Source organism: Providencia sp. PROV_01, from assembly GCF_053098325.1.
In genome coordinates this window covers 467,930-525,600 of sequence record NZ_JBRFKD010000002.1, presented here as the reverse complement: position 1 = coordinate 525,600, position 57,671 = coordinate 467,930, and the positions used below count along the sequence as shown (strand labels likewise).

Genomic DNA, 57,671 nt, shown 5'->3' with positions numbered 1-57,671 from the left:
AAAGTGACTACAGCATTTTTTTTAATCAACTCAGGGTTGGCAACTTTAACCACATGAAAATAACGGTTATCGCCATTCTCATCTTTGATAAATCCAAAACCTTTATCTTCGAACCATGTTGTGATCGTTCCATTCATCGCCATTACCGCCTAATTAATCTTTTATTGATTCAGTTTTTACAACGCGCAGTATAGAGCACAATGCGTGTGCAGACTACGGCTTTACTTTTAGTCTGAGTGATAAATTTACGTGATGCAAGTAGCAAGCATTCGCCTGCATACTAAAAATTGGTTATTATCAACCGCTATTCTTTGTTGGAAAGGCTAATGACTGAAATCATCGACACCTTTATTGCGCCGCCCTGCCACGGTAAGATAGAAATTATCTACCAGGATGAACATCTTGCTCTTATTAATAAGCCGAGTGGCCTACTAAGCCTTTCTGGAAAAAACCCACAAAACTTAGATTCAGTGCATTACCGATTAGTACAAATCTTCCCTGAATGTACTCTTGTTCACCGACTCGATTTTGGCACTTCAGGATTAATGGTGATTGCACGTAATAAAGCAGTGAATGCCGCTCTGAGCCAACAATTTAGCCAGCGAACGGTAATTAAAGTATATCAAGCTCTACTTTGTGGTCACTTAACTGATGATGAGGGTATCATTGATGCTGCAATAGCAAGAGACCCAGCACTGTTTCCTCGCATGTCTCTTTGCGAAATTAATGGCAAACCTGCCCGCTCCCACTATCACGTGATTGAACGTCTGTATCACCCACTAGATAATGGCACATTGCTTCCAGTAACCCGAGTCCAATTAATTCCAGAAACGGGTCGAACGCATCAGCTTCGTATCCATTGCCAACAATTAGGTCACCCTATATTAGGCTGTGACCTATATGGGGGCCAAATACCAGAGCATGCATCTCGGCTCATGTTGCACGCCAGCGAACTGCATTTTGTTCATCCCATTAGCCAAGAAAGCGTTAATACTCGCTGTGCGAGCCCGTTTTAACGCCCAAGTAACCACTGTCTCATTTTATGACTGGTAAAATAAATTGCTCTGCCCTGTAAGTGCACATCGCTAGCCGTACTTCAATTTAAGTTATGACGAATATTACCACATCAGGTCGTCAGGGATCTTAAAGTCCGCGTACGGGTCATCTTCATCTTGTTCTTCTTGGCTGAGCGCATTATTGAGTACGATACTATCCGCATCCCTTTGGGTTATTTTATCCGCTACACTTGCAGGGATAATCACATACTCATTGTTATCACTATTCTCAATCGCTAAACGGGCAATCGCCAGACGACCGCTGATCAATTGTGTTTGTGTTATTTTATCTACAACAACTTGCTTGATCACATTGTTATCGGTGAAATTAAAACTAATATCTCCCTTTGAAATATCAACTTTATTCATCTCAATAAGTTGTTTAACTTGCGCTTTAAACTCTTTGGATTGCACCATTTGCTTATGCTGTTCGCTTAATTGCTTATCACGTTCAAGCTGTGCTTTTTTATTCTCTTCTACGGCTTCCCTTGCTTCACGCGCTTGAACGCGTGATTTTTTAGCCGTTCTTTGCACTTTAGCCATCTTCTTACTGGTGACTAATCCTGCTTTTAGCATTTGCTCTTGTAAGGTGAGTTTTGCCATCTTCGCCTCTAAATCTATCAGATAATTATGTGATTATACCTTTAGCCGCTGAGACCTGATAGGCTTTGAGCTTCATTGATAGAGAAATTATGTGATGTTATTTAAGAAAATATGCTAACGAGGATAATTCAAAATTCGGCGTGTTTAACTTATTTTGTCTAATCTAAAATGTGTTTATAAAAAACCATCAATATATTGTGATTTTTTATAGGCACGATTTACTCAGTAACCATAGAGAGCTGATGAGAAAAAATAGAGGCTTTCATCCACATAAAAACCTCTCTATTTCAATAACTACGGAGTGGACATAATAATGGTAGCTGCTGAACTAAACTGGCCTTCTATCAATTCATTTGGCGATAAATTAGGTTTTTTAACTAGCGTAAACATTAGTGTGTCTCTACCATGCCCATTTTCTATTTTTGAATCGAAATGCCCATTCATAGGGGAAACTCTTTGCCCTTGATGATAAATCTCAACACCTAATCCCGGCATAATAGGACCTTGACTACCAATATCTCCAGTTCTAACAAGTAAAGCGTCAGATGAAAAAGTCGAAGTTTCTCCGCTAATAATCATCTTTATTGGCGCTGTCAGATTATTATCTTCACAACTATAAGTGATTTCTGCGTTACGTTGAAAACGGCTTGCACTTCCCACTGTTGAAATACCCGATGCATTTACTGTTTCAAAATCAACAATGATGATTTGGTTATCATTGATATCACACGTACCCGTTCCAACAACTACATCATTACCTGCATAGAAATTCCATTTAAAATAAGCATGGTCAATATGCTGATTACTATTTACAAATGTCGCATATTTATGGAGATCTAACGTCATCAGCAAATCGCCTTTTCTTACCAAAACTGATGGCGTTGGTTTAACATTTACCTGTAAATATAATTTAATTTGTAAAGGTTCACTTGCTGTGGTTAAACGAAATACTTGAATTTCTTTACCGCTAAATGGTGCTAAATAGTAAGCACCACGCACGACCACTCCCGCTTTTAATTCTGGGTTATTCTTAAATGTGGGACCAAGGTCAGCACCAGTCACATTTAAATAATCAACATAAGCACTAGGGGCTTCATTACGGCAGGTCATAAAATCACTCACATCCGCAAATTCATTTATACGATTAGGTACAGCAAAAATATCATTATCTAGAGGAACATCATAAATACTTTGTGTTCCCCCACCAACTTCTTGTCCTCCATTAGTTTTACACTGGAAAGCAAAAATAGTCGGGGAAAATAATAAGGTTGCGAGAAGTAATATTAACATCTTCATTGTTACTGATACCTTAATCATAAATTAAACTAAAAATAGCGGTTGCAGTAAAATGGCCAAACGCAATACTTTTATTTTTTATTGCATCAGGTTCCCCTTGCACATTCGCATTAAAACTTAAAATATTCGTGCCATTCTCTAAATTGTATGCAGGCGTCGTACTATTAATAGGAATTTTTTTACCACTAAATTCTAAGATTTCAATTCCGATACCCGAAGCCATGCTGCCAGAATCTAATGCAAGAAGGCCTGGTAAATGGGTATTTTCGCTTCCTGTAAACTTAACGGTCACCGTTCTAAAGATACTATTATCACAGTCATCTAAATGAATATTAAAATTTTCAAGTGGTGTTTTTTGGTTAATATAGAGGTATTTATTAACAATAGTACCAAAGTCCACAATGATATTTTCATCACCAGGTCTTACTGTACAAGCTTCTGCGACAAGTTGTCCTCGTATCTTAATTTCACCGATTTGACCATTTTTTGCCTGACTCGGTAACGGAAAAAATAACAAACTTAATAGCATCGAGAGTATTATTTTTTTAAATTTATAAAAATTGAAATTTAAGTTATTCATATAAATACCTTCAATGCTATATCAGAAAATCTATTAAGATTATTCATACGTTATTTGAAAAGAAATAACACTTCGATAAGCTCCAGCCTGTAATTTTTCTGCGATTCTTACGGGAGCTACATAATAAGTTAAAATATTTTGCCCCGGAGAAATAAGCTCAGGTTCACTGTACTCACCAAAAGCAATTTCTTTTCCTTTAGGATTAGTTATCTGTAATCCAAGCCCATTAACACCTTCAACTCTCGCTATGTTCGGCCTAAAAGGGACAACTGGCGTGATAAACCTAATTTTCATACCTGGCTGAGAAAGACTCCATGTAACATTACCGGATTTATTGTTTCTCAAAACCGTTGGGGTTTCGATACAATCCAATAACTCGATGTTTACCGGCGTCTTGTGGCCTTGGGCGCCAATTGTTTTTAATGATGCAGTTTCAATATTTCCTAAATCAACGGATTGAAATGCAGAATCCATCGATAAATGGCATGCACTCTCCGTTAATGAGCCATAAACGAAAATTTTACCATTTGCACCTTCAACATCCCAATTGCCTGTTGTGTTATAAAAGGCATTATTTGAGGCCGCATATATCACAGCTGAATGAAATATGAGAGATAATCCAAAGAGTAAGGAAAAGCTTTTTTGATTAATCATCATTTTCCTCTCTATTTACTTTCAGGAACAACCTGACATGTATTTGCTTGACATTTAAATTGAAGTTTTGGCCGGCCACCATAGTCATTTATATAGGTCAATACCGGATTTGCCCCCACAGTAGAACTTGGAACTCCTAATTTTTCTTCACTAAATGGTGCAACCATAACTGCCTTAAAATTCTGATTTACCGGTGAATTTTTTCGCTCAGCCGCACCAATAATCGTGATATAAAAGGGAGTTGGGTTTTTAATGATATATTGGTCACCTTGCTTAATAAGCTGTGTTTTTTCTTGCCAAGGGTTATTCAGCATTTCTGTTTCGCTTAGCATGATACTTTTAGGACGATAAAATAATTTAATTTTGCTCTGTAACGCTAATTGCAAAACATTCGGTTTATCACTTTTTGGCGGGATCTCCCTTAAATTAAAGTAATAAACACTTTCTCTATCCTGCGGTAACTGACTAATTTCAGGAAGCGCCTCAATACGGACTTGGCTTGATTTTTCGGGTTCAACTCGCTGTACCGGCGGTAATACAGCAAACGGTGAAGTGATTTTTACCCCTTGAATATTTTCAATCCACCCTTGAGCCAAATAAGGTAGCTGGTTATTTTTATTAGTAATAGTAATTGAAACGCTTTTTTGATCGCCATTAAAAATAACTCGGGTTCTATCTAAAGCAATTGCCGAGAATGCGCTTCCGCTAACTAAACTGCTTAATAAAATAGTACTGATATATAAATTAGTTAATTTTTTCATAGCAATCACTCATTTACAGATTATTATCTGCTTCATTACGTTTATTTGATAATGGTTTACAAGGAATAAATAATCCTTGGTTAATTGTTTCTAAATTTTCAGGAAAATTAATTTCACATTGTGCTTCACCACCCCAATGAATAATCATGACTTCATTTGGGTTGATACCACTAACATAGGCATATCCATTATCAGTGACTATTCCCGTTTCTTTTCCTTTCAAATTCGTGATCTGAGCGCCAAATGGCGGTGCAGAACCGTCAGACATACGCATTGAAAGCATCATCTTTTCACCAGACAACACATTAAATTTGCGATAGCCAATCGCGCCTTCTGTTAATGTCGCTTGAACAATAGAATCCGTTACCTCGGCATTATTCGGTAATGCATTTAAATCGACTTTAACTTTACTGCGGTAGTAGCTATTTAAATCAGGGACAACCACTTTACCAAATGCATTTGATGCAATAGGTATCCCTCGGTCTGATACGGGAATTTTAGCCACACCATCAGTGTCAATGAGCAAACGAGTTCCGCCAATATTTGAGACTCGATGAGCATCCGCACCATTTAAAGTCATGGTAAATCCGCCTTGTGCCCCTACCCCAAATGATGTGTAATTATTATGAATATAGCTGGCATTCGCAGTTAACTTAGTATTATCACCATAATGGGTAATATAGGTGCTTACGGTTCCACCTTTGTTGGTCGAACCTGCACTGACTTGATAATTGGTTCTATCTGACAATTTGTCATAATAGGTTGCTCGATTAACAGTATCATCCCGTGTTGCTTGTAATGAATAACCAATATTTGCACCATTTCCCCAAGGCATTGAAGCTGAGATATACAGGCCATCATCATTTGTTTCGTTATATTTATTACGATAGGCCGATAACGAAATATTAATATTCTTCAGGCTTCCCCAATCTAAGGTTTTTGTCACCATTAAATTGTAGCGATTACTTTCTGGCTTATCCCAATAGGTTTGGTGCGAGTAGTTTAAATAAGCTGTAATTCTCGATTCTCTAAAGTTTTTATTTAAAGAGATCACATACATTTCTTTATTACTACCTTGACGCTCACCTGAATCTTTAGCCGTTAAAAAATCGGTTACAGTCATAAAACTGCGTTCTGAGAATCGGTAACCTGCGAACTGAACTTGGCTATCATAGTCATCAAAACGTTTTGAATAGTTTATTCGATAAGAATTACCTGTGAGTTTTTTATCATTAGGAATATTTGCAATAGAATGCGTAATATCGAAAGATAAGGCACCAAATGCCAATAAGTCACGACCGACACCCACGTTGAATGCATTATAGTCTTGGCTATTTAATGAACCAGCAAGCAATGACCAACCATTAGTGACACCCCACGACATTTCACCACTCGCAAATGTATCTCCATTGACATGATGATCCATATCCGTTGGGCGACCCATCGCTAGTTTATATCGAATACTACCTGGTCGAGTTAAATAAGGGATATTGGCTGTTTCAACCTGATATTCTTGAACCGAACCATCCTGCTCTTCGATTCGAACATCCAGTTTTCCCGTCGTCGCATCACTTAAATTTTGAATACGGAAAGGACCCGCGGCGACTTGTTCTTGATAAATAATTCGCCCTTGTTGGCTAACAATCACCGTCGCATTTGTCGTAGCAACACCTGTTATTTCAGGTGCATACCCACGTAAATTAGGTGGTAACATTAAGATATCAGAGCGTAAGCCAACACCTGTAAATCGAAAACTATCGAATAAATCGGTGTTAAAATAGTCCTCACCCAAGGTCAATTTCGCTTTAATACTGGTTAACGCTTTATAGGCGTATAGTCGGCTCCATTGAAAGTCATGCTCATTTTTACTATTCGAGCCAGTTTCTCGTTGAGCACGCCCCTGCCAATCTCCCCTAAAGCGCCATGCACCAAGGTTCACACCTGCGACACCATTTGCTGTCACATTATAGTTGCTATTGTTATCATGAGGCTTATTCGCTCTTGCGTTTATATTGTAGTCTAAAATAGCCCCTGAAATTCCTTCATCCCACAAAGAAGGCGGATCCCAGTTAGCTGTTCTATATTCAAGGTAGGCTTGAGGTATACTCAGATACAACGTAGAGTCAGATAAATCCCCTCGAGCTTGAAAGCCAGGCAAACTGCGTAAATCAAGACACTCATTATTATGCCACCACGTAATTTGCTTCAACGAACTAGCTGTTAATCCTAGCTGCTGGACTTGTTCTGGTGTGATACAAACGAGGCTATCTTCAGGGTCGTTTTCTGGCGCATAGAATGAAAACCGTTGCTCAGGTAAAGTTTCTTTATTTACTTGTACTTTGAGGGGATAAATACCAGGCATAATATAGCCTGCACGTGAGAATTGCTTAATATCAATGTTTTTTTTGTCTTCTAAATCAAATAATGCCGTATTAAATTGTATGGTATCGGCAGCATATAACTGAGCGGATAATGATCCAAATGTAATCATTATCGTTGTCGTTATTATATTTATTTTGTGTTGTTTAAAAAACATAAAAAACATCCCTAAAACACCAATATAATTTCTTAGAATTAATAATAATCGACCTTGAACCTTAATAAGGTTTGGTAATTACCCGCTTTAACAGGATGATAATTGGTGACTAATTGCATTTGATATTTCAGGATCATTGTCCCTGGCGTAATTCCTAATGCGGGTAATGGCTTTCCTGGTGTAATGGAATATCCCGATATATCATGCAATGCCAATTGCACTCCTTTTGCTTCACCCGAGAGTGTGAAAAAATCACCTTCTGATGGACCATCAAAAGTGACTTCGAGTGAATTCCATTCGTTATTATCTTTCGAATATTTTTCCCAACGACAATCAATGAGCTTAATATTGAATTCTTTTATGGGGCCTTTCCCAACTTCACGAATATAGCTTGTTGGAAGCACCCCCATATTAATGGTCTGATCCCTAGACCCAATATCTATTGCGCAGGCAGTATCGACTATTTCGCCATTCATCGTGACTTTTCCCCATCCATGAGATGATGCAGCCATTTGTGGCGAAAGAAATAATGTTAGAAGAAATAGAGAAGATACTTTTCTTCGCAAATAGATAAATCCTTTCACTTTAACCTCTGACTTAATTTGGTGATTAGTAGAGGAACACAAAGGTATTCCTCTTAAACTAATCAATTAGTTATAAGTTAAGGTAAAGTTAGTTACGCCTTCGAATTTACCTAATGGAATTTTATCAACCGCAACGTTTGCACCTTGTACATAAGCGCTATAACGCAATGTATTATCACCCGCTTGTAATTGGTGTTCTTGAGCTGTTGCAACTCCCATATTTAACGCTGCACCATTAGTATCCGTTAATTGAATACCCACGTTGCCAGCAATAGTTGGGTCTGTTGCATCTAAGCCTGTTACACCGAGTAATTTAGAGTTGAAAGCAGCGCTAGCACCAGAGAATGTGATACTCACTTTATCGTTGTACACTTTATCATCTGCATCTTTCGGGAATACACAGTCTTCCAATTCAATATTGAATTGCTTCGCGCTAGAAGTACCACCATTCGCTAAAACAGAGTTAGCGATTTGGCCTAACCATACTGTTTGGTCAATAGAATCTGAACTAATTGAGCAAGGTGCATCAATGATTTCACCTTTAAATGTGACTTTACCATGCCCTTGATCAGCAAGTGCTGGAGATGCAATAGCGGCAGAAACTAGCGCGGCTAAAAATACTTTTTTCATTTGAACCTCATTTATATATAACAACGTGATGATTACCCAACATGATGTAGGGCATAGTTAGAATTTATTATTTTTAAAATAACTATTTGCTGTATAAAGAATTTAAAATAATTTCTGTTTGTCGATTAAAAATATAATGGTAGTTATCCTTTTCATCGGATAAGCATTCACTATTATGAATAAATGAATTAGCACTAGGATTTTTTTCATTTATTTTCAATGATACACTTTCAAAAAATGCACTCGGGCTAATTTCTAGATAAAATAAAATTGAAAATAGCATTCCACAATTAATGCTACATATTCCTCTTTCATAACGAGATATTTGTTGTTGTGATATCTTTAATTTTTTAGCTAGATCACTACCACTAAGCCCTTTCTCTTTTCTAAGATGCGATAATTCCATGCCAATTTGTTCAGTTAGTATTTTCTGAAAGCTATCTATACTGGTCTTTAATTTATTACTTTTCATATCTCACCAATTAAAGCCTTGTGTAATGTGGCAAAACAATCAGAACCGCTTATAAAGTGAACAATTTATTTTTTGAAATGCAAAAAAAAACGCAACAAAATAAATCAAAATGTTGCGTTAAATAAGTTTTAGGTAAATTGTTTTATATATAAGAATCGTCAGAATTAAAATCTTTAATTTATAAATAAAAATGGTAAAACTAGATAATTTAACTAGCTAGTTTTATTGCAAATAAAATCATGAATGATAACTTTTTGTTGTTAATGACAAATTTTTACATTAATTAATAATTACCTCTAAAATGCATTGCAGTAACAGAGTTTTATGCTGTTTGATTTTAGTTAGTCTGATAATTATACTTATTAGGTAATTTGAACATTTTGATTTATTATGTTGCATTATAGATTGATTTTTATAGATATTTTATTTATCCAATTGATTATCATTGATAATTGATTAATTTTTTTGTTATATATTATATTGCTGTATTTTACAGTGGAAATTAAAAGTTTTTAACTTACAAAAACCAAAAACATGAATTTATCATCTAAATAATTTCACTTACATCCTACCATTTCACAGAGTGGCTTTATTTAGCAATCAAAAACGGACTATTATTGTAAAAAAAACGATTAAAATATGATAACAATTAGTTAACAACGAAAGTGATTTGCTGTCACTCTTAATTGGAGTAATTAAATCATGATAATTCAAAAAAAAAGAATAAATAAAATTATTAACTAATTTTATTTTTAAAGGCTGTGAAATAAATTAGTTGAGTATGTTGTTTGTGGCTTTCAAAATAATTATTGCACTTAATATGCACAAGAATACCTCAGTTTTATCAAATCAATTGCCTAAATAACTGAGGTATTCTTGGTGTTTAGTTCATATTATTATGTTTAGTGCTAGCCTTATGTTGATACAAGTCATTAAATTGCTTATTGATTCAACCAAATACCACTAAACCTTTTTTCATTACTCGCAGTATAAATTACAGTATGAGCGATATTTCGATGCCCTAAATAATCTTGAATTAATCGTGTATCCCGGCCCAAATCAGCTAATGCATAGCCGCATGCATGCCTTAGCATATGAGGATGAAGCTTTACAGGAAGCCCAGCTATTTTTCCATACTGCTCAAATAAACGATAAATTTGATAACGAGAAATTTGGCTTCCCTTTTGTGAAATAAATAAACAATCTGATCCCGCTGTTTTCCAAGAATCTCTTTCAGCTAGCCATTTTTCAATCGCATTAAACTCTTCGGGAATTATAGGCTGTACGGTAGACAGCCCTCCTTTTAGTCTCCTAATAAATATCACTTTCTGCACTAAATCAATATCAGCCATTGTGATATGAGTGAGCTCGCTAACTCTTAACCCATGCAAAAAGCTCATTAATAACAAGCAATAATCGCGATTAGGATAGCGACCTTGCTTTGTAGCATCCAATAAAGAATTCACCTCTGTACGTGTAATAAATTTACGTTTAGTCATTATGATCTCATCTATACCTCGTTATATTTTGCTATATACCAACGATAAATTAACTAAAAATAATAATTTTTCAGAAAATTAAATATAATATGTCAGAAAGGTCAGTGATGATACCGAAATGCAAGCACTTAATCATGATATCACTAAGGCATAAAAAAACAGAATTGTGAGTGGTTGAGTGATAAGTTGATTTATAAAGTAATTATGTTGTTTTCATTGCATGAATGATGAGCGATAAAGGCGTCGTCACATGGGGTGTTAGTCTATATCCCTTTTCACCCTCTAATACGAAATAGTGTATACTTGCCGACAAGAAATTTATTCACGGTTAATTAAATAATGAAAGAAATTGAAAAAACACAAATTAAGCTTCTTAGCGACCGCTTAGACCTTATTCGTCACCAGATGGCAAGTATGCAACTGACGAGCGATGCAGAAAAATACGCAGAACTCGAAAAAGAAAAAGTGACGTTGGAAACTGAAGTTACTCGCCTGAAAGCAGTGCGTAACCAAAAGCTCAGCAAAGAAGCACAGAAGTTAGTCGATATGCCATTCAAACGCCCAATCACTAAGAAAGAACAAGCCGATCTTGGCAAGCTGAAGAAGTCCGTGCGAGGTTTGATAATTGTCCATCCAATGACGGCATTAGGCCGCGAAATGGAACTGGATGTTATGACTGGTTTTTCTAAGGCTGATTTCTAGTTAGGGAATCAACCTAACTAAAAGCTGTAATGACTCACTAATACTAAAAGGTTCTTAGTACACTTTTCGTGGTTATGAACCGTTAGTGAGTATGAGCTCCCCCTTGTTTACTACGACCACCTCAGGTACTAAGCTAATTTTAGCAATTTAACTAAAAATAGTGATTCTACTATTTTTCTACTTTCCTATTTTCAGCAAATCTTTCAGCGCCGCGATATTCGCTCTCGCTCTTTCCGCTTCTTTTAACCGACGACGTTTTTGAGCAAAAATATCAAATATCTCTTTAGCTTTTTCATCAGCGGCTTTCTTACTTATTCCACCAGCGCCTTGCAATACGTCTCGGTCATTGAAACTTAAAAACTGATCCAGTTTAGTATCCCAATCTTGTAAGAATACTTGCTTACGGCCAGTGCTTGGTCTTCGGCAAAGTCGAGCCACATATTGACGATACGGTTTAATTCCTTCAGTTCATTTTCACGTAGATAATTCTTCGCAACCGTCACATCCGTTTTACGCACTTCGCCCGACTTATAAATAGCTAGCAAGCACATTATTTTATGTAAAAACAATGTACTACTATTACCTATATCCATTCTCTGCAAGAAAAATGTTTGTGCATCTTTTCAGTCATCACCCACAATGCTTTATTTAATTTAATATCCCCATCAATACCATTTACTGAACAAGTACGAGCTCGCTTACCTTTTGCATTTCGGCCCGATAATCCACCTTTAATTAAGCTCTCCTGCAAACGTTGATATAACCTCGAGATATAACCCCCCTCCATCGGTCATTTTATAGGGGGTTACCATTGGCCTTGAGGCCGCTACCTGGCGGGCGTAAAGCTTCATTGTGGGGGCATCCAAAAAATAGGGAAAAATTATGCCCCCAATTTTGCCCCCAAACAGGGGTAGAAACCAGTAAACAAGGGGAGAATCAGACAGACTTTGAGATGATTAATCTTATTGATTTACAAAGAAAATATAGCTTTTGGAAGAAATTCAGAAACTGCGTTTGGCGGAAGATCACAGGAGTCGAACCTGCCCGGGACTGCTGGCAGCCCCAACTGGATTTGAAATCCAGCCGCCTCACCGGAGACGACGATCTTCCTCTATAGATTGGAAAGTGATTATAGACTGAATTCATTATTTTCCAAAGCATTGAAACTACAACTATTGCCTTTATTGATAAAAGCCAACAAAAAACCCATTTATTGATAAGTGTTAATAAGAAAAAACGTTAGATTGATATTGAGGTTTGTACATCTGCCCCCATATACTTTCTTATATTCGCTATGGCGTACTGGTTATATGATCCATAACATTAACCCTATTTGGGTATAAGTTCGCCATTTAACTTTTATTGTCAATACAGTAAGCCTTGGCCTACGAGCACAAGCCTGCAATCACAGGATGTTTTATGACAAATTCATTATTAGCCGATTCCGCACTACCCCGCTTTTCTACTATAGAGCCTGCGGATGTTTTCCCCGCAGTCCAACATGTACTCAATGAATATCGCCAAACTGTAGAAAACCTGCTGAGTGCAACGGATCAATACACTTGGGACAACCTATGCCAACCTTTAGAAGAAGCCAGCGATAAGCTTTCTCGTGTTTGGTCGCCAGTTAGTCATTTGCACTCTGTGAAAAACAGCCCAGAACTGCGCGAAGAGTATGAAAAATGCTTGCCGTTATTGTCTGAATTCAGTACTTGGATGGGGCAACATGAGCCTTTATATCAAGCATATAAGTCATTAAAAGAAGGGGCTGAATTTAATTCCCTTAGCCAAGCTCAACGTAAATCCATCGAAAATACCTTACGTGATTTTGAATTATCCGGCATTGGCTTACCCGCTGAAAAACAGCAACGTTACGGTGAAATCGTCGCACGTTTGTCGGAGATAGCGTCTAAATTTAGCAATAACGTTCTTGATGCTACCATGGGTTGGAGTAAGCTCATTAAAGACGAAAATGAATTAGCGGGTATGCCAGAAAGTGCAATTGCTGCAGCAAAAGCCATGGCTGAATCAAAAGGTGAAGAAGGCTACTTACTCACTCTTGATATGCCAAGCTATTTACCTGTTATGACCTATGCTGACAACGCAGAATTACGTCGTGAGATGAGCCATGCATATAGCACCCGTGCGTCTGACCAAGGCCCAAATGCAGGTAAATGGGATAACAGCGAATTAATTGATGAACTGATGGCTTTACGCCACGAACTAGCGCAATTATTAGGTTTTAAAAACTACGCAGAAAAATCCCTAGCGACCAAAATGGCCGAATCGCCAGAGCAAGTGCTGAATTTCCTCAATGATTTAGCCGACCGAGCTCATCAGCAAGGGGAAAATGAACTGGCTGAACTGACCGCTTTTGCTAAAGAGCATTATGGTGTCGATACGCTTGAATCATGGGATTTAGCCTATTACAGCGAAAAACAAAAACAGCATAAATTCTCATTAAATGATGAGCAGTTACGCCCTTATTTCCCTGAACAGCGCGTCCTGAATGGGTTATTCGAGGTTGTTCATCGTATCTATGGTTTAACCGCTAAAGAGCGCAATGACGTCGAAACATGGCATAAAGATGTACGTTTCTTCGAACTCTATGACGATACCAACACTCTGCGCGGTAGTTTCTACCTTGACCTCTACGCCCGCGAACATAAACGTGGTGGGGCTTGGATGGACGATTGTGTGGGTCGTATGGTGCATAAAGATGGCTCACTACAAAACCCTGTCGCTTACTTAACTTGTAACTTCAATAAGCCACTCGGTGATAAACCCGCCCTGTTTACCCATAATGAGGTCACTACCTTATTCCACGAATTTGGTCATGGTTTACATCATATGTTAACGCAAATTGATGTTGCAGATGTTGCAGGGATTAACGGTGTGCCATGGGATGCCGTCGAACTACCAAGCCAATTTATGGAAAACTGGTGCTGGGAGCCCGAAGCCCTCGAATTTATTTCTGGCCATTATGAAACAGGCGAACCATTACCAACAGAAATGCTCAATAGCATGTTAGCGGCGAAGAATTACCAGTCAGCCATGTTTGTTCTGCGTCAGTTGGAATTTGGTCTATTTGACTTCACCTTACACGCTGAATATGACCCAGCAAAAGGTGCGCAAGTCATGCCAACGTTATATGCAATTAAAGACAAAGTCGCTGTCGTACCCTCCCCTGAATGGTCACGTTTCCCACATGCCTTTAGCCATATCTTTGCGGGGGGATACGCCGCAGGTTATTACAGCTACTTGTGGGCAGATGTACTCGCGGCAGATGCATACTCACGCTTCAGTGAAGAAGGTATCTTTAATCGTCAAACGGGTCAGTCCTTCCTCGACAATATCCTAAGTCGTGGGGGTTCTGAAGAGCCAATGGCGCTGTTTGAACGCTTCCGTGGTCGTAAACCAGAACTCGATGCGATGTTAAAGAGCTATGGTATCCATGGCTAATGACATTGCGATCCAGTTGATCTGTGAAGAGGGTGCCGATCCCGGCACGCTCTCTCAACTTTCTGAAAAATGGCAGCTTTCTCATACCCCTGATGCCGTTATGGCTGTCGTGCTTACGCCTGAAAATTTACAACTGCGTAAGCTAGATGAACCTAAATTAGGGGGAATTTTTGTCGACTTCGTCTCTGGGGCTATGGCCCATCGCCGTAAATTTGGAGGGGGTCGTGGTGAAGCGGTCGCCAAAGCTGTGGGAATCAAAAAAGATTATATTCCCGATGTGGTTGATGCCACTGCTGGCCTAGGGCGTGATGCCTTTGTTCTCGCCGCTCTCGGTTGCCATGTCCGCATGTTGGAACGTCACCCTGTGGTTGCTGCCCTATTAGACGATGGCTTACAACGGGGCTATCAAGATGCAGAAATTGGCCCATGGTTACAAGAGCGAATGTCATTGATCCATGCATCCAGTATTACCGCTCTGAGTGAAATAACCCACGCGCCTGATGTTATCTATCTCGACCCGATGTACCCTCATCGGCAAAAAAGTGCTTTAGTGAAGAAGGAAATGCGAGTATTTCAGTCATTGGTGGGAGCAGATGATGATGCAGATTCATTATTAGCCCCTGCGATTACTTTGGCTAAACGTAGGGTAGTTGTTAAGCGCCCTGACTATGCAGAGCCCCTTGCGGGACAAAAAGCGCCATCAGCGATTACCACTAAAAACCATCGGTTTGATATCTATCCATGCATTAAAAATAACGAATAAACGTAACGGCGAAGGGCGTATGTACAGGTGAATTTATCAGTATGATACAGCCGCCCTTTCGCGTACGTTTTGAGGTCAGAGAATTACAACACACCCTGCCCAAGCATTGCATCAGCGACTTTTACAAAGCCCGCGATATTAGCACCTTGAACATAGTTTGTTTGTTTCTCTTCGCCACCGAATTCCACACAGTGCTGGTGAATATCCAACATGATATGGTGTAGACGAGCGTCAACTTTTTCTGCTTTCCAACCTAGACGAGCCGCATTTTGAGCCATCTCAAGACCTGACGTTGCCACACCACCTGCATTAGCCGCTTTACCTGGAGCAAACAGCACTCCCGCTTCAAGGAACAGTTCGGTTGCAGGGATCGTCGTTGGCATATTAGCCCCTTCAGCGACCGCTTTAACACCATTTTTGATTAACACTTTTGCTGCATCAACATCCAGCTCATTTTGTGTTGCACATGGCAAAGCAATATCGACAGGCACATTCCATGGCTGCTGGCCCGCTAAGTAAGTTAAGCCAAACTCTTTTGCATATTCTTCAATACGACCATAGTTGTTTTTGATTTCTTCCAAACGTGCAAGTTTTTCTGTTGTAAAACCGTCTTCATCAACCACAGTACCGCTTGAATCAGAAGCTGTAACCACTTTAGCGCCAAGCTCCATACATTTTTCAATGGTGTACTGTGCAACGTTACCTGAACCGGAAACTGCTACACGCATCCCTTCAAAGCCTAGGCCATGGCGTTTTAGCATTGCATTTGTGAAATAAACCAAACCGTAACCGGTTGCTTCAGGGCGAATTAAACTACCACCAAAAGACAATCCTTTACCGGTGAATACACAAGAAGTGTCATTAGACAGTTTTTTCATCATACCTGTCATAAAGCCCACTTCACGTCCACCCACACCAATATCCCCCGCAGGGACGTCAGTATTAGAACCAATATGGCGATAAAGTTCTGTCATCAATGCTTGGCAAAAACGCATCACTTCGCCATGGCTTTTACCTTTAGGATCAAAGTCAGAGCCACCTTTACCACCACCCATTGGCAATGTGGTCAGGGCATTTTTCAGTGTTTGTTCAAAGCCTAAGAATTTCAGAATGGATAAATTCACAGATGGATGAAAACGCATACCACCCTTGAATGGGCCGATTGCAGAGCTAAATTGTACACGCCATGCACGGTTGACTTGAACTTTACCTTGGTCGTCTACCCAACACACTCGAAATTGAATCACACGTTCAGGTTCAACAAAACGCTCAAGTAATGCTTGGTCACGATACTTCGCATTTTGCTCTAAGAACGGCCAAAGGGAAGTGAATACTTCACGTACCGCTTGTAGAAATTCAGGTTGAGAAGGGTCTCTTTTTTGGACAGACTCCAAGAACGAAGATAGTGATTGTGTCATCTATGTCTTCCTTTTTAACATGTAGTTGTTGTGATGTGCCTCACTCTTTCTTATCATTATTTTTAGGAAATGTGAGGTTGATTTGCGTTTGCCTATTGAATATATCATTAGTTTGTATTCTAAATTCAAGGTTTTTTTTCACTCTATAGCAAAATAAATTGCTTGACCTGCCAATAACTACCTCAAAATACATATTTTGAAACAAAAAAAACGCCTGCATAAGCAAGCGTTTTTAGTGAATAATATTTCAAATGGCGTAATATGGATTATTCTTCATCATCATTTAGTGGTACAATCAACATATCCACATGGACTGTATTGATTAGCTGGCGAGCAGACGACATCAGCTTGCTCCAGAAATCTTGGTGGTGCCCACAGACCACTAAATCCATATTGTATTTTTTAATGGCATCGACCAGTACTTGGCCTAGATCACCGCTACCGCTGAGTGTTTCTTGAATTTCATAACCTGCACCTGCAGACAAATCCTTCAGAGCATTACGCGTTTCATCAGTAATACGTTGCTGCATGTCACCAAGATTGACATCAATAAGACCGGTATAGAGGTCTGAATAGTTAACATCAACATGGATCATAGATACTTTGGCCCCGTAAGGTTTTGCCATAGAGACAGCCTTATCCAGTAATACTTTACTTTCAGGTGATAAATCTACCGCAACGAGAATATGTTTGTAAGCCATAAGTAAACTCCTTCCGAATGCTGATTATCTGGTGGTTATGCCTTCACCACATCTTTATGAATACTATACCTGCTAATTGTGATTATTAAGTGTTGCTTTGATCACATCTAAGCAGATTAACCTTAAAATCATCACTTCATATAACATTTTATAAAACAATAACATCATTCATTCAATATTAATATATTGCCCTAAAAAATTCGAGTTATGGAGACTCTTTAGCTTAGTAAAACAACAAAGTTGCCCAGCAAACTGTGATATTAAAGTTCAGTAACTCAGGTTTATTTTCTTCAATATAAACAAAAGGTCATCACAAATTTGCGCTAATTGCACTTTTTTTAAACAATAATTTATCCTACAATAAAATAACTGAGTATAAGTATAATTTTTCTGCTGTATTTCCTTTGCGACAATTGCTGTGAGCTTGAGCTAGGTTCTAAGGAGAGGATTATGTTCAGTATGATTGCATTGTTTTGGGCATTATGCATTTTGTGCATCTTAAATATGATGCGGTACTTTTCTTCCGTTCGTGTTCTATTGTCTATTTTAAGGGATTCAGACCCTCTGCTTTATCAATCCGTTGATGGTAATGGTTTTTTTACTACACACGGCCAGCTAAACAAACAACTCCGGTTAGTTCGATACATAAATAACAAACAATACCTTGAACATTATGACCCTGAAGTTATTTTGCGTTGTGAGCGAATCCGTAAGCAATTCATGATGATAAGCAGGCTCAGCATACTTGTTATCGTGAGTTTAGCGTATTTATTGATAACAGGTTAACTATGATCGTAACTTTCTAATGAAAAAATAGTGATGGCCTTTCGATCATCACTATTTTGTATATGTAGATTACTGTGTTCATGTAACTGTTAAAGGCTCCATACTCATGTATGAAGCCAAAATTAGCGCGACTAGATAAACAGCAGCGATAGCCAGTATAAACCGCCGGATAACACAATGGACACCGGTAAAGTTAATAACCATGCTAGCGCAATGCTTTTAATGGTTTTTGTTTGTACACCACCACCATCGACAACCATCGTACCCGCCACTGCAGAAGATAAAACCTGCGTTGTTGAAACTGGCATACCAGTATAACTTGCCACACCGATAGAGACTGCCGCAGTTACCTGAGCAGATACACCTTGCGCATAAGTCATACCTTTCTTACCAATTTTCTCACCAATGGTCACAGCAACACGCTGCCAACCAAACATGGTGCCTAATGATAATGCGAAAGCAACCGCAATAATGATCCACAATGGTGCATATTCAACGGTATACAGCAAATCATTACTGAGTTTTTTCAGTAAGCTGGCATCTTTGGAACTGGTTTCTGGTAATTTTGCAACCGCATTCGCAGTATCAGAGATACACATCAGCAAACGGCGTGCGTGGTTACGTTGGTCTGGCGTCAGCTCTTCATAACTTTGAATGCCATCAAGCATCGTTTGCGCTTGATTTAAAATAGCGCCAGTACGTGTGCTATCACAATGGAATTCACCACCGAGTTCATCACTACTTACTGCAACGGTCGGGGCATTTTCTATTGCATGGTTTAACGCTGGTTTATGTGTTTCATAGTATTGTTGCAGGTGGACAACCGCATCATGTGTTTTTGCGATGTCATAACCGTTAGAATTCATATTCATAACGAAACCTGCTGGAGCAACACCAATTAGCACCAGCATGATAAGACCGATGCCTTTCTGGCCATCGTTCGCACCATGGGAGAAACTCACCCCAACTGCTGACAAAATCAACGCAGTACGGGTCCAGAATGGCGGCTTACGCTTACCATCTTTTTTCTCACGTTCCGCAGGTGTTAAGTGAATACGACGACGTTTCTTTGTGCCACTCCAATAACGGCGCAAAAAGAAAATCATCAAACCGGCAATCACAAAACCGATAGCGGGAGACAAAATTAATGACATGAAAATACTGATCATTTTCGGTATATTCAAGGCATCAACGACAGACGAATCAGTCACAATCGCGTTGGTTAAGCCCACCCCGATTATCGCCCCGATAAGTGTGTGTGAACTGGAAGCAGGAATACCTAAGTACCAAGTTCCAAGGTTCCAAATAATTGCAGCCAAGAGCAATGAGAAAACCATTGCAAGGCCGTGAGCTGAGCTCACATTAAGCAAGAGGTCTGTTGGTAAGAGGTGGACAATGGCATATGCAACGCTCAACCCTCCCAGCAAGACACCAAAAAAGTTAAAAACCCCTGCCATGACAACTGCGAACTGAGCCCGCATTGCTCTGGTATAAATAACCGTTGCTACCGCGTTAGCGGTGTCATGGAAGCCATTTATAGCCTCATAGATCAGCACAAACAACAGTGCCAGAACTAATAATAGACCTGTATGAAATTCTAAACCTGTAAAAAGATGTAGCATAGACGTTAAGCCATTATATGTTGGACATGAACGCGGCGCATTATCAGTGACAAACGCTGGCGGTGGAAGCAAAATCTAACCTTTTTTTGATTTAACTACCCATCAAAAAAGTACCTCATAGCAATTACTCCATATATTTCAATGAATTGCAGCAATCAAGGTTATTCTGAATTTTTGAAACTTTTTAACGATATTTCCAGAAAATAATCATTGTTTGCTTTTTTTAGACGAATTTCTCTAATTATAATACGTCCTGTATAGTTTTCATCAGTTCTTCCTCAAAGCTTTACATTACAATCTCGATGAGATGACGTAAAATATCCCAGTTATCAATGTAATTATGCTTAAAATCAAACATATATAGAGACACTTATTGTGAAAAATTTCGACGTTATTATTTTAGGTGCTGGCGCAGCAGGTTTATTTTGTGCCTCACACTCTGGCAAACGCGGTTTGAAAACGCTAGTGGTTGATAACGGGAAAAAATTAGGCAGGAAAATATTGATGTCCGGTGGCGGACGCTGCAATTTCACTAATATGTATACAGAGCACAGTAATTACATTTCTACGAACCCGCACTTTTGTAAGTCAGCACTTGCTCGCTATACACAGTGGGATTTTATTGCCTTAGTCGCTAAATATAATATCCCTTATCATGAAAAAACCTTAGGGCAGCTTTTTTGTGATAATAGCGCACAAGATATCGTCGATATGCTGCAAAGTGAGTGTAACCTACCTAATATCACTATTAAGTTACGCAGTGAGGTCACTGCCGTTGACAAAATAGATGATGGTTTTTTAGTCACGATTAACGGCTCTCAAGTAAGTACCCACTCACTTGTCGTTGCAACCGGCGGCTTATCGATGCCTGGTTTAGGTGCAACCCCCTTTGGCTATCGCCTTGCGGAACAGTTTGGGCATACTATTATTCCAACACGAGCAGCACTGGTGCCCTTCACTTTACATAAACCCCTTTTAGAAACATTGCAGGTACTTTCAGGCATCTCTGTCCCTGCAACGGTAACAGCAGCAAATGGCACCGTATTTAAAGAAAATATTTTATTCACCCATCGGGGGCTTTCTGGTCCAGCCATTTTGCAAATATCCAGCTACTGGAACCCTGGTGAGTACGTAAGTATTAACTTACTTCCCGATATTGCCGTAAATGATTTTATCGCTTCAGAGAAACACCAGCACCCAAATCAATCGTTGAAAAATACCTTAGCAAAAATACTACCTAAACGGCTAATTGAGATATTACAAGCTCAAGGGCAAATCCCTGAATGTGCGCTAAAACAGCTTAACCATCCTCAAATTGAAGCGTTGCACACCACATTACACCAATGGCAGGTACAACCTAATGGAACGGAAGGGTACCGCACAGCTGAAGTAACATTAGGTGGCGTTGATACTCACGAAATATCGTCTAAAACCATGCAATCGCTTAAAGTGTCTGGCCTGTACTTTATTGGTGAGGTGATGGATGTAACTGGCTGGCTCGGAGGTTATAATTTTCAATGGGCATGGAGTTCCGCAGCTGCATGTGCGGAAAGCTTGCCTCTCCCTTTTACAGAATAATAGAAAAAAGACTGGAAACACACTCAGTCTTAACCTGACGCTTAACGGAATTGTTCCGTTAAGCGTATCCTCCTGTATTGATGCCCAGAAAATCTTAATCCATTGAAAAATAATGGTTAATATTTAATTTCATATAAATCATATAATTGCAGTTTTAATTATAAGATATATTATTTTGGTTAAAAATAATGCTTTACAAACGATAGTGATAACCATTATCATTATCATCACTTCCTCGATAGGGTTACTTAGTCACCCTTTTGCAGGGGGTACGACATTGCTCACATTGCTTCCAGTGTTTACTTTAGCCAGCCTTGCGCTGGCTATTTTTTTATTTACCCCACAATTCTCTGCAATCACTACCTATCTTGTTCAAATTTTTTGGATCCTATGGTTAATGGGAGCTACTTTTCTCTGTGTGTAAATTGGTTAAACTGTCATCAATACATTTAGAGCGAGTTCAACCAAGGTTGAAATCCGTACAGGAGAGAACACGATGATTTATTTACGCAAAGCAAACGAACGTGGTCATGCAAACCATGGATGGCTCGACAGTTGGCATACTTTTTCATTCTCTAGCTACTATGATGAGCAATTTATGGGCTTTTCTGCACTGAGAGTGATTAACGAAGACTTTATTGCTGCGGGCCAAGGGTTTGGAACCCACCCCCATAAAGATATGGAAATATTGACCTATGTGCTCAATGGGACTGTCGAACATAAAGACAGCATGGGCAATATGGAGCAAATCCCTGCGGGTGAATTCCAAATTATGAGTGCGGGTACGGGTATTCGTCATTCTGAATACAACCCAAGCAATGAAGAAGAGCTACACCTGTACCAAATTTGGATCATTCCTGAGAGAACGGGTATTGAGCCACGTTATGAGCAAAAACGGTTCGATTCCAAAGATGGCAAGCAATTGGTGCTATCACCGGATGCACGTGATGGCTCATTAAAAGTTTATCAAGATATGGAACTGTGGCGCTGGGCATTACCTGCAAATGAAACACACACTCATGCGGTCGCTGATAAGCGAGTTGTATGGATTCAAGTCGTCAAAGGGAATGTGGAAATCAATGGCCAAAAAGCAACCACCAGCGATGGTTTAGCTATTTGGCAAGAAACAGCACTCACCATCAAAGCAAGTGAAGATAGTGAAATCCTGTTGTTTGACTTACCATCCGCAGAATAATCATTTTCACAACAAAAAAGGCTCTACATTGGTAGAGCCTTGAGGTTGTTGACAAAGCGGGATAAAAGCGTGGTTTTTCCCACTTTGTATTATCAGCCGAAAATCAATAAATTTATTTTCAAAACCTATTCGACTTGCCGCCAAACATAATATGTTTGTCAGCAGTCTAAAGGCTCTACATTGGTAGAGCCTTTATTATTTATTGATTCACAAAACTAATTACAGTTTTGGCCCGGCTTTCACCAGTGCAGCACCTGCTGGCGTGTCCGTGTACTTATCAAAGTTATTCACGAAACGTTCTGCTAAGTCTTGCGCTTTTTCATCCCACTGCGCTTTGTCTGCATAAGTATTACGTGGGTCAAGGATATTGGTATCCACACCCGGTAATGCTGTTGGGACTTCTAAATCGAACACAGGCAGTTTAATCATGTCCGCTTTTTCGATATCACCACTTAAAATAGCATCGATGATGGCACGAGTATCTTTGATGGAGATACGTTTGCCTGTACCGTTCCAGCCTGTATTCACTAAGTAAGCTTTCGCGCCAGCCGCTTCCATACGTTTAACTAATACTTCAGCGTATTGTGTTGGGTGCAATGATAAGAATGCAGCGCCAAAACATGCAGAGAATGTCGGAGTCGGTTCCGTCACCCCACGCTCTGTCCCTGCTAATTTCGCGGTAAAGCCTGATAGGAAGTGGTACTGCGTTTGTTCAGGCGTTAAACGAGAAACAGGTGGCAACACACCAAATGCATCTGCGGTTAAGAAGATAACTTTTGTTGCATGGCCCGCTTTAGAAACAGGTTTTACAATGTTGTCAATGTGGTAGATTGGATAAGAAACACGGGTGTTTTCCGTTTTTGAACCATCATTGAAATCAACTGTACCATCTGCCAACACCATCACGTTTTCCAATAACGCATCACGTTTGATAGCACCATAGATGTCTGGCTCAGCTTCTTTAGATAAGTTGATAGTTTTTGCGTAGCAACCGCCTTCAAAGTTGAATACGCCGTCATCATCCCAACCGTGTTCATCGTCACCAATTAACTTACGTTTTGGATCGGTAGAAAGTGTGGTTTTACCTGTTCCAGATAAACCAAAGAAAATGGCGACATCGCCTTTTTCGCCGACGTTAGCAGAACAGTGCATAGATGCAATGCCTTTTAATGGCAGCAGGTAGTTCATCATAGAGAACATACCTTTCTTCATTTCGCCACCATACCAAGAGCCACCGATCAGTTGCATGCGCTCTGTTAAGTTGAACGCAACAAAGTTTTCTGAATTCAAACCTTGTGCTTCCCAATTCGGGTTAGTACATTTCGCGCCGTTCATGACGATGAAATCAGGTTCGAAGCCCACTAGCTCTTCATCTGATGGGCGAATGAACATATTTTTAACGAAATGCGCCTGCCATGCAACTTCAGTGATGAAACGTACTTTTAGACGAGTGTCGGCGTTCGCACCACAGAATGCATCAATGATAAACAAACGTTTACCAGACAGTTGTTCAGTCACTAAATGTTTGAGATCCGCCCAAACTTCTTGTGACATCGGTTTGTTGTCGTTTTTACCTTTACCTTGGTCTGCCCACCAAACAGTATCGCGAGTCACGTCATCACGTACAATATATTTATCTTTTGGTGAACGACCAGTAAAGATACCTGTATCAACCGCAACAGCACCTAAAGTGGTTACTGTTCCACGCTCATAACCTTCAAGTCCTGGCTTAGTTTCTTCCGTGAATAATAGCTCGTAACTTGGGTTATAAACCACTTCAGCTACATCATGAATACCGTACTTTTCAAGTTCCTTCAGGGTAATGCTTTTAGCGCTCATTATATTGCTCCTGGTAAACATAATTAATCTGCGGATGATCATAATTCTTTACGACTAATTAACAGCGATTGCTATCAAAGAATTGAAAATGTATAATTTTTTTTAATTCATAATGAGACTTAGAGCACGTAATAATGCTTTAAAATTATAAAAAAAGGGTGCAGAATTGCACCCTTGTCACATAATTAGGTTGCTAAATCGTATCAGTGAAGTTGCTGATTTAGCTCATTATTTAACCCTTGAAGATCGGATTCAATAAATACGTAATGTGAGCCACAAAATTCACACTCCATATCAATTTTTCCATCTTTGTGTAAAATATCGATAACATCTTCCTTCGGTAACGTCGCTAATGTACTTTCGCAACGCTCCCTTGAACAAGTACAACGAAACTCGACAGATTGTGGGTCATATAACGTGACATCTTCTTCATGATAAAGACGGTGTAAAACCTCTTTCACATCCAATGAACTCAGCTCTTGGCCTTTAATTGTGGCTGTCAGTTGCACTAAGTGGTCAAAGAACTCATGGCTTGTTTCATTTGCTGCTGGTAAAACTTGCAACAACATGCCACCTGCACTTGGTTTCCCATCTACTTCACCCACACGAATGAATAAACGGGTTGGCAATTGCTCTGACTGGCGAAAATAGGCATCAATGCTTTCTTCAATAGAATCCCCTTCGATCGCCACAATTCCTTGATAACGTTCACCTTGATTCGGTGTGATGGTAATCACCATAAAACCATTACCAATCATCTGCTTCAGAGTGCTACCAGCCACAACAGGGCCATCTACACGTGCAACACCACGCATCTGTTGTAAATTATTACCATTGATAACCGCCAGATTAACCGGCCCATCCCCTTGAATTTGGACAGTAATATCACCATCGAACTTCAACGTTGCCGTCAATAAACTGGTAGCAACAAGTAACTCACCTAACAAACCTTTCACCGCTGTTGGGTAGTCATGGTTTTCTAAAATATGTTCAAAGGTTTCATCAACACTGATCATTTCCCCACGAACGGAATGTTGCTCAAATAAAAAACGGTGGAGTAAGTCTTGGTTTGCCATAATATCTCTCTATTGCTCGGGCTGTTGCTCAGGCCGTCATCAAGACGACTCATGAGAATTTGTTTGTTTAAACTTTAATAGAGTACGCCGTTCTTTCTTATCTGGACGTCGCTCTGGATGTGGCATCGTCAGTGCATTCATCTTACGCGCTTGTGCCATTTTCTCTCGTTGTTCAATACTTTCTACGGTTTCACAGTACAGCAACTGTGCTTCCGGCGCGCCTTTACGCTGGCTACTAATTTGCATGATTTCAACCGTCCGTTCATCATTACCTTGTCGAAGCTTAACGATTCCGTGTAGCTCAACAATCTTCCCGGGCTTAGTTCTTTGCCCATTATAATGAACTTTACCACCTTCAATCATTTCACGGGCGACTGCACGCGTTTTATAAAACCGCGCAGCCCACAGCCATTTATCAAGGCGAACAGGTTCTATAGTGGATTGATTCATGGTGCCTCCTCAACATAAGTCTGAATCAAACTAAGAAGAGGCTCCCTCTATTTTCGGGATGATACTATCGACGATAGGAAGGGGGATTAGCCTCAAAGCATTTATCATAATATTCTGTGATATTACGCAAACGCTTCTTATTATTCAAAACACGTAGCACAATCAACGAACCATTTAACAAAGCACACACTAACAAAAATAGGATAAAAATCGCACTACGTATATACTGAGATACCACTTTTGCATTGGGCTCTTCATGCAACACAATTTGCAATGTGCCATTAGCATCTACTGATAAACTCGTAATGACCCCTTCAATATTGAACGGTGTATTGATTAGAAGATTTGATAACCTTTGCAATTCTTGCCAACGCTGTAATGGCGATAACTCATTAAAAGAAGCTCCCGGTATCGAATCGACTAAAGGCTTATTTTCATCACTAATTAATAAAACACCTCCAGGAGGAGGACTATTAATTTTACGCACTTCTTTCTCTATTTCTGTTTTGATAAAATCATATATGGTGTCTTCCACAATGTTTTCCAAGGCCTCAGCGCTACCCGCACGCAATAAAACATGGGCCCCTTTTAATTTCCCAGTCGACGCTTTCTGTACTAAAGCAGGCCAATCCTCTGTACTTCCTAGATTAGTCAGCGCATTTTTTAATTTTAGGCAATTATCAGAATTATGGCACAGTTGTTCTGTTCCCATAATGATAGCCGAAAAATCAAAGATAATATTCATCCCTGACTTCATAATATCGCGCTGTAATCTTGGATTAACTCCTGCCGAGTTTTTATCTGGATGCAATTGGCTTTTGACGGTATCAAGCAATGATATCGAACGTTCAACAACCTCAGATTGAGGCTCGGTCAGTAAACTTACATCATTCCAATAAATCCCCGAACAATCAAATGGCACAAATTGTGCTTGGTTTTCTTTATTAAAATTCGGTGGGCGATAACACATCCCTTTACCTTGGGCAACTAATGTATCCCCAATTTTGATCTGACGGGAAACGAGGTCCTTAGGGTCCTCAACCTTAATTTTCTCTGTACCACCTAACCAAGCAAAACCCAGTTTTATCGGTAACCCCATCGGTTGATATGCAAATATCAAGGCCATCGTTAATAATGCCCCAACTAACATCAACACATTCTTTTTGAACCGCTTATATGGGTAATAACGTTCTTCTTCATGCAAAGAAAGATACTTACCGAGTCTAACCACCTCACCCGTCGTATAAAAATCAATATTAACGGCTTGGTTTTCTTCGTATTTTAAATAATTCGCCCAATGGCTGGGGTAGTGCAAATCAATACCCGCAATAGAGGTATTTGTGGAATATTTTTTATCAAGCTCGCCATAAAGCTCCCAGCGCTTTGGTTGACCGTGAATACATTGAATATCTTGATATTTTCGAGGAAACATCCTAGAGCGAAAGAGAACAAGTAACCCAATAACAAACGTAATCATTGTAATCACCAACCCCGATTCCTGTAATAACGGGATTGAGACGAGGGTTAAATAACCAAATAAAAAACTTAGGCAAATAATCGCGGCACCAAGCCAACCTGTGGCGTTGTGTAATCGATGCTCTTCTGCCGTCTCTTTACGAACTTTCAATCGTTCAATACTATGTTGACCACGTTCTTGTATAGCCGCATCAGGCCATGTTGAATCGAGTGGTACGCCTGTTTGCCATTCACTACTGAAATCTTTCAGCGAATGGCTATTCATTGAAATAATCAATGGTAAGTGGTCTGTTTCTACTATATCCATGACATTTTGGCGTTGCAAAAACGGTTCAAGCTGTGAAGGGAGCTGAACTTCAATGGTATCAATAAAATAACGCCAGCTATTTCCCTGCTCTTGGCGCAAATTAAAACGCGTTAATGAATGGCAAATTGTTGCTATTGTTGAATTTTTTTTGATTTGCCATGGATGTTGAGAAGAATTTATTGATACAGCAGAGCAATAATTTAAATACTGAGAGATGGTTTGGTAATCTGAATCAATCATTTTTCTAAATGATGGTGACGCTACAGAGGGTATTTGATAGACGCCAGAACGCCGCCCCCGCCTAAAATATAGGAAGGAAGCCATTATAGTCAGGCTAATAACAATTATAGCCGTTATAATGACATGGTTCAGCATTGTTTCCCCAATGAAAAATGAATAAGAAAAGCATATCAACCATCAGGCTTTCTAAAAATAAGCCAATTCCTATTCTATTTAGGATTTTTATTTTAAATTACAACATCTTGTAAAAAATTTTTTTATTTATTCATCCGTGCTATTTTTGAACGACGATTATACTAACAGCATTTTATCGACTCGATAATATCTATCATTTTATTTTGATATAGGTCATAGTTGTACGGTGATTTCAAAATACGGGCAGTACTAAGTACAACGCGTCTCGTAAATCAATGAAATATGCTTTTAGCAATAGATTTCACTCATCCTGTTCGGAAATCGTTATGACAGAGTTAAAAAAACCAAAAATCTTGAATATTCAAGATGTTGCTCAATCAAAATTATTCAGCATTCAATCAGTTGACCTCGAATTTAGTAATGGCGAAAAACGAGTCTATGAAAGAATGCGGCCCGCAAAACGTGAAGCGGTTCTTATTGTTCCTATCATGGGTGATAACCTCATCCTCATTCGCGAATACGCTGTCGGAATTGAAAGCTATGAATTAGGCTTTCCCAAAGGTGCTATCGACCCCGGTGAAATCGCCATTGAAGCAGCCCAACGTGAACTCAAAGAAGAAATAGGTTATGGCGCTAATCACATTGTTCAGCTCGCCAAACTTACGATGTCACCATCATACTTCTCAAGTAAAATGAACATTCTTATCGCTCAAGACTTATACAGCGAAAAACTCGAAGGAGATGAGCCAGAACCACTACAACAAGAGCTATGGCCAATATCTCGAATGATGGAATTACTGGAACACCCTGATTTCAACGAAGCTCGGAATATTAGCGCACTTTTCTATCTAGAACGTTACTTAAAAAGTAGTAAGTAAAAACACTTATTATTGTATCAGCTGTATGTGATTTCCATAACCAATTATTAATATTGGCACATAATCGCCTGATATATTAAATGTCTCTATAGAAAACACCCCATGTTTTAAATCAACAATGGGGTGCTAATTGAGAGAGTTTAGCCAACAATAATTTTAAAATAGCTCTTGGCTAACCCCACCTTCCGTAGAAATTGTCGTGCCTACCTCTTGTACAGCATGTTCTTTCGGTTCCGTTCCTTCAATAAAATACTCACGACGGGAAGAACCTAACTTACCTGTCCGGCTATCAATGGATACAGAAATAACCCCTTTTGGCGGCTTCATTGTTTTCACAGGTACTCCATCCAAAATAGACTTCATAAAGTCGTCCCACATTGGCTGTGCGCTTTTAGCACCCGCTTCACCACGACCTAGTGTACGCCTATTGTCATCAAAACCTATCCATGCTGAAGCCACAACATCTGGACCATAGCCAGAGAACCAAGCATCTTTCGAGCTATTCGTTGTTCCTGTTTTCCCACCAATATCACGCCGACCACCTAAGTCTCTCGCTGCACGCCAACCCGTACCAGACCAACCAGGCTCACCATAGATATTAGTCATCATCGCATCCCTAATTAAGAATGCGAGTGGGGTATTAATCACATGAGGCGCATATTGGTCACCGGAGTTCCCGCCTAGGTTAGATGCCGTTGTTAATTCCATTGTTGGCTCTTGTATGACGGCATCATCCCCCGATTGTGTAACTTCTTCGGTAGATTCATCATCAATACCTTTGCTCGCAATAGTGCGTTCAGTATCCCCATAGATCACCGGAATATCCGTACAATCCGGGCATGCTATTTTAGGATTAGCTTCGAAAATAACCTCATCATTATGATTTTCGATCTTCGAAATGTAGTATGGGTCAATCAAATACCCACCATTAACCATGACGGCATATCCACGAACCATTTGCATTGGTGTAAATGATGGCGCACCTAGCGCTAACGCCTCTGTACGGTTAATATTTTCCGCTGGGAAACCAAAGCGAGTCAAATAATCAGCGGCATAGTCCACACCCATGGCTCTCATTGCGCGAACCATCACAACGTTTTTTGATTGACCTAAACCTTGACGTAAACGAATAGGTCCATCATATCGAGGCGGTGAATTCTTAGGACGCCAATCAGAACCAGCGCCCGCATCCCAACGGCTAATCGGCACATCATTAAGTAATGATGATAATGTCAGGCCTTTATCCATCGCAGCGGTATACAAGAAAGGTTTAATATTCGAACCAACTTGGCGTAATGATTGGGTAACCCGGTTAAACTCACTCATATTGAAGTCAAACCCACCAACAAGCGCAATAATTGCACCGTCATTCGGATTCAAAGCAACAAAGGCAGCATTTACATCAGGCACTTGCCCTAACCACCAGTTATCTTTAACTTTTCGAACCCAAATTTGTTCACCCACTTGCATCACTGCATTTACGGCTCTTGGCGCGGCACCTTGCTGAGTATCTGAAATAAATTTACGCGCCCAACGCACTCCGGTCATTGTAATGGGGATTTGCGAACCATCAGCTAACATCACTTGTGCTTCTGAAGCCGTTGCAGATGTCACGACAGCTGGCATTAACGGCCCATAGACAGGCATTTTTTTCAATTTTTCGACAATCTGCTCTGCTGTCCAAGCCGTTTCATTCTGTTTCCATAAAACCTCGGCAGGACCGCGATAACCATGGCGAGTATCGTAGTCGATCAAATTATTACGAACTGCAGTTGTTGCTGCTTCCTGATCTTTGCGGATCACCGTAGTGTAAACTTTATACCCATCGGTATAGGCATCTTCACCATATTTATCAAACAAGGTTTGACGTGCCATTTCGGCTAAATACGGCGCAGAAAAATCGATTTTCGGCGCATGATACGAAGCAACTATTTTTTCATTTTTTGCTTGTTCATATTGGTCTTGAGTAATGTATTTTTCCTCAAACATACGAGAAAGAACCACATTACGACGATTTACTGCACGGTCATAAGAATACAGCGGGTTAAATGTAGAAGGTGCTTTTGGCAAACCCGCAATCATCGCGATTTCACTAAGCGTCAACTCATCCACTGTCTTACCAAAATAAACGTATGCAGCCGCCCCGACGCCATAAGCACGGTTACCTAAATAAATTTTATTCAGGTACAGCTCCATAATTTCATCTTTAGTAAAAATCTGCTCAATGCGAATAGCCAAAAAAGCCTCTTTAACTTTACGCATCAAGGTTTTTTCAGGACTTAAATAAAAGTTTCTCGCGAGCTGCTGAGTAATCGTACTGGCCCCCTGAGAAGCATGACCAGATGATGCCATGACAGTAATAGCACGAAAAATACCAATCGGGTCAATCCCGTGGTGATCATAAAAACGGCTATCTTCAGTTGCAATAAATGCTTTTATCATTAAAGGAGGAATTTCTGCCAGCGGTAAAGGAATACGACGTTTTTCCCCATATTGGGCAATCAATTCGTTATCCGCACTGTATACCTGCATTGGAACTTGCAGACGAATGTCTTTCATTGTTGCGACATCGGGTAACTCACCTTCGACATATTTATACATGCCATAAATCGAGGCGGTTCCCAAAAAAATGCAACAGAAAACAAGAATAAAAAAATATTTTACGAACTTCACCGGAAAATTCCCATGCTCGGCTAACAAGAGGGTTTAGATATCACTAACACACAGTATAAAGCTTATACAGCACAATAGAAAACGTAATTTATTTGTTAATGATAAGGAAATTAACTATGTATACATCAAAATGGAACATTGGGATCGACCTATATCGAGATAGAATACAGTTAGTCGCTGCAAAGCGGCGCAGACAATACTGGCATTTATGTGAATGTTGGCAGCAACAATTACCATTCGAATTAACGGATAATTCTAGCCATGAGCAACATAAAATTTTACTGGATATTTTATTACAATGGCGTCAGAAATTACCTAAAAAGTGTTCAGTATCCTTCGCATTACCTGCCGTTCGTACAATAAAACAACAAATTTCATTACCCAGTGAAATCAAATTGCCACAACCGGAATTAGGGTGGTACTTACAATCTCAAGCTGAAAAGCGTTTTTCTATGCACGCCCAAGAGCTGGCTATCGACTATCGCGTCATCAAACAACAAGTTTATTTTAATGGGGCTCGCCAGTCAGATATTACCTTTTGGCAAAATCTATTTACAGAAAGCGGATTTAACCTACTTGCTATTGATGTCGCCCCCATAGCTTTACGTTATGTGGCAAGAAATGCGGGTTTACCCGATGAATGTTGGGTTATTCATTACCGACAAGGTGAATGGCTTTGGTCAGGGCCAGTTAGCCAGCCAGCTAATTATAACCATTTACAAGATACTGATATACAAACACTTTATCACTTACTCCCTTTTCTCGAACAAGAAGATACTTCACCCACTTTACCTATCTACCTAATTACAGACCATCAACATATTCATCGTACTGCTGAGATAGCTCATTACTGGGAATTACGTCAAGCTTTTCAACAGCATAATATTAAATTACCGCAATTACTGGGGGATTTTGTGATTGCTACTGGCCTTGCTTTGCGTCATGGAGATATTTAACTGATGGAACTATACCAAGTTAATTTTCTCCCTTGGCGCCAACAGCAAATAAAAAAGAAGATACGAGAGTTTTTACTCTTTTGCTTTGTAGTTTGCTGTTCAGTAATTATAGCTTGTGTTTTTTTATTTTTATTTCAACAAATTGAAATAGATGACCTAAAAAATAGAAAGCATAATAGCCAACTGCAATACGAACAGATACAGCAATTAACATTGCAAATCACTGCTCAACAAACACAGATCAATAGTTTGATGAACAAAAAAAGACAGATAGATAGCATCATGGAAAATAACCAATTTTTACTTAGGCTATTACAAAATCTTTCAACTATAACCCCACCAAAAAGTTGGCTCACAAATCTACAGTTAATGGATAACAAAATAGAGATCAAAGCTAACAGTTATGATTTTCAAGATATCAATTCACTCGGCTTACAGCTTAAAAAACACCCTGGTTTGAGCGATATTCAATTGAAAAAAATCAGCCGAATGAATCAATTAAATCGTTTACACCTAACTGCTAAATACCAAGGGGAGCTCGATGAGTGAATCTACACATTCTTTTTGGTATCGCCCTTTTTGGCAACAAACGCTACCGGTTTGCTTCTTCATGGCTCTTTGTATCACTGCTGGATATTTTTTATACTGGAAAGAAAACCAAAATCAGATCATGGGATTAGCCACTGAGAACCTGAGTTTAACTGAAACAATTGCAAAAGAAACGAAAACTCTCCACCGCTCACCTTCATTGCAACAGCTAGAAAAGCAGGCTCAATTGTTAAAACAATCAGTTGATATTAACGAAGCCCCTCTTGAATTACTTACACAGTTAAATACTTTACTTTCTCGTTCTTCAGTCACACTTAATCAATTGCAACCCACAGATATCAATACCTATTTTATGGAGTTCCAAGGCAATTTTGCTGCTATTTATTACGTTATAGAGCAACTTCTTACTCTTCCTCAAACTCAGAGATGGCATTTTCATGACATAAAAATAAATTTAAAACAAGGAGTTATTGTTACCACCATCTCATTTTCTTTTTTCAACAACACTCTTGCTATCAAGGATGATAACCATAATGAATAGCTCACTAACTAACATTCACATGATAATTATTGGAGGACTCCTCTTTTTATCTTCATTTTTAGTCTCTGCCGAAGAAATTAGAGATCCCTTTGCACCACTTACCCCACCTTTAGTAATAGAAAATCAGCCCACTTCGGAGATTACAATAGCGCCGATAGCGCCAAGTAAAACACCACAAGCCGAAAAAATATTTAAATTAGTCTCAATCAATGTTCAAGAGGTTCGTCTCCTATTAGAACACCCTGATACGTCGTTATTATCAAAAAATGCATCTATCCATCACGATATCACGACAAACAGCCTCATTATTAAAGATGATCCAGACCGATTAGCACTGATTGATGAATGGATAAAACATAAAGATATGCCAAATAAACAAGTGCAAATCACCGCACATATCATTAGTAGCAGCCGAACTGCATTACAAGAATTGGGTTTAGAATGGGGAATGATGGCAGGGGGAAACCTGAGCGCTAATCATTTACATCGTTACAACCGTTACTCTTCAATATCCGGGCAATTTTCCTTCAATGTTCTTAGCCTTGGAGAGGGTTTACTTGAAATGAAACTTAAAGCATTAGAAAAAGAAAATTTGCTTTCTATTATTGCGAGTCCTCGTTTAGTTGCTTCACACCAACAACCCGCAAGTATTCAGCAAGGTACTGAGATCCCCTACGTCACCAGTAATGAAAAGAAAACGCACGTACAATTTAAAGATGCTGTACTCGGAATGGATGTCACTCCCGCTATTGTGCGTGATGAAAAAGTTGAGTTAAATCTAAAAATTAGTCATAACTCGCCTGATACTGCACTCACTAGCAGTCAACATCATCACTTGGCCATCAATAAGCAAGAAATCGCAACGACCGTCACTATCAAAAATAATGAAACCCTTATCCTTGGGGGAATTTTTCAGCAAAAACAAGAAAAAACAGAGACGGGGTTACCTTTTTTATCTCACATTCCTTTTCTAGGTACATTATTCACAAATACGGCAGAGCATATAGATAAACGTGTCCTTATCGTTTTTATAACACCAAAACTTATCAATATTTAATATAGAAAAAATAACGCATATACTTCAAATAGTTGAATAAGCAATAAGTCAAAGATGACAAAAAAAAATATTTTTTATGCCATAAACCTACCGGATAAATTTGACGCTGACGTCGTTTTAGCATACAAGGTTATCCATTGAGTGTTCTAACTATCCGTAGATTAAAGAACAAGCTGTCAGTCGCTTATAAAACAGCCACAATTAATGTTGCTCTACACTTAACAGAAATAACTTGCTGATACCAATAGCTAAAAACTGTTAAAAACCATGATAAACAAGGTATTAGACAACATAGACGGCTCAAATATAGAAACCTGCAATTTTAAATATGGCACTTTGCTTGCTTAGTGCCATATTTATATAGTTGCAATTCAGGTTGATGTATTGAGATAATTTTCTTATCTGATCTCACATCATCACTTATGAGGTTTCAGTTTAGGTCCCGCCGCTAATCTGATTGGCGGGGCGGGTAATCATTAACGAATAATCGTAGTAATACCAAAAAACATGGCAGAGAAACGCAATATCTTTCTGGTTGGACCAATGGGTGCTGGCAAAAGTACTATTGGCCGTCAGTTGGCTCAACAGCTTAATATGGAGTTTTTCGACTCTGATCACGAGATAGAAAAACGCACTGGCGCAGATGTAGGCTGGGTATTCGACCTTGAAGGTGAAGAAGGCTTTCGCGATCGCGAAGAAAAAATCATCAATGAGCTTACAGAGAAACAAGGCATTGTTTTAGCAACAGGCGGTGGCTCTGTTAAGTCCAAAGAGACCCGTAATCGCTTATCCGCTCGCGGTGTCGTTGTTTATCTTGAGACCACAATTGAGAAACAATTATCTCGTACACAGCGTGACAAAAAACGTCCACTACTACAAGTTGACGAACCTGCACGTGAAGTTCTTGAGAAACTGGCTGACGAACGTAATCCGATGTATGAAGAAATTGCTGATATTACCATTCATACTGATGAACAAAGCGCTAAAGTTGTTGCCAGCCAAATCATTGAACTATTAGAAAAAAACTAATTATTCATGGTGTTATTTTCAAAAATGAACTTAAGGTAAAGCAAGATGGAAAAAGTCACCGTCACTCTAGACGAACGTAGTTATCCAATCAATATTGCACCCGGCTTATATCAACAAACGGATGCATTTTGGCCATTAACTGCAGGTCAACGAGCAATGGTCGTGACAAATGAAACTCTTGCCCCTATTTATCTTGATAAGATAAAGCATGTTCTTGAATCTTCAGGTGTAAAAGTTGATACCATCATTCTACCGGATGGCGAACAATACAAATCATTATTCATTATGAATGATGTATTTACCGCATTACTTGAAAAACACCATAACCGTGACACCACCCTCATCGCTCTTGGTGGGGGCGTCATTGGCGACTTAACCGGTTTCGCAGCAGCAAGTTATCAGCGTGGAGTGCGTTTTATTCAAGTTCCTACGACCTTATTATCTCAAGTGGACTCTTCTGTCGGTGGTAAAACTGCCGTCAATCATCCATTAGGGAAAAATATGATCGGTGCATTTTATCAACCCGCTTCTGTCGTGATTGATCTCAACTGTTTAAAAACACTTCCCCCAAGAGAACTCGCCTCTGGTTTAGCTGAGGTCATTAAATATGGCATTATCCTCGATAGTGAGTTTTTTAGCTGGCTAGAAGATAATATCGATGCTCTCGTCGCTCTTGATGACCAAGCGATGGCTTACTGTATTCGCCGTTGTTGTGAATTAAAAGCACAAGTCGTTGCGGCAGACGAAAAAGAAACTAGTGGGTTACGTGCACTATTGAACTTAGGCCATACTTTTGGCCATGCTATCGAGGCGCATATGGGCTATGGCGTCTGGTTACATGGTGAAGCTGTCGCGGCTGGCATGGTTATGGCAGCAAAAACAGCTGAGCTACTTGGCCAATTTACTCCTGAACAAACACAGCGGGTGGTCACTCTTCTAGAACGTGCATCACTTCCCGTCACAGGCCCGTCACAAATGAAGCCCGATGATTATCTCCCACATATGATGCGAGATAAAAAAGTGATGGGTGGAAAACTACATTTAATTTTGCCTACCACTATCGGCCATTCGGAAATGCGTTCAGATGTTGATACGCAGACTGTCATTGCGGCAATATCATCCTGTATGTCATAAAACGAAGAAAAACCCGAATTTTTACTGACGTTTTAAAATGTTACTGGTAGATGTTCGCTAAAGTCGTTAAATTATACGGTATGCCTACGCCTATATACGAAACTCTGAAAAAGCGTATTATCAATACCACTTTGGCTAGCGTGGTATTACGAAAGGATATATGCTTTAAAATAAGCAGCGATGCCCTGCTTGGTCGTTAAGAGGTTGTACTGATAAGAGACATTTTATCTCTACTATAGGCAAATTTTATTCGGGAGAGGAAAATGGACGAATTTAAACCAGATAACCAGCCTCAAGGTCAAAATGATCTTAGGCCAGATACATCAGATAGACCGACAGGGCGCTCACGCCAATCATCATCTACTGCAAAACCTAAAATTGCACTCTCACGCCAACATATTATGATTGGTGTAGGTGTTCTGGTTCTATTGCTGCTCATTATTGCTATCAGCTCAGCTTTAAAGGCCCCTACAGAGCATGAAAAGCAACAAACAACGGGTGCAAATAATTCACAGAATATCGACTTATCGGGCTCCTCATCGTTGACAAATTCACAAGGTCAAACGTTATCAGGGCAACCGCAAGAAATTACCGGTTCACAAATCACACCGACACCAACCCAAGGAGAGCCTCAAACTCAACCAAATGGTCTGGGTGAGCGTATCGAAATACCTGGTGATGTCGTTGATGCCTTAAATCAAGGCCAAGTTTCTGTACCAAATACTAACCAACCACAAAATACGACACAGTTAACACCACCAACCGTTAAACCTGTCGAACAGCAACCCGTGGTAAAACCAGTCACACCAGAAAAAACACCTGCAAAACCCGTTGAGCAAAAACATCCTGTGCAGACTAAACAGCCAGCGAAACCCGCATCAACAGCAAGTAGCCAAGGTAGTAATATCATGTCTGCGCCAGCCGGTAGCTATACATTACAACTCAGCAGCGCAAGCCGCTCTGATACATTGGAAGCTTTTGCAAAAGAAAACAAACTGGCCAATTACAAAGTCTATAAAACTATACGTAATGGGCAAACCTGGTATGTTCTTATTCACGGAAATTATAGTTCAGTGACCGACGCAAAAAATGCAATAGGAACCTTACCTGCTGCAGTGCAAGCGAAAAAACCGTGGGTTAGAAATATGAAACAAGTCAAACAGGATCAAAAATAACAACGTTTTTCCCCGGGCGCATTATGTTGTCCTGACAGAGTATAGATTTAGTACTCTAAACGATTGTAATAATAAAGACGGCATGAAAAAAAAACGCGCTTTTTTAAAATGGGCTGGGGGCAAATACCCCCTTGTGGAAGAAATCAAAAAACACCTTCCACAAGGTGATTGCTTAATTGAGCCTTTTGTTGGTGCTGGGTCAGTGTTTTTAAACACCAGTTATGATTCCTACATACTGGCAGATATCAACAGTGACCTCATCAACCTCTATAATACAGTTAAAGACCGTGCTGATTCTTTTATCGAAGAAGCCCAGCAAATCTTCACACCTGAATATAATACTTCCGAACAATATTATTTAATGCGTGAAGCCTTTAACCAATCGACCGATACTGAGAAACGCAGTGTCCTTTTTTTATACTTAAACCGCCACTGCTATAATGGGTTATGCCGTTATAATTCTCGTGGTGAATTTAATGTTCCTTTCGGCCGCTATAAAAAGCCCTATTTTCCTAAAGAAGAATTACTGTGGTTTGCTGAAAAATCACAAAATGCGATGTTTATGACTCAGCATTATGGTGAAACTTTGCTCAACGCAAAAGAGGGATCTGTTGTCTACTGTGACCCACCCTATGCACCTTTATCAGATACCGCTAATTTCACCGCGTATCATACGAATTCATTTAATTCGCTTGAACAACAAAACTTAGCGATTTTGGCACAAAAGTTATCAACAGAAAGCAAAATCCCTGTCTTGATCTCAAATCATGATACCCCGATGACGAGAGAGTGGTATCATCAAGCCCAATTACATATTGTAAAAGTACGTCGCACTATCAGTAGAAATATATTGAACCGGACAAAAGTCAATGAGTTACTGGCATTATATCCGGGTATACCAAATAGCCTTTCTCCTAGAAAAATAGATAAGAAAAAAACACAGCGCCTTGTACCTAGCGATGAATGGCTCTCAGATAACGATTAATAATCGGAGACAATAATGAAAAACTTTCTCATTGCCCCATCTATTTTATCTGCTGACTTTGCCCGTTTAGGCGAAGATACTGCCAATGTTCTTGCAGCTGGTGCCGATATCGTGCATTTTGATGTTATGGACAACCATTATGTACCAAACTTAACGTTTGGGGCGCCTATATGTAAAGCACTGCGAGACTACGGAATAACCGCACCTATTGATGTCCATTTAATGGTGAAACCCGTTGACCGCATTATCCCTGACTTTGCTAAAGCGGGTGCAACCCATATTAGCTTCCACCCTGAAGCCAGTGAACACGTTGACCGCTCACTGCAGTTAATTCGCGAGCATGGCTGTACCGCAGGGCTAGTATTTAACCCAGCAACCCCACTTAGCTACCTTGATTATGTGATGGATAAAGTCGATATGATCCTGCTCATGTCTGTCAACCCCGGCTTTGGTGGACAATCCTTTATCCCACAAACACTCAATAAATTGCGCCAAGTCCGTAAATTAATTGATGAGAGTGGTTATGATATTCGTTTGGAAGTCGATGGCGGTGTCAAGGTGAATAATATCGCAGAGATTGCAGCAGCAGGTGCCGACACCTTCGTTGCAGGTTCTGCTATTTTCGACCAACCCGACTATAAAACTGTTATCGACGCGATGCGTAACGAATTACAAAAGGTATCTCAATGACTCAAGTCGTATTAGAGAATATCAAAGCGATAGCTTTCGATTTAGACGGCACTCTCGTAGATAGCGCCAGCGGCTTAGCTGACGCTATCGACAATATGCTCAACGAATTAAATTTCCCTCCCGCAGGTAAAGAACGCGTTTCTATTTGGGTCGGCAATGGGGTTGATATATTAGTTGAGCGAGCGCTTTCTTGGGCAGGAGCCGAAATCACGCCCGAGCTACAAAAAAGAGCGCGAGCCAGTTTTGATAAATTCTATGCAACATCTGTCACAACAGGCAGCCAACTGTTCCCTGAAGTAAAAGACACTTTAGAGCAATTAGCGAAACATGGCCTGCCTATGGGAATTGTAACGAATAAAGCAACCCCATTTATTGCGCCATTATTGAATAAGTTAGGCATTGAACACTACTTTTCTCTAGTATTGGGTAGCGATGATGTCAAAGCTTTAAAACCGCATCCAGCTCCTCTCTACTTAACGATGGGAACATTCGGTTTACGTAAAGAAGAATTGCTTTTTGTCGGCGATTCTCGTAATGATATTATTGCAGCGAAAAGCGCTGAATGCCCGTGTGTCGGTCTGACCTACGGTTATAACTATGGTGAATCTATTGCACTGAGTGAACCGAACTGTGTATTAACACATTTTTCTGATTTATTACCTGCAATTGGGTTATCTGAAATAAAATAAGCAAGGACATAACTAAATGAGCACTCCCACTGAAAATTTAAAGCAACCCCAAAAACCAATCGTATTCAGCGGCGCACAGCCTTCCGGTGAATTAACCATCGGTAACTATATGGGTGCATTACGTCAGTGGGTACAAATGCAAGATGACTACGATTGCATTTACTGTATCGTTGACCAGCACGCTATCACCGTTCGCCAAGACCCTATCGAGCTGCGTAAAAGAACCCTTGATACACTCGCGCTTTATTTAGCTTGTGGCATTGACCCGAAAAAAAGCACTATTTTTGTTCAGTCCCATGTCCCACAACACGCTCAACTGAGCTGGGCGCTTAACTGCTACACCTATTTCGGTGAATTGAGCCGTATGACTCAATTTAAAGATAAATCTGCCCGTCATGCAGAAAATATCAATGCAGGCCTATTTGATTACCCGGTACTAATGGCAGCCGATATTTTGATTTATCAAACAAATCAAGTACCCGTTGGTATTGACCAGAAACAACACCTTGAATTGAGTCGTGATATTGCTCAACGCTTCAATGCTATTTACGGTGATATTTTCACTGTACCCGATCCATTCATTCCGACTGGTGGTGGTGCCCGTGTTATGGCGCTGCAAGATCCAACTAAGAAAATGTCTAAGTCTGATGATAACCGTAACAACGTTATCGCATTATTAGAAGACCCGAAATCTGTCGTGAAAAAAATCAAACGCGCAATGACTGACTCCGAAGAGCCACCGCGTATTCGTTATGATTTAGAAAACAAACCGGGTGTTTCTAACTTATTAGATATCATGTCGGGCGTGACTGGTAAGAAAATCGCAGAACTCGAAGCAGAATTTGAAGGCCAAATGTACGGTCATCTAAAAGGTGCTGTAGCAGAAGCTGTTTCTGGCATGTTAACTACCCTTCAAACTCGCTACCATGAATTCCGTAATGATGAAGCGCTGCTCAACCAAATTATGGATGAAGGTGCAACTAAAGCGGCTGCTCGCGCGCAAGAAACGTTAGATAAAGTTTATGAAGCAATTGGCTTCGTTAAACGCCCGCAGTTGTAATATTCACCACTTAAATTAAGTGTAATGGGGGAAATTCGTCCCCCATTAGGCTACTGACAACGCCTATTTCCTCCCGTAATACCCAACCCATCAATTCAAAACGTCAAATTAATTACCCACAGTAATTAAATGTAATATCGTGTAATTAATCTCTTTTTGCCTTGTGTCTGGAGTTAACTCTAACGTTTATATTAATCGTGAACACACTCAATAACGGAGAATTACCTATGTCATTTTTCAGCAAATTATTTGGGTTAAATCGAGGTTCACGCTATTCCAAACATGGTGGGTCATCCAAGCATGGGGGTATTCAAACCAAGGACACTCATCCAAACACAGTGACCATAATAATGGGTACTACAACGATAAACAGCAGATCGAGCAGCAATACCGTAACGTAATGCAGTGCCAACAATGTCGCTCAATTATCCGATATGGCGATAAATTCTGTAGTGAGTGCGGTTTACCCGTGCGAAGTCAATAAACAATTCTTATACCCCTAATTGGAGGTGCAAATGTTTATTATTAATGCGCTATGGCTTAATTCATACAAAGAATATATAAAGCAATTTATTACTTCGCCAAGGGAGATGGGATCGATTATTCCATCATCTAGTTCACTCTGTAATACCATGCTGAGTTATATCGATTGGGACAAACAAAGTAAATTTGCAGAAATAGGTGCTGGTAATGGCGTAATGACAAAGCAAATACTGCAAAAGTCTTCATTAAATACATCATTAGATATTTATGAAGTTAATAATACGTTTATTACACAACTTCAACAGATTAAAGATAACCGAGTTGTCGTTTACCCCATTTCGGCTGAATATCTTCAAGATGAGTATGATGTGATTATCTCTGGCATTCCTTTTCTCTCACTAAATAAAAAGATAGGCATGAGAATTCTGAAAAAAGCGAATCAATGCTTAGTTGTCAAGCAAGGGGTTTTTATTTTATTTCAATACACCCAATCCTGCGAAAAGATGTTTTCTCGCTATTTTAATTTTACAAAACAACGTGTCTATCTCAATTTTCCACCCGCTTGGGTTTATGTTTGCTACCCCAAATAAATTTTTCATAAAAAACGGGATAAATTTCCCGTTTTTACCATGCTCAATAACAATCAATTAGATTAATATCACATATGGGTTGGAGCAAATATGCCATCCACCACCTGATTTAATTCCGTAAGTTAAATGTGGGGTTTATCACGAATTAACGTTCAGAATCTAATTGCTCATTATTTTTCAGAACATCTTGCGCTTTGCTGTAGCTTTCAATTAATAATTGATAAGCAGGGAAAATTTGTGTGTAAGCCATTGCCCATTCCGCCGCATCTTCACGGTTCCAAGTCCCTTGTAATTCTGAAGCAACAGCCGCAGTATCCATTGGAACGACACCCGCTTGAACGACACGCGCTAAGGTGATTTCTTGCGCCATTTTGCTGTAAGTACCTGATGCATCAATGACCACAAATACTTGATAACCATCCATCACCGCACTAATCGCAGGGAAAGCCATACAAACACTGGTAATGGTTCCTGCAATAATTAATTGTTTTTTACCTGTTGCTTTTACCGCTGCCACAAACTCAGGGTTATCCCATGCATTAATTTCGCCACGGCGTGCAATATATTGTGCATGTGGCGCATTTTGATGAATTTCTGGGATCAACGGACCATTTGGGCCTTGAGGTACAGAAGCCGTTGTTATTACTGGAATTTTAGCTAGGGAAGCCATTTTAGCCAGAACAGCGGCACGAGCACGCAATTCCGTCATTGGCATGTCACCTACGGTTTGGAATAATCCACTCTGGTGATCGATTAATAACATCACCGCATCTTCTGGGTTAATAGCAGGACGTTGACCATTAAAATTAGCTGGGCTACTCATGATGAAACCTCTCAATCGATAAAATATGAAATCTGTTTTTGTTTTAAAAATAGAACGATAGACGCTCTATTTTCGTGTTATTTAGATTAATTCATCGATTTAAGGCTGAGTAGTCCAGTTTTTGATAAACACTGTTCTATAAATAGAATAATTAGTCTTTATTCTATTGTTCTATCACTGCAACAATGAAACCTATTTTTGCTACTACTGCCAAGTGATTTGCTCCTTTATTATTCAGTCATCAAAACAATTTTAGGAGCAAAACCATGAAAAAAATTATTGGTATCTATCAATCTCCTCGCAGCCATTGGGTCGGAGACGGCTTTCCTGTCCGTTCAATGTTTAGCTATAACGATCATGGGAAATACCTCAACCCATTCCTTTTACTCGATAGAGCGGGGCCTTTTGATTTTTCAAGCTCAAATTCAGCAAATAGGGGGGTTGGCGAGCACCCACACCGTGGGTTTGAAACCGTTACAATAGTGTATGATGGCGAAGTGGCTCACCATGACTCTACAGGGGAAGGCGGTGTGATAGGCCCAGGCGATGTTCAATGGATGACTGCGGCATCGGGTATTTTACATCAAGAGTATCAGTCTGACGCCTTCATGAAACAAGGTGGCACTCTTGATATGGTACAACTGTGGGTTAATTTGCCAGCAAAAGACAAATCAGCGGCCCCCGGCTACCAGCTGTTAGAAAGCCATAGTATGCCAAAAGTCGCATTACCCAATGATGCAGGAACACTGCGAGTGATCGCGGGTGACTATTTAGGCAATAAAGGTGCAGCAAAAACCTTTAGTCCATTAGATGTATGGGATTTGCAGCTTAACAAAGGTAAAACGGTCGGTATCCCAACCAAAGCGGGACGCTATGTCGGTTTAGTCATGTTACGTGGTTCAATATTTGTTGATGGCCGCTCTGCTTTAAACGAAGGGGAGCTGATGATCCTCGACGATACAGATAGCAATATTCTGTTAGAAGCCACAGAAGATGCCTTAGTACTGTTGCTCAGTGGTGATCCTATTAACGAGCCGGTTGTTGGTTACGGCCCATTTGTGATGAATACTGTGCAAGAAATCAATGAAGCAGTGAATGATTTCAACAGTGGGAAATTTGGCCGCATTCCTGAAACACAGTAAATGAGAAATATTTCCCTGATAGCCTAATGCGCTATCGGGGAAATTTATTTCACTGACGGCGAAATATTATCTGCTAAATGATTTAATAATAATTGGATTGATGGCAACAACCCTTTGCGTGATGGATATACCGCATGAATGATATCTTCAGGAAACTGCCATTTCGGTAATACCTCTATCAAATCCCCTGATTCAATGTCTTTTTCTACCACACCATAAGGCAACCTTGCGATCCCAACACCTTTGCGTGCCGCATGGTATAACGTTAAAATATCTGTTGTCGCTAACTTCGGGGTGAAATGCTGCGTAAAGCTAAGATCGTGACTATTTTTTAGGGTCAACGTGTAATTTTGTGAGTGCTCTGTATTCGCTAACATCGGGTAATCCACCAGCTTTTCGGGCTCTGTGAGTTCACCGTGCTCTGCGAATAACTGCGGGCTAGCCACTAAGATACGCCGTGAATATCCTAGTACTTTCATCATTAAGCCTGAATCATCTAATGGCAATGAACGCACTCGAATAGCTAAATCCAACCCTTCACTAATCACATCCACAGGGCGGTTAACTGCTAAAATTTGAACATCGATATCAGGGTACTTTATCATAAAATCTACAAGTAATTCATTGAGATAGACTTGTAACAGTGCGACTGGACACGATAACTTGATCGTTCCTTTAGGGTGTGACTGAACGGAACAAATCAATTCATGAGCAACTTCAGCTTCATCCACCACATTTTTACACTGCTGATAAAAGACTTGCCCCACTTCCGTGACATGAAACTGACGAGTAGAACGGTAAATCAATGAAACATTAAGGTTTTTCTCTAAGTCTGCAATACGTCGACTCAATTTAGATTTAGGGATCCCTAGAGCCAAACCCGCTTGTGAAAAACCACCATATTCGACAACTTTCACAAAATAGTAGAGATCATTTAAATCATATTGCATCTCACCCCCCTCAATATTCCTAATCGCAATATCGCCATCTTACTAAAAACCCCAAAAAAGCGCTTTAAAAATGAATACCGCCAATAAGGCCTGCAAACAAAACAAATAGTCTGGCAAGCAAAACAACTAATTCACGATAACAAAGCGAAATAAATTAAAGTGACCGATTCGCTATGGAGGTTTCGCATGTACCGCGCACTTTGGGAATTACTTCATCCCTATCGCTTCACACTATTATTTGCACTTATTTTACAAGCCATCGCAGGCCTCTGTTCACTCATTCCATTGATAGCAATTAGCCAAATTGCCAACGCTTCCGTTCATCAATATTATGAATGGGTTGTTATTGCATCCATAGGGGGTGTGAGCTGGCTAATTTGCCAAACTTTTGCTCTGTATTTAACACATCAAACTGATAACCATCTCTGCCATCAACTCAGGCTACAACTTCTGGATAAAGTAGAAAAACTCCCTCTAAACCACTTTGCCCAACATGGTCGAGATGGCTTTTTGCAAATAGCTGACCGTGATGTTCGCTGGCTACATCAATTAACCGCTCATGCCCCTGCAGATATCACAAAATTAATTATCGTCCCAATAACAGCAGCTCTCATTTTATTATGGCAAAATGCACTACTCACCATTTTTTGCTTAATGCCATTAATCACCTCGGTTTTTTTATTTAAACAAATGCGTTCTATACGTTATCAGGCGCTATATACCTCACGTAACCGGACAATGAGTGCCCTGTATGAACAATATGCTGAACTTGCAGATAACCCGCTACAGGCAAGGCAATATCCCAATCAATCCATTCAAAAAAAAACATCACAAGCGTTATACCAATTTGAAATCGCCTTTAAGCGATGGATAAGTAAAATAGGCGCCTTGAGCTCACTGACTCAAGTCGGTATCAGCAGCACATTGCTGTCATTATGGGTTATTTTTGGGGTTTCATTACTCTCTGAGCCCGTACCTCTCGCTCAAATCATTTTATTCATTCTATTAATTAGTAGTATTGCTGCCCCCGTTGCTGCAATGGGGCATGGTGCAGACGCCTTGAACCTTGCTGTTAGCGCATCAGAACGTATTCGCCAACTTCTAGCTGAACCGGATATGCATTACGGAGAAAAGGAAATTACCCCATCCCAAGGTGAGCTCAAACTTGTCCAAGTTGACGTTAAAATAGGTGATAACTCAATATTATCGAATATTAATATCACCGTAGCCCCCAACGAATTTATTGCTATTGTCGGAACGTCTGGAGCGGGAAAAAGCACCTTAATACAACTTATGGCGCGCTTTTTAGACCCAACAGAGGGAAATGTCCTCTTTAACTCGGTTCCATTACCACTGCTATCATTAACTAGTTTGAACCGTACGGTTTCCATCGTCATGCAAAGCACCCCGCCTCTGCCTTGTTCTGTGCGTGAAAATCTACAGCTATTTGCCCCTAACTCCACTGAAGATGATATGTACCGTTACCTTGGTGAGCTCAACTTATTATCACTGGTAAAACAACAACCTAAAGGGCTGGATGCCGTAATAGAGCAAGATATGGTGTTGTCCGGTGGAGAGGCTCAACGCCTCGCGATTGCACGAGCATTGCTATCACCAGCGCCTTTATTGCTGCTTGATGAACCGACATCCGCACTTGACCCTCGAAATGCACAGCGGGTGCTTAATTTATTGTATAGCGAGCCGCGAACTTGTGTACTTATTACCCATGACTTAAACGGCTTGAATCTCGCAGACCGCATATTATTGTTAGACAACGGAAAATTAATCGCACAAGGCTCGCATCAACAACTTTCAATACATTCAGAACCCTATCAGCAACTTTTACGTGCATTGGAGGAGAACTGTGCTTAAACGCTTATTGTGCACCGTACGTAATGCTATATTTTGGATGACCCTAAGCGCTGTTTTAGAGGGAATTAGCGGGTTATTTTTATTTGTTGTTATTTTAGATTGGCACCTTGATACCACTATGCCATTAATACTATTCACTCTTTCTAGCTTAACAACACTCGCCGTAACATTTATAGCCACCCAGAAAGGCTATGTTGCAGGGGGATTGGTGATGCGCTATCTTGCTACGGCACTTATTCGCCATCTGCCGCTTTCATTGCAACCCATTTCAAACAGCAACCAATTAATTTCAGGACCTGTATCACAGGTTATGTCTGTACCCGCACATTTACTCCATCCTATTATTAGTGGGTTACTCACGCCCTGTACTATCGTGATTGGAATGTTAGTCTATCAAGGTGCATTTGGCGCTATTTTACTGTTTATACTCCTTTTGTTATTAGTCTCTTTACGCTTATCTGCCAGAAAAATTGCCTTTTTTGAACGAGCAGCTCATGAATCAGAACAACAAGCAATGAGTGCACTCAACCAATATGCGCTCCACCAGCCATTGATTCGTCGCTCAAATACCCATTATGAGCAGCTGCATCCCAAATTTGCCTTAGCATCCCAATATCAAACTCAGAGACAGCTACAACGAAGAAGCTTGCCATTTCACTTATTATTTTCATTAATGGTACAAACCGCGTTTATTACGCTCTTTGGGTTCGGTATTTATTTAGTTGATCATGCAAAGATGCCATTAAATATGTGGCTAGCAGGGTTAGTTTTATTAGCGCGCTTAATTGAACCTATGTGGTTACTTTCTCATTTAGATCAATCAATTAGACAAATGAAAAAAGCAATTCAACGAATCGAAATAGCCTTGCAGGCTCCGGTATTAACATTTCCTTATCGTTCATCAACACCCACTATCGATAGCGTTAGCTGTGAACAGTTATCATTTTACAGTGACAATAAAAAATGCATTTTACAAAACATAGGTCTTAGCTTTAAGGAACATACACTTACCGCCATTGTAGGGCCATCAGGAGCAGGAAAAAGTACATTATTAAGCTTACTCGCTCGCTTACAAGACCCAACATATGGCAGTGTGAACTACGGTAATAAAAATATTAAAAACCTATCACAAGAGGTGTTGTGTGCTCACCGGGGAGTCTTACTACAAGATAGCCGTTTATTTTGCGGTAGCGTACGCCAAAATTTGGTACTTGATGATGATAATATTGATGACCGGGTAATCAGTGCATTACTGACACAACTTAATTTCACTGCCAATCATACGTTCTTAGAAAAAGAGGTTGGTTCTGGCGGTATGTTACTTTCTGGAGGACAAAGACAACGGCTGTGTATTGCAAGATTGATTCTACAGCATCCTAATATCATTTTAATGGATGAACCAACAGCAAGCCTTGATAACATCAATACAGCCTCCGTGATTGACCTTATTACTCAAGCCAAACAACAGACACGTATCGTCGTCACCCACCAGCCTAATCTAGCCCGACAAGCAGATGAAATTGTGTATATGGAGAAAGGAAAAATTATCGCTCAGGGAACACATCTCGAATTAATGGCGAATATCCCGTGGTACCAACAGTTTATACAACAAACACCTAAGACATAGGCATTCTCAGTATCGCACGTTATATTACTAGCAAACGCTTATGGCTAAAGACTCTCTTTGTTATAAGCGCACAATAGCTTTTCGCTAGCGATTAACGTTTACCAAACAACCGGTGCTTAAACTCTTCGATGCGGTGGTTATCTAAACGGTTCTGCATGGTTAAGCTCCAACTTGCGGATAACCCTGCAGCACTTAACAGGCGCTGGTATAGTTCCTCATCATAAGGAGCGTGAAATGCAATCATAATGGCTTCTTGTACTGAAATATCACTATTGCGGCTCAATAGCGTTAATGGCGCATTTTCACTAACATTGCCTGTTTTAATGACACGGTACAACCAACCACAGCGCCCATTGTCTTGCATCATTTGTGCAAAATTTTCAATTCCCGTTAACCCATTGAGCTTATAACAAGGGGAACGAGGTTGAGTGACCTGAATACGCGCATCACCCCATGCAAAAATATCCCCAATAAATACGTTTTCTTCAGTCATACCCAACGTTGATATATTTTCCCCAAATGCAGAGGCAACAAATAAATCGGCTAAATCAGGATATGCATTGACCCAGAAATCATAATGTTCCCTAGGATAATGGCAAAGTGCTCTATCTGGCCCACCATGGAAGCGCTTTTCAGCTTGTTCATCGCCATCAAGCCCCAATTGCCCTAACATCAATAACCCGTCGGCAGCTTGCTTATGAATAGCGCTGTGCCCACAAGACTGGGTTGCTTGGACTTTACCGATAAAGACCTGGGGAAAATATGACATGAACAGTGCTCTCCACTTAGCAAAGTAATAGATCTTCCATCATAAAGAATGCCAGTAGAGATAACAATTGGTGGAGTACAAATAAAAAAAGCGCAGCATTAACGCTGCGCTTATGGCAAATAAATTATCTTATAAAATTATTTAGCTTTTGCTGCAAAACGTGCCGCTGCTTCATCCCAGTTCACAACTGACCAGAATGCTTTAATATAATCAGGGCGGCGGTTTTGGAATTTCAGGTAATAAGCGTGTTCCCATACGTCTAAACCGATAATTGGGTAACCAGATACGCCTGAAATAGCCTCACCCATTAATGGGCTGTCTTGGTTAGCAGTTGAAACGACAGCTAATTTACCGTCATCTTTCAGAACCAGCCATGCCCAGCCAGAACCGAAACGTGTTGCAGCTGCTTTTTCAAACAGTTCTTTAAATGCATCAACGCTACCGAAATCACGCTCAATCGCAGCTTTCAGTTCGCCTTTTAATTCAGTACCTAATTTCAAACCTTTCCAGAACAGACTATGGTTTGAGTGGCCACCAGCGTTGTTACGAACAAACGTACGTTGATCAGCTGGGATTTGGTCCAATTTTTGAATCAAAACATCGATATCTAAACCCGCTAATTCAGGCAGTTTTTCTAACGCTGTATTGGTGTTAGTCACATAGGTTTGATGGTGCTTGGTATGGTGGATTTCCATGGTTTGCTTGTCAAAGTGTGGTTCCAGCGCATCATAAGCATAAGGTAAAGCAGGTAATGTATAACTCATATTATTGTCTCCAGTGACGTAAATACCGCTATGTTTCTCATTTTTACCACAAGGCTCATAGGGTAAACACTTGCGTAACTTCGCACCTTGTGAATAACTATCTATTATAGTTATTTTACTGTTAATGAAAATCATTATCAAACCCATAGTAAATATATGGATATTTATATTCGCTATGAGAACTCCTTTATTCAGTAACTAATACCAATAACCCCATCGTTTATTTTTCTTTAAATCTACCTTTTATTATATTTTTAGCTTTATATTTCAATTTGATATTTAGCATCAAATGATAATCCTGCAAATCTCATTACAATTAATACGTGATCTTCCGCGCAAAAGAAAAACAAATTTAAAAATCGTGCTTTAGTTAACCATTTTTTGACATAGTATTAACATCTGCAAGGAGATAATAATATGACTCAAATAACTAAACATCCCGTTCCTGCTGAAATTGCAAAAAATGCCCTGATAAACGAACAACAGTATAACGATGAGTACCAACGCTCGATTCAAGACCCTGAAGGATTTTGGGGCGAAAAAGGAAAAATCGTTGATTGGATTAAACCTTATACACGTGTCAAGAACACCTCTTTTGACCCCGGCCATATTGATATCCGCTGGTTTGAAGATGGTACGTTAAATTTAAGTGCAAACTGTTTGGATCGCCATCTGGCTGAAAAAGGCGACCAAACTGCGATTATTTGGGAAGGCGATGACCCCTCATCGTCAAAAAATGTCACTTACCGCGAACTACACCATGATGTTTGTCAGTTTGCTAATGTTTTGAAACAACAAGGTATTCGTAAAGGCGATGTTGTCGCCATTTACATGCCGATGGTTGTCGAAGCTGCTGTCGCGATGCTGGCTTGTGCTCGTATTGGCGCGATACATACAGTCATTTTTGCTGGTTTCTCCCCTGAGGCGGTCTCTGGTCGCGTTATTGACTGTAAAGCAAAGCTAATCATCACCGCAGATGAAGGCTTACGAGCGGGTCGTGCAATTCCATTAAAGAAAAATGTGGATGACGCACTCGCTAACCCGCAAGTCACTACGGTTTCTAATGTGATTGTTTACCAACGTACAGGCAATGCGCCGAGCTGGGTAGAAGGGCGTGATCTCTGGTGGCACGACGTCATCAAAGGGGTCAGTGCAGATTGCCCTCCAGAAGAAATTAACGCAGAAGACCCACTGTTCATCCTATATACCTCTGGTTCTACAGGTAAGCCAAAAGGCGTTCTGCATAGCACTGGCGGTTATTTAGTCTATGCTACACTGACATTCAAATACACCTTCGACTACCATCCAGGTGAAGTCTATTGGTGTACTGCAGATGTGGGCTGGGTTACAGGCCATAGCTATTTGTTATATGGCCCATTATCCAATGGTGCTAAAACATTAATGTTCGAAGGGGTACCTAATTACCCAGCAGTTAACCGAATGAGCCAAGTGGTTGATAAACACCAAGTCAATATCCTTTATACCGCCCCAACTGCTATCCGTGCATTAATGGCCGAAGGCGATAAAGCCATTGAAGGTACAGATCGCAGCTCATTACGAATTCTCGGTTCAGTGGGAGAACCCATTAATCCTGAAGCTTGGGAATGGTTCTACAAAAAAATTGGTAATAGCCGCTGCCCAGTGGTTGATACATGGTGGCAAACCGAAACAGGTGGTTTCATGATCACACCACTTCCGGGAGCAACCATGTTAAAGCCAGGGTCTGCAACATTGCCATTCTTTGGTGTTCGCCCTGCATTAGTCGATAACCTTGGTGAGCCTATCGAAGGCGCCACAGAAGGTAACTTAGTGATTGTTGATTCATGGCCGGGCCAAGCCCGAACCTTATTTGGCGATCACGAACGCTTCGAGCAAACCTATTTCTCAACCTTTAAAGGCATGTACTTTAGTGGTGATGGTGCTCGTCGTGATGAAGATGGTTATTACTGGATCACAGGCCGTGTTGACGATGTACTGAATATTTCGGGCCATCGTTTAGGTACTGCAGAAATAGAATCAGCGCTCGTTGCACATCCGAAAGTGGCCGAAGCTGCAGTGGTCGGGATTCCTCATAATATTAAAGGCCAAGCAATCTATGCTTATGTCACATTAATATCTGGGGTTGAGCCATCACCAGAGCTATACACCGAAGTTCGCAACTGGGTTCGTAAGGAAATCGGCCCTATTGCCACCCCGGATGTACTTCACTGGACGGATTCACTACCTAAAACTCGTTCCGGTAAAATCATGCGTCGCATCCTACGAAAAATTGCATCAGGAGACACCAGTAATTTCGGAGATACCTCCACGCTGGCCGATCCTGGTGTTGTCGAAAAACTACTCGAAGAAAAACAGTCTATGAGTATGTCATAACGCCAAAAGGCCAACTCATAGAGGCGGCCTTACATACATCCCAACAAGATGGTTTACTCTAAATAATTCGAGGGGTAGCTAGGCGACAAGCGAACGAAGCACGAGGGGCATACACAAGTATGTAACTCGTGTGAGTGAGTGTAGTCAACAAAGCTGCAACTTGAAGTATGACGAGTATAACAGAGGAGAACTCTGATGAATGCTACTGCTTACGAAAAGGTAGAGGATAACCCTCGCTTTAAAGAACTGGTTAGAAAACGTAGTCGCTTTTCATGGTTGTTATCAATAATAACGCTCGTGCTGTATGTTGGTTTTATTTTTCTTATCGCTTTTGACCCAAGCTGGCTTGGAACACCAATATCCGAAGGTTCATACATTACAAGAGGAATTCCTGTTGGTGTAGGGCTGATCGTCATTTCATTTGTACTAACGGGGCTTTACGTTATCCGGGCTAACGGTGAATACGACCGTTTAACAGCAGAAATTTTAAAAGAGGTAGAAAAATGAAAATATTGCTCTCACTCATTCTCTTTTTTACCTCCTCAATAGCGTTTCCCGATGCATTGACAGGGGATGTTGAACGCCAGCCTGTGAATATTCAGGCGATTGTGATGTTCTTACTGTTTGTCGGCTTTACCTTATATATAACTTACTGGGCGTCAAAAAGAACGCGTTCTCGCTCTGATTACTATACTGCAGGCGGGAAAATTACAGGTTTCCAAAACGGGATGGCTATCGCGGGCGACTTTATGTCAGCGGCTTCCTTTTTAGGGATCTCCGCCCTGGTTTATACTTCTGGCTACGATGGTCTGATTTACTCGATTGGCTTCTTAATTGGCTGGCCGATCATTCTATTCTTAATTGCCGAGCGCTTACGTAATTTAGGTCGCTATACTTTCGCTGACGTCGCTTCTTATCGATTAAAACAAAGACCAATTCGCATTCTATCTGCGGTTGGTTCTCTGGTTGTTGTTGCACTGTATCTTATTGCTCAAATGGTGGGTGCGGGTAAATTAATTGAATTATTATTTGGTCTCAATTACCACGTCGCGGTTGTTATTGTGGGTATATTGATGGTGCTGTATGTCCTATTTGGTGGAATGTTAGCCACAACTTGGGTTCAAATTATTAAAGCCATCTTGTTATTAGCTGGTGCAACATTCATGGCTGTTATGGTTATGAAGCATGTTGGCTTTAACTTTAATACCTTATTTAAAGAAGCCGTAGAAGTTCATAAAAATGGTATTGCTATCATGAGTCCTGGAGGGCTGGTCTCCGACCCTATATCCGCCTTATCCCTTGGTTTAGCATTAATGTTTGGTACAGCAGGCCTCCCTCACATTATTATGCGATTCTTCACCGTTAGTGACGCGAAAGAAGCACGTAAAAGTGTGTTCTATGCCACTGGATTTATCGGTTACTTTTACATATTAACCTTTATTATTGGTTTTGGTGCCATCGTTCTTGTCAGTTCCAATCCTGCATTTAAAGATGCTGCTGGTGCATTAATTGGTGGCACCAATATGGCCGCTGTACACCTTGCTGATGCAGTTGGTGGTAATTTCTTCTTAGGCTTTATTTCTGCAGTTGCATTCGCCACCATCCTTGCAGTTGTTGCTGGTTTAACCTTAGCAGGCGCCTCCGCGGTTTCTCATGACCTATATGCGATGGCAATGAAAAATGGTAAAGCTGATGAAAAAGATGAATTACGCGTATCTAAAATTACCGTTGTTATCTTAGGTTTTGTTGCTATCGGGTTAGGCATTCTATTTGAAAAACAAAACATTGCTTTCATGGTTGGCTTAGCCTTCTCCATCGCCGCAAGCTGTAACTTCCCAATCATTTTACTCTCAATGTACTGGCGCAAACTGACTACTCGTGGAGCATTAGCTGGTGGCTGGTTTGGTTTAATTACTGCAGTTGTCTTGATGATTTTAGGGCCAACCATCTGGGTCAGCATTCTTCATCATGAGAAACCAATTTACCCTTATGAATACCCAGCAATTTTTTCTATGGCTGTTGCGTTTATTGCTGCCTGGTTATTCTCTGTAACAGATAATTCAGAACAAGGAAAAATGGAAAGAGAGCGCTTTAAAGAACAATTTATTCGTTCACAGATTGGGCTTGGTATTGAACAAGGAAAATCGCATTAACGTCGACCTCTCATAATTATATAGAATAAAAAACGGCTATTTATGCCGTTTTTTTTATTCTATATAACGTAAATATTAAATAACAATGAATAACAATTACATATCGAATATTTAAGAGAGGTAGAAAAACCTATTGGTATCAAATGCGGGCCAAATATCACATCATATACATTGCTGAAATTAATAAAGAAATTAAACCCTAGTCAAGAAAAAGGAAAAACAGTTCTCATCATTAGAATGGGAGCAGGTGTTATTAAACAAAAACTCCCGGCTCTCATAAAATCAATTCAGCCCAGTGGCAAGCCCGTCATTTGGATGATTGTCCCTATGCATGGTAATACTAAAAATGCCAAAGAAGGATATAAAACACGCTATTTTACGGGTATTACTAATGAAATGATTCAATTCATTCATATATTAAAGGAGGCAGGAGTACATCTAGGAGGTGCCCATTTAGAAATGACAGGACTAGATGTTACTGAGTGCACAGGGAGGTATCCTTGAAATCAGCGAAGAAGATATTAGTTATAAATATCAGTCATTATATGACCCTAGACTCAACAAAATGCAATCTCTCGAAATTGCATATCTTCTAGGTAAAAATTGGAATTAGTTATTTTTATTAATCTAGCCCTCAATGTAGGGCCAGCCTTTGCAATAGATAAAAAATCCCCCAACTAAAAGTAGCCGAGGGATATGCAAACATTTATTAGATTGTTAGTGTGTGCTAATTTGCATAGTGCAGTCTTTCTCTATTAGCCCAATCTTCAACAAGTGAATAAGTACTTGATGGGTTTGCCTTTCTCTCTTCTTGAAGGCTCTTAAACTCTGCTTTATTTTTTGGCGTATAACGCATCAATAATTGGTCTAATACAATATGCTTTTCAGCAAATTCAGAATCCATTTTTAGACGCTTATACAATGTGTATGTGATGATGGCACTAACCGCCAACATGGAGATCACCGCGACAAAGCTGTAATCTATTCCAAAATAAATTCTTGCTGCATTTAATAGTAAAAATGGTACAAAAAACATCACAAGTATAGAAAGAATAATTGCACCATCTTGCCCATTGTTAAATTCAAATTCATTCTGCTTATTTACAGAAAGAATTTGATCAAAAATCTTATGATTAGCGCTTTTTGCCTTTTTCATGTGATCCACCTTTGGCACATAAACAATATTTACATGAAATACAGTTAGTTAATGATTACAGCTTATGCTATTAACGACACCTTGGACTGTGTTCTTTCCATTGAAAATTCTATTTATAAACAAATTTTATATCTAATGTAATATCTTAAGTTGATTTACTCATTATAAGCACAATAAAATAAAACATCAATTTAACAATTTTTATATATAAAAATAACCATTCGAATAAATTTTAGACGTAAATTTAAAATGGTGATGAACAGCTTTTATACCAGAAAAAATGGCTTATAACATTTTATCTATTGATATTATTAATATTTAAATGATAAACATATACTTTTTGTACATACTAATTAACACCATAAAAACCATAAAATAGAAAAAATCTAAATAAGTAAAGTAGAGTAAATCGATGAACTAACCTTACTAATTCATTATTTATTTTAATAGATTAGAATTTATCTATCGGTAGAGTGTATAAATGAATTCATTTCATACCTATTTAAGAAATGATGGTTCAAGCTTACCTTCACTGCTCCACTTTATTTTTTAAGTGGACTGTCACTTATTTCCCAAGCAATTCCATTCATCGAGGTGATAGGTAAACCACCAACCCGCTATATCCATTGGATTTTACTAAAACTCTGCTACCCACCAAACAACTTGTGAGCTGTTACTTACTACTCTGAGTCTCTCATTAGCATTCAACCTCTAATTTCATTAAAATTTCGCTACATACCAAACAAACCGTGAGCTGTTACTTACTACTTTGCATCCCTCAATCACATTCCTCCCTTGAATGCTAAGGGTGCAACGCCTTGATTTAATTCTCCCCTCTTAACTCCCCATCCCCCTTTGTAGCCCAAATAGAAGTGAGTTGTTACTCACTACTTTGTATCGTAAGCGCTTATTTACGATAGTTATATTCATGACTAATGGCTCTGCGAAGAGGAATAAAATCAAATAAATCAAGCGAGTCGTTAAAAGAAGAAAGAAGTTGGGAAGTTGGGAAGTTGGGAAGTTGGGAAGTTGGGAAGTTAGGACCTCAAGGGGCTTCAACGCTAACATCAACAATAAATTAGTTTCCCCCAAACGTAAAAAAGCCACCCAATGGGTGGCTTTCTCGCTAATTT

53 protein-coding genes, 1 tRNA gene and 2 pseudogenes (1 of these 56 cut by a window edge) are annotated in these 57,671 nt (G+C 39.9%); 28 read left to right on the top strand and 28 right to left on the bottom strand.

Annotated elements, in window-relative coordinates:
- Window positions 1-137, bottom strand: partial view of a cold-shock protein gene (locus ACU696_RS03175; protein WP_042851702.1) — the 5' portion only. It extends 340 nt beyond the left edge of the window; only the first 137 of its 477 coding nucleotides appear in the window; the start codon lies at window positions 135-137; its stop codon lies off the left edge, out of view.
- A 189-nt stretch (window positions 138-326) separates the two neighbouring features.
- Here ACU696_RS03175 and ACU696_RS03170 point away from each other — a divergent pair, with 189 nt between their 5' ends.
- Window positions 327-1,016 carry an RluA family pseudouridine synthase gene (locus ACU696_RS03170; protein WP_004266211.1) on the top strand — a complete coding sequence of 230 codons (690 nt, stop codon included), beginning with the start codon at window positions 327-329 and terminating at the stop codon, window positions 1,014-1,016.
- Between the two features lie 102 nt (window positions 1,017-1,118).
- On the opposite strand, the gene ACU696_RS03165 is transcribed toward ACU696_RS03170, so the two are convergent.
- The 10 genes from ACU696_RS03165 to ACU696_RS03120 all read right to left on the bottom strand — a co-directional run bounded on the left by ACU696_RS03165 (window position 1,119) and on the right by ACU696_RS03120 (window position 10,670).
- Window positions 1,119-1,658 carry a DUF2058 domain-containing protein gene (locus ACU696_RS03165; RefSeq protein WP_004266212.1) on the bottom strand — a complete coding sequence of 180 codons (540 nt, stop codon included), beginning with the start codon at window positions 1,656-1,658 and terminating at the stop codon, window positions 1,119-1,121.
- 294 nt (window positions 1,659-1,952) lie between these two features.
- Window positions 1,953-2,954, bottom strand: a complete 1,002-nt coding sequence (locus ACU696_RS03160) for a fimbrial protein (RefSeq protein WP_004266213.1) — start codon at window positions 2,952-2,954, stop codon at window positions 1,953-1,955.
- Between the two features lie 13 nt (window positions 2,955-2,967).
- Window positions 2,968-3,534, bottom strand: a complete 567-nt coding sequence (locus ACU696_RS03155) for a fimbrial protein (RefSeq protein WP_004266214.1) — start codon at window positions 3,532-3,534, stop codon at window positions 2,968-2,970.
- A 39-nt stretch (window positions 3,535-3,573) separates the two neighbouring features.
- The gene (locus ACU696_RS03150) at window positions 3,574-4,191 is read right to left on the bottom strand and encodes a fimbrial protein (RefSeq protein ID WP_109912303.1); all 618 of its coding nucleotides are present in this window, start codon (window positions 4,189-4,191) and stop codon (window positions 3,574-3,576) included.
- 8 nt (window positions 4,192-4,199) lie between these two features.
- Window positions 4,200-4,949 carry a fimbria/pilus periplasmic chaperone gene (locus ACU696_RS03145; protein ID WP_004266216.1) on the bottom strand — a complete coding sequence of 250 codons (750 nt, stop codon included), beginning with the start codon at window positions 4,947-4,949 and terminating at the stop codon, window positions 4,200-4,202.
- 13 nt (window positions 4,950-4,962) lie between these two features.
- Window positions 4,963-7,494 (bottom strand): outer membrane usher protein, encoded by a 2,532-nt coding sequence (locus ACU696_RS03140; protein WP_196719957.1) that lies wholly within the window; start codon window positions 7,492-7,494, stop codon window positions 4,963-4,965.
- Window positions 7,495-7,523: 29 nt separating this feature from the next.
- Complete coding sequence (locus ACU696_RS03135; RefSeq protein WP_042851703.1) at window positions 7,524-8,051, bottom strand: fimbrial protein; 528 nt, start codon at window positions 8,049-8,051, stop codon at window positions 7,524-7,526.
- A gap of 84 nt (window positions 8,052-8,135) precedes the next feature.
- Window positions 8,136-8,699, bottom strand: a complete 564-nt coding sequence (locus ACU696_RS03130) for a fimbrial protein (RefSeq protein ID WP_004266219.1) — start codon at window positions 8,697-8,699, stop codon at window positions 8,136-8,138.
- An 82-nt stretch (window positions 8,700-8,781) separates the two neighbouring features.
- Complete coding sequence (locus ACU696_RS03125; protein WP_004263121.1) at window positions 8,782-9,171, bottom strand: helix-turn-helix domain-containing protein; 390 nt, start codon at window positions 9,169-9,171, stop codon at window positions 8,782-8,784.
- A 941-nt stretch (window positions 9,172-10,112) separates the two neighbouring features.
- The gene (locus tag ACU696_RS03120; RefSeq protein WP_004266220.1) at window positions 10,113-10,670 is read right to left on the bottom strand and encodes a tyrosine-type DNA invertase; all 558 of its coding nucleotides are present in this window, start codon (window positions 10,668-10,670) and stop codon (window positions 10,113-10,115) included.
- 339 nt (window positions 10,671-11,009) lie between these two features.
- Between ACU696_RS03120 and ACU696_RS03115 the strand changes: the two genes are divergently transcribed.
- Window positions 11,010-11,372 carry a YibL family ribosome-associated protein gene (locus ACU696_RS03115; RefSeq protein WP_109912301.1) on the top strand — a complete coding sequence of 121 codons (363 nt, stop codon included), beginning with the start codon at window positions 11,010-11,012 and terminating at the stop codon, window positions 11,370-11,372.
- 177 nt (window positions 11,373-11,549) lie between these two features.
- Here the strand turns inward: ACU696_RS03115 and rhuM are convergent.
- From rhuM to ACU696_RS03100, 3 genes and pseudogenes are all read right to left on the bottom strand, one after another.
- A pseudogene (gene rhuM / locus ACU696_RS03110) lies at window positions 11,550-11,914 on the bottom strand (RhuM family protein); the annotation flags it as partial.
- Between the two features lie 41 nt (window positions 11,915-11,955).
- A pseudogene (locus ACU696_RS03105) lies at window positions 11,956-12,135 on the bottom strand (DUF932 domain-containing protein); the annotation flags it as partial.
- Between the two features lie 252 nt (window positions 12,136-12,387).
- Window positions 12,388-12,482, bottom strand: a tRNA-Sec gene (locus tag ACU696_RS03100).
- A gap of 309 nt (window positions 12,483-12,791) precedes the next feature.
- Here ACU696_RS03100 and prlC point away from each other — a divergent pair.
- Both prlC and rsmJ read left to right on the top strand, forming a co-directional pair.
- Entirely contained in the window at window positions 12,792-14,834 is a 2,043-nt protein-coding gene (gene prlC / locus ACU696_RS03095; RefSeq protein ID WP_209102298.1) for an oligopeptidase A, read from the top strand.
- Window positions 14,827-15,597 (top strand): 16S rRNA (guanine(1516)-N(2))-methyltransferase RsmJ, encoded by a 771-nt coding sequence (gene rsmJ / locus ACU696_RS03090; protein WP_115166329.1) that lies wholly within the window; start codon window positions 14,827-14,829, stop codon window positions 15,595-15,597. The genes prlC and rsmJ overlap by 8 nt, the downstream gene beginning before the upstream one ends.
- Window positions 15,598-15,680: 83 nt before the next feature.
- Here the strand turns inward: rsmJ and gdhA are convergent, their stop codons facing one another.
- Entirely contained in the window at window positions 15,681-17,015 is a 1,335-nt protein-coding gene (gdhA, locus tag ACU696_RS03085; RefSeq protein WP_004263145.1) for an NADP-specific glutamate dehydrogenase, read from the bottom strand.
- Window positions 17,016-17,281: 266 nt separating this feature from the next.
- Window positions 17,282-17,716, bottom strand: coding sequence for a universal stress protein UspA (uspA, locus tag ACU696_RS03080; RefSeq protein WP_004263149.1), 435 nt, complete (start codon window positions 17,714-17,716; stop codon window positions 17,282-17,284).
- 450 nt (window positions 17,717-18,166) lie between these two features.
- Here uspA and uspB point away from each other — a divergent pair, with 450 nt between their 5' ends.
- Window positions 18,167-18,502: a universal stress protein UspB gene (gene uspB / locus ACU696_RS03075; RefSeq protein ID WP_004906561.1), complete on the top strand. Its 336-nt coding sequence runs from the start codon at window positions 18,167-18,169 to the stop codon at window positions 18,500-18,502.
- Between the two features lie 131 nt (window positions 18,503-18,633).
- Here uspB and pitA read toward each other — a convergent pair whose 3' ends face one another.
- Complete coding sequence (pitA, locus tag ACU696_RS03070) at window positions 18,634-20,124, bottom strand: inorganic phosphate transporter PitA (RefSeq protein WP_447343034.1); 1,491 nt, start codon at window positions 20,122-20,124, stop codon at window positions 18,634-18,636.
- Window positions 20,125-20,499: 375 nt separating this feature from the next.
- Here pitA and ACU696_RS03065 point away from each other — a divergent pair, with 375 nt between their 5' ends.
- Complete coding sequence (locus ACU696_RS03065) at window positions 20,500-21,702, top strand: BaiN/RdsA family NAD(P)/FAD-dependent oxidoreductase (protein ID WP_004906564.1); 1,203 nt, start codon at window positions 20,500-20,502, stop codon at window positions 21,700-21,702.
- Between the two features lie 496 nt (window positions 21,703-22,198).
- On the top strand, window positions 22,199-22,897 hold the full coding sequence (locus ACU696_RS03060) for a pirin family protein (RefSeq protein WP_109913168.1): 699 nt from the start codon (window positions 22,199-22,201) through the stop codon (window positions 22,895-22,897).
- A gap of 219 nt (window positions 22,898-23,116) precedes the next feature.
- Here the strand turns inward: ACU696_RS03060 and pckA are convergent, their stop codons facing one another.
- The 4 genes from pckA to ACU696_RS03040 form a co-directional block, all read right to left on the bottom strand.
- On the bottom strand, window positions 23,117-24,736 hold the full coding sequence (gene pckA / locus ACU696_RS03055) for a phosphoenolpyruvate carboxykinase (ATP) (protein ID WP_004906570.1): 1,620 nt from the start codon (window positions 24,734-24,736) through the stop codon (window positions 23,117-23,119).
- A 203-nt stretch (window positions 24,737-24,939) separates the two neighbouring features.
- Entirely contained in the window at window positions 24,940-25,812 is an 873-nt protein-coding gene (hslO, locus tag ACU696_RS03050) for an Hsp33 family molecular chaperone HslO (RefSeq protein WP_115166327.1), read from the bottom strand.
- A 39-nt stretch (window positions 25,813-25,851) separates the two neighbouring features.
- On the bottom strand, window positions 25,852-26,262 hold the full coding sequence (gene hslR, locus ACU696_RS03045) for a ribosome-associated heat shock protein Hsp15 (protein WP_004906574.1): 411 nt from the start codon (window positions 26,260-26,262) through the stop codon (window positions 25,852-25,854).
- A 64-nt stretch (window positions 26,263-26,326) separates the two neighbouring features.
- Entirely contained in the window at window positions 26,327-28,420 is a 2,094-nt protein-coding gene (locus tag ACU696_RS03040; protein WP_198641956.1) for an IgaA/UmoB family intracellular growth attenuator, read from the bottom strand.
- Between the two features lie 326 nt (window positions 28,421-28,746).
- On the opposite strand from ACU696_RS03040, the gene nudE reads away from it, so the two are divergent.
- A complete protein-coding gene (gene nudE, locus ACU696_RS03035) occupies window positions 28,747-29,298 on the top strand; it encodes an ADP compounds hydrolase NudE (RefSeq protein ID WP_004906579.1) in 552 nt (183 codons plus the stop codon).
- Between the two features lie 156 nt (window positions 29,299-29,454).
- On the opposite strand, the gene mrcA is transcribed toward nudE, so the two are convergent.
- Window positions 29,455-31,971 (bottom strand): peptidoglycan glycosyltransferase/peptidoglycan DD-transpeptidase MrcA, encoded by a 2,517-nt coding sequence (gene mrcA / locus ACU696_RS03030; RefSeq protein WP_209102295.1) that lies wholly within the window; start codon window positions 31,969-31,971, stop codon window positions 29,455-29,457.
- 116 nt (window positions 31,972-32,087) lie between these two features.
- On the opposite strand from mrcA, the gene ACU696_RS03025 reads away from it, so the two are divergent.
- The 12 genes from ACU696_RS03025 (at window position 32,088) to ACU696_RS02970 (ending at window position 42,909) form a co-directional block, all read left to right on the top strand.
- A complete protein-coding gene (locus ACU696_RS03025) occupies window positions 32,088-32,927 on the top strand; it encodes a pilus assembly protein HofM (protein WP_115166325.1) in 840 nt (279 codons plus the stop codon).
- Between the two features lie 3 nt (window positions 32,928-32,930).
- Window positions 32,931-33,476, top strand: coding sequence for a PilN domain-containing protein (locus tag ACU696_RS03020; protein ID WP_115166324.1), 546 nt, complete (start codon window positions 32,931-32,933; stop codon window positions 33,474-33,476).
- Window positions 33,469-34,017 (top strand): hypothetical protein, encoded by a 549-nt coding sequence (locus ACU696_RS03015; protein WP_209102293.1) that lies wholly within the window; start codon window positions 33,469-33,471, stop codon window positions 34,015-34,017. The genes ACU696_RS03020 and ACU696_RS03015 overlap by 8 nt, the downstream gene beginning before the upstream one ends.
- Window positions 34,010-35,074 (top strand): transporter, encoded by a 1,065-nt coding sequence (locus tag ACU696_RS03010; RefSeq protein WP_227024235.1) that lies wholly within the window; start codon window positions 34,010-34,012, stop codon window positions 35,072-35,074. The genes ACU696_RS03015 and ACU696_RS03010 overlap by 8 nt, the downstream gene beginning before the upstream one ends.
- A gap of 507 nt (window positions 35,075-35,581) precedes the next feature.
- Window positions 35,582-36,103 carry a shikimate kinase AroK gene (gene aroK, locus ACU696_RS03005; RefSeq protein ID WP_004906592.1) on the top strand — a complete coding sequence of 174 codons (522 nt, stop codon included), beginning with the start codon at window positions 35,582-35,584 and terminating at the stop codon, window positions 36,101-36,103.
- A 45-nt stretch (window positions 36,104-36,148) separates the two neighbouring features.
- Window positions 36,149-37,237 (top strand): 3-dehydroquinate synthase, encoded by a 1,089-nt coding sequence (gene aroB / locus ACU696_RS03000; protein ID WP_004906595.1) that lies wholly within the window; start codon window positions 36,149-36,151, stop codon window positions 37,235-37,237.
- Window positions 37,238-37,500: 263 nt separating this feature from the next.
- A complete protein-coding gene (locus ACU696_RS02995; protein WP_004906598.1) occupies window positions 37,501-38,412 on the top strand; it encodes an SPOR domain-containing protein in 912 nt (303 codons plus the stop codon).
- Between the two features lie 82 nt (window positions 38,413-38,494).
- Window positions 38,495-39,397, top strand: coding sequence for an adenine-specific DNA-methyltransferase (dam, locus tag ACU696_RS02990; RefSeq protein WP_004906600.1), 903 nt, complete (start codon window positions 38,495-38,497; stop codon window positions 39,395-39,397).
- Window positions 39,398-39,412: 15 nt separating this feature from the next.
- Window positions 39,413-40,087, top strand: coding sequence for a ribulose-phosphate 3-epimerase (gene rpe / locus ACU696_RS02985; protein WP_004263207.1), 675 nt, complete (start codon window positions 39,413-39,415; stop codon window positions 40,085-40,087).
- Window positions 40,084-40,776, top strand: coding sequence for a phosphoglycolate phosphatase (locus ACU696_RS02980; RefSeq protein ID WP_115166321.1), 693 nt, complete (start codon window positions 40,084-40,086; stop codon window positions 40,774-40,776). Before rpe ends, ACU696_RS02980 begins: the two co-directional genes overlap by 4 nt.
- Window positions 40,777-40,792: 16 nt before the next feature.
- Window positions 40,793-41,836 (top strand): tryptophan--tRNA ligase, encoded by a 1,044-nt coding sequence (gene trpS / locus ACU696_RS02975; RefSeq protein WP_115166320.1) that lies wholly within the window; start codon window positions 40,793-40,795, stop codon window positions 41,834-41,836.
- A 515-nt stretch (window positions 41,837-42,351) separates the two neighbouring features.
- Window positions 42,352-42,909: a class I SAM-dependent methyltransferase gene (locus tag ACU696_RS02970; protein WP_115166318.1), complete on the top strand. Its 558-nt coding sequence runs from the start codon at window positions 42,352-42,354 to the stop codon at window positions 42,907-42,909.
- Between the two features lie 145 nt (window positions 42,910-43,054).
- Here ACU696_RS02970 and ACU696_RS02965 read toward each other — a convergent pair whose 3' ends face one another.
- Window positions 43,055-43,732, bottom strand: coding sequence for a hydrolase (locus ACU696_RS02965; protein WP_004906617.1), 678 nt, complete (start codon window positions 43,730-43,732; stop codon window positions 43,055-43,057).
- A gap of 266 nt (window positions 43,733-43,998) precedes the next feature.
- Between ACU696_RS02965 and ACU696_RS02960 the strand changes: the two genes are divergently transcribed.
- Window positions 43,999-44,874 (top strand): pirin family protein, encoded by an 876-nt coding sequence (locus ACU696_RS02960; RefSeq protein ID WP_115166317.1) that lies wholly within the window; start codon window positions 43,999-44,001, stop codon window positions 44,872-44,874.
- Between the two features lie 44 nt (window positions 44,875-44,918).
- Here the strand turns inward: ACU696_RS02960 and ACU696_RS02955 are convergent, their stop codons facing one another.
- Entirely contained in the window at window positions 44,919-45,824 is a 906-nt protein-coding gene (locus ACU696_RS02955) for a LysR substrate-binding domain-containing protein (protein ID WP_004906621.1), read from the bottom strand.
- Window positions 45,825-46,010: 186 nt separating this feature from the next.
- Between ACU696_RS02955 and ACU696_RS02950 the strand changes: the two genes are divergently transcribed.
- Window positions 46,011-47,696, top strand: coding sequence for an ABC transporter ATP-binding protein (locus ACU696_RS02950; RefSeq protein ID WP_209102290.1), 1,686 nt, complete (start codon window positions 46,011-46,013; stop codon window positions 47,694-47,696).
- Window positions 47,689-49,323, top strand: a complete 1,635-nt coding sequence (locus ACU696_RS02945; RefSeq protein WP_209102289.1) for an ATP-binding cassette domain-containing protein — start codon at window positions 47,689-47,691, stop codon at window positions 49,321-49,323. The genes ACU696_RS02950 and ACU696_RS02945 overlap by 8 nt, the downstream gene beginning before the upstream one ends.
- A 91-nt stretch (window positions 49,324-49,414) precedes the next feature.
- On the opposite strand, the gene yiiM is transcribed toward ACU696_RS02945, so the two are convergent.
- Together yiiM and sodA are read right to left on the bottom strand one after the other, a co-directional pair.
- Window positions 49,415-50,092 carry a 6-hydroxyaminopurine reductase gene (gene yiiM, locus ACU696_RS02940; protein ID WP_117162887.1) on the bottom strand — a complete coding sequence of 226 codons (678 nt, stop codon included), beginning with the start codon at window positions 50,090-50,092 and terminating at the stop codon, window positions 49,415-49,417.
- Window positions 50,093-50,229: 137 nt separating this feature from the next.
- Window positions 50,230-50,856: a superoxide dismutase [Mn] gene (gene sodA / locus ACU696_RS02935; protein ID WP_004906628.1), complete on the bottom strand. Its 627-nt coding sequence runs from the start codon at window positions 50,854-50,856 to the stop codon at window positions 50,230-50,232.
- Between the two features lie 417 nt (window positions 50,857-51,273).
- On the opposite strand from sodA, the gene acs reads away from it, so the two are divergent.
- The 5 genes from acs to ACU696_RS02910 all read left to right on the top strand — a co-directional run bounded on the left by acs (window position 51,274) and on the right by ACU696_RS02910 (window position 55,995).
- Window positions 51,274-53,229, top strand: coding sequence for an acetate--CoA ligase (gene acs / locus ACU696_RS02930; protein ID WP_115166313.1), 1,956 nt, complete (start codon window positions 51,274-51,276; stop codon window positions 53,227-53,229).
- A gap of 195 nt (window positions 53,230-53,424) precedes the next feature.
- Window positions 53,425-53,736, top strand: a complete 312-nt coding sequence (locus tag ACU696_RS02925) for a DUF485 domain-containing protein (protein ID WP_004906633.1) — start codon at window positions 53,425-53,427, stop codon at window positions 53,734-53,736.
- Window positions 53,733-55,382 carry a cation/acetate symporter ActP gene (gene actP, locus ACU696_RS02920; RefSeq protein WP_115166312.1) on the top strand — a complete coding sequence of 550 codons (1,650 nt, stop codon included), beginning with the start codon at window positions 53,733-53,735 and terminating at the stop codon, window positions 55,380-55,382. The genes ACU696_RS02925 and actP overlap by 4 nt, the downstream gene beginning before the upstream one ends.
- Window positions 55,383-55,484: 102 nt before the next feature.
- On the top strand, window positions 55,485-55,886 hold the full coding sequence (locus tag ACU696_RS02915; RefSeq protein WP_080641486.1) for a 3-deoxy-7-phosphoheptulonate synthase: 402 nt from the start codon (window positions 55,485-55,487) through the stop codon (window positions 55,884-55,886).
- Window positions 55,855-55,995: a 3-deoxy-7-phosphoheptulonate synthase gene (locus tag ACU696_RS02910; RefSeq protein ID WP_109913247.1), complete on the top strand. Its 141-nt coding sequence runs from the start codon at window positions 55,855-55,857 to the stop codon at window positions 55,993-55,995. Before ACU696_RS02915 ends, ACU696_RS02910 begins: the two co-directional genes overlap by 32 nt.
- Window positions 55,996-56,109: 114 nt before the next feature.
- Here the strand turns inward: ACU696_RS02910 and ACU696_RS02905 are convergent, their stop codons facing one another.
- A complete protein-coding gene (locus tag ACU696_RS02905; protein ID WP_004906643.1) occupies window positions 56,110-56,538 on the bottom strand; it encodes a hypothetical protein in 429 nt (142 codons plus the stop codon).
- Between the two features lie 837 nt (window positions 56,539-57,375).
- A partial coding sequence (locus ACU696_RS02900; RefSeq protein WP_447343033.1) for a hypothetical protein occupies window positions 57,376-57,671 on the bottom strand: 296 nt, incomplete at its 5' end.

Excerpts from the sequence above, each read along its gene's own strand:
- ACU696_RS03170 (WP_004266211.1), top strand. The coding sequence starts at position 327 with ATGACTGAAATCATCGACACCTTTATTGCGCCGCCCTGCCACGGTAAG.
- ACU696_RS03165 (WP_004266212.1), bottom strand. The coding sequence starts at position 1,658 with ATGGCAAAACTCACCTTACAAGAGCAAATGCTAAAAGCAGGATTAGTC.
- ACU696_RS03160 (WP_004266213.1), bottom strand. The coding sequence starts at position 2,954 with ATGAAGATGTTAATATTACTTCTCGCAACCTTATTATTTTCCCCGACT.
- ACU696_RS03155 (WP_004266214.1), bottom strand. The coding sequence starts at position 3,534 with ATGAATAACTTAAATTTCAATTTTTATAAATTTAAAAAAATAATACTC.
- ACU696_RS03150 (WP_109912303.1), bottom strand. The coding sequence starts at position 4,191 with ATGATGATTAATCAAAAAAGCTTTTCCTTACTCTTTGGATTATCTCTC.
- ACU696_RS03145 (WP_004266216.1), bottom strand. The coding sequence starts at position 4,949 with ATGAAAAAATTAACTAATTTATATATCAGTACTATTTTATTAAGCAGT.
- ACU696_RS03140 (WP_196719957.1), bottom strand. The coding sequence starts at position 7,494 with ATGTTTTTTATGTTTTTTAAACAACACAAAATAAATATAATAACGACA.
- ACU696_RS03130 (WP_004266219.1), bottom strand. The coding sequence starts at position 8,699 with ATGAAAAAAGTATTTTTAGCCGCGCTAGTTTCTGCCGCTATTGCATCT.
- ACU696_RS03125 (WP_004263121.1), bottom strand. The coding sequence starts at position 9,171 with ATGAAAAGTAATAAATTAAAGACCAGTATAGATAGCTTTCAGAAAATA.
- ACU696_RS03120 (WP_004266220.1), bottom strand. The coding sequence starts at position 10,670 with ATGACTAAACGTAAATTTATTACACGTACAGAGGTGAATTCTTTATTG.
- ACU696_RS03115 (WP_109912301.1), top strand. The coding sequence starts at position 11,010 with ATGAAAGAAATTGAAAAAACACAAATTAAGCTTCTTAGCGACCGCTTA.
- prlC (WP_209102298.1), top strand. The coding sequence starts at position 12,792 with ATGACAAATTCATTATTAGCCGATTCCGCACTACCCCGCTTTTCTACT.
- rsmJ (WP_115166329.1), top strand. The coding sequence starts at position 14,827 with ATGGCTAATGACATTGCGATCCAGTTGATCTGTGAAGAGGGTGCCGAT.
- gdhA (WP_004263145.1), bottom strand. The coding sequence starts at position 17,015 with ATGACACAATCACTATCTTCGTTCTTGGAGTCTGTCCAAAAAAGAGAC.
- uspA (WP_004263149.1), bottom strand. The coding sequence starts at position 17,716 with ATGGCTTACAAACATATTCTCGTTGCGGTAGATTTATCACCTGAAAGT.
- uspB (WP_004906561.1), top strand. The coding sequence starts at position 18,167 with ATGTTCAGTATGATTGCATTGTTTTGGGCATTATGCATTTTGTGCATC.
- pitA (WP_447343034.1), bottom strand. The coding sequence starts at position 20,124 with ATGCTACATCTTTTTACAGGTTTAGAATTTCATACAGGTCTATTATTA.
- ACU696_RS03060 (WP_109913168.1), top strand. The coding sequence starts at position 22,199 with ATGATTTATTTACGCAAAGCAAACGAACGTGGTCATGCAAACCATGGA.
- pckA (WP_004906570.1), bottom strand. The coding sequence starts at position 24,736 with ATGAGCGCTAAAAGCATTACCCTGAAGGAACTTGAAAAGTACGGTATT.
- hslO (WP_115166327.1), bottom strand. The coding sequence starts at position 25,812 with ATGGCAAACCAAGACTTACTCCACCGTTTTTTATTTGAGCAACATTCC.
- hslR (WP_004906574.1), bottom strand. The coding sequence starts at position 26,262 with ATGAATCAATCCACTATAGAACCTGTTCGCCTTGATAAATGGCTGTGG.
- ACU696_RS03040 (WP_198641956.1), bottom strand. The coding sequence starts at position 28,420 with ATGCTGAACCATGTCATTATAACGGCTATAATTGTTATTAGCCTGACT.
- nudE (WP_004906579.1), top strand. The coding sequence starts at position 28,747 with ATGACAGAGTTAAAAAAACCAAAAATCTTGAATATTCAAGATGTTGCT.
- ACU696_RS03025 (WP_115166325.1), top strand. The coding sequence starts at position 32,088 with ATGTATACATCAAAATGGAACATTGGGATCGACCTATATCGAGATAGA.
- ACU696_RS03020 (WP_115166324.1), top strand. The coding sequence starts at position 32,931 with ATGGAACTATACCAAGTTAATTTTCTCCCTTGGCGCCAACAGCAAATA.
- ACU696_RS03015 (WP_209102293.1), top strand. The coding sequence starts at position 33,469 with ATGAGTGAATCTACACATTCTTTTTGGTATCGCCCTTTTTGGCAACAA.
- ACU696_RS03010 (WP_227024235.1), top strand. The coding sequence starts at position 34,010 with ATGAATAGCTCACTAACTAACATTCACATGATAATTATTGGAGGACTC.
- aroK (WP_004906592.1), top strand. The coding sequence starts at position 35,582 with ATGGCAGAGAAACGCAATATCTTTCTGGTTGGACCAATGGGTGCTGGC.
- aroB (WP_004906595.1), top strand. The coding sequence starts at position 36,149 with ATGGAAAAAGTCACCGTCACTCTAGACGAACGTAGTTATCCAATCAAT.
- ACU696_RS02995 (WP_004906598.1), top strand. The coding sequence starts at position 37,501 with ATGGACGAATTTAAACCAGATAACCAGCCTCAAGGTCAAAATGATCTT.
- dam (WP_004906600.1), top strand. The coding sequence starts at position 38,495 with ATGAAAAAAAAACGCGCTTTTTTAAAATGGGCTGGGGGCAAATACCCC.
- rpe (WP_004263207.1), top strand. The coding sequence starts at position 39,413 with ATGAAAAACTTTCTCATTGCCCCATCTATTTTATCTGCTGACTTTGCC.
- ACU696_RS02980 (WP_115166321.1), top strand. The coding sequence starts at position 40,084 with ATGACTCAAGTCGTATTAGAGAATATCAAAGCGATAGCTTTCGATTTA.
- trpS (WP_115166320.1), top strand. The coding sequence starts at position 40,793 with ATGAGCACTCCCACTGAAAATTTAAAGCAACCCCAAAAACCAATCGTA.
- ACU696_RS02970 (WP_115166318.1), top strand. The coding sequence starts at position 42,352 with ATGTTTATTATTAATGCGCTATGGCTTAATTCATACAAAGAATATATA.
- ACU696_RS02965 (WP_004906617.1), bottom strand. The coding sequence starts at position 43,732 with ATGAGTAGCCCAGCTAATTTTAATGGTCAACGTCCTGCTATTAACCCA.
- ACU696_RS02960 (WP_115166317.1), top strand. The coding sequence starts at position 43,999 with ATGAAAAAAATTATTGGTATCTATCAATCTCCTCGCAGCCATTGGGTC.
- ACU696_RS02955 (WP_004906621.1), bottom strand. The coding sequence starts at position 45,824 with ATGCAATATGATTTAAATGATCTCTACTATTTTGTGAAAGTTGTCGAA.
- ACU696_RS02950 (WP_209102290.1), top strand. The coding sequence starts at position 46,011 with ATGTACCGCGCACTTTGGGAATTACTTCATCCCTATCGCTTCACACTA.
- yiiM (WP_117162887.1), bottom strand. The coding sequence starts at position 50,092 with ATGTCATATTTTCCCCAGGTCTTTATCGGTAAAGTCCAAGCAACCCAG.
- sodA (WP_004906628.1), bottom strand. The coding sequence starts at position 50,856 with ATGAGTTATACATTACCTGCTTTACCTTATGCTTATGATGCGCTGGAA.
- acs (WP_115166313.1), top strand. The coding sequence starts at position 51,274 with ATGACTCAAATAACTAAACATCCCGTTCCTGCTGAAATTGCAAAAAAT.
- ACU696_RS02925 (WP_004906633.1), top strand. The coding sequence starts at position 53,425 with ATGAATGCTACTGCTTACGAAAAGGTAGAGGATAACCCTCGCTTTAAA.
- actP (WP_115166312.1), top strand. The coding sequence starts at position 53,733 with ATGAAAATATTGCTCTCACTCATTCTCTTTTTTACCTCCTCAATAGCG.
- ACU696_RS02910 (WP_109913247.1), top strand. The coding sequence starts at position 55,855 with ATGTTACTGAGTGCACAGGGAGGTATCCTTGAAATCAGCGAAGAAGAT.
- ACU696_RS02905 (WP_004906643.1), bottom strand. The coding sequence starts at position 56,538 with ATGAAAAAGGCAAAAAGCGCTAATCATAAGATTTTTGATCAAATTCTT.